The following is a 57,671-nucleotide window of genomic DNA, read 5'->3' as shown; positions in this document are numbered from 1 at the left end:
AAAGCCCATTGGGACAAAAGTATCGTCTAATCCAATGATAACTCGACCACGTTTTTTGATGTGTGACCAAGTATCAACAGTGTTAGCCTGTTTGGCAACTGATTCAGAACTAGTGCTACTTTGACAACCACTCAAAATGGTAACGAAACAAGCCAAGAGGGCAATCAGTGCAAATATTTTCTTTTTCATAATTTAATCCCCCTTGATAGTTATTTATTGATAGGTTTTACTTCGAGTAATTGATCGGCAATTTTTTTAGCAAAATCGGGATCGTGGGTAACGACTATTTGAGTGATGCCAGTCTTTTTAAGACCTAGGATCAATTCGGCAACGGCATCTCTTAAACTAGGGTCAAGTGCTGATGTTGGTTCATCATAACAAAGGATCTTTGGTTGCATAGCCAAAGCACGAGCAATGGCTACACGTTGTTTTTGACCACCTGATAATTCAAATGGAAACTGATCTGCGTGATTAGTTAACTCCAATTGATCAAGTAATTTTTTAGCAGCAGCTTCGGAAGTCTTTTTATCTTGTTTTAGAACCATTTCTGGAGCTAAAGCAACGTTTTGAAGAACGGACAAATGGGGGAAAAGATTGAAATCTTGAAATACTACGCCGACGACACGCTCTTTAGAAGACTCATCGGCAGGATCAAATGGATTTCCATCTAGTGTGAATTTACCTGAATCGGCTTTTTCTAATCCAGCGATACAACGTAGTAAAGTTGTTTTACCGGCACCTGATGGGCCAACAACACTAAGAATAGCGTTGTCTTTAACTTCAAGATTTAAATTATTTAAAATAGTAGTTCCTTCAAAACTTTTTGTAATATTTTCTAGCTTTAGCATAAAAATTCCTCCCAAATCTTAACGATAATAACTGAAGTGTTTCTCTAAAATACGTAAAACCCAAGTGCAGACAAGTGTTAATAATAGGTAAATAACACCTACTAATAATAATGGAACTAAAGTAACATCACGTGAGCTGGCAATGTTTCCGGCTCTTAATAGATCACCTAATCCAATTACATATACTAATGATGAATCCTTAACTAGGTTAATAACTTCGTTACCAATTGAAGGTAAGACGATTTTTAAAACTTGTGGAACGATTATCTTTCGAATCGTTTGCCAATAGTTCAATCCTAGAACTTTAGCGCCTTCAAATTGTCCTTTACTAATGGCTCCAAATCCTCCACGGAATATTTCAGCGAAGTATGCTGTGTAATTTAAGATGAATGCAAAAAGTGCTGCATCATATCTTTCAAATACGATATGGAAGAATGGCATGTTTGGTAATCCATAGAATACAAAAATAAGTTGTAGTAGTAATGGAGTACCACGCATTACCCAAATGTAAAATGAAACCAACCAGCTTAGTGGTTTAAATTTTGAACTCCGTCCCAGTGAAACCAGGACACCTAGTGGTAATGAACAAACCAAAGTCCAAAAGAAAACTTTGAGTGTCATTACTGTTCCGCTTAATAGCGAAGGTAGTATTTCTAAAATATAGTGCATGATCTTTCCCCCTGACTGTACAAAAAAAGTCCTCTAGCAAAATGCTAGAGGACGTCGCGACGTGGTTCCACCTCAGTTCGTTAGTGTTTCACAACACTAACCTCGTGAAGTTATTGTAACAAAAAAGCCCTCTCAGTCTTACGACTAAGAGGGCGATTTAACGCGGTACCACCTCTGGCTTCTTAATACCTTGCGATACTAAGCTCACGAAGTTACAATAACTTCAGCGATAACGGCGCCACCGAAATAACCTACTTGATTCAATTATTTAACTTACAGATGTGTTTCATTACTTACTGTATCGACTCACACCACCGTCGACTCTCTGAACCAGATAAAGTAACTACTCTTCTGTCATCGTTTTTGTACTGTTTAAATGTTGAAACTATAGTACGACCTAAGATATATAATGTCAAGAATATTTTTATATTCAATTGACATTGTTATAAATATATACTATATTGGTAACTAATCAATATTATACGTCGTATAGTATTATAGAAAGAGGAGATAACATGACAATTCAGGCCTCAACTGAGATTTTGGAGGGAAGTGTCTTAGCTCTGCTTACTAGAGAAGACTACTACGGTTATACGATAACCAAGGAAGTTCAAAAGGTATTTCCAATTTCAGAATCAACAATGTATCCGATTTTGCGCCGTCTAAAAAAAGAAGGTTGGTTAGAAACTTACGATCAAGCCTATGAAGGTAGAAATCGTCGATATTATAAGATAACCGAACTAGGTGAAGAACAACTGATTTCTATTAAAGAAGATTGGGCACAACTAAAAGAAGCAACTGATAAAATTTTGGAGGATAAAGATGGAGAATAAAGCTGTAAATGAATATATCGATGAATTAAAAGTTTATTTACATCCACTCGATGAATCAGAACAAAACGATGTTTTGGAATTTTATCGAGAATATTTGATTGATGCAAATTTGACTACTACTGATGCAATAATCAATGAATTGGGATTACCCAAAAAATTAGCTAGAAAAGTCTTGGCAGATTATTCAATTAAAATGTCTGAAGATAATTATCAACATGTGGATAACGGTCGAATTACTGATAATGAAAGATTTAAGAAAAATCTTGGAATGATCGTTTTGATACTATTAGCTCTAATGGCTTCGCCGATTGCTATTCCGATCGCAATTTTATTAGTCGTATGTTTGGCATTATTCTTTGGATTAGGAATATTTTTCATATTACTATTCTTATTCCTACTAGCATTGTCAGTGATTATCGGTATTGGAGCCATTTTCATGGGAGTGTCGGTAATATTTGAATCATTGGCAACGTCAGCCCTTTATATCGGTAGCGGTCTGGTTATTTTGGGACTAAACTTCTTTGTCATTCCAATCGTTATAGCGGCGATACGCTGGGTATTTGACTTAGTTGTTATTTTCTTTAGATGGTTAGGTAAGAAACTTCTTTATGGTAGAAATACACCAATGAAAGGGGAAAATAAATAATGCGTAAGTATTTTGTAACTGGATTTTATTTATTAGTTTTAGGTGCCATTCTCTTTGTTGGTGGATATCTTACCGGCGGTTTGCAAATGATAGTTTGGGACCATGGATTTAAGATCTCTCAAAAAGTTGATGAAACAAACAATTTGAAATCATTTTCTAAAGTAAAAGTTAATGGTAAGAATGTCTCTGTAAGAATTGAAAAAGGTGATAAGTATTCAATCCATATATCAGGTGATAAATTACAAGAGCCTACATATTCTGTAGAAAAAGATACTTTAACGGTAACTGGTCATAAACGAAAAGCAGCTGTTGATTGGGCTGGTAGAGGCGAACGTGTAATCATAACGGTGCCTAAGAAAGAAAGCTTACAAAGAATGCATGTCAATTTATCTGAGGGTAACGTCAGACTTAGAAATTTGACCATTAAGAAATTTACTAAGTCTAATAAGTATTGGGGTAACGATGCAGCAATATACTTAGATAACGTGACGGTAACTGAACAAAAAGGAAGCAAGTTCTTCTTTGATGATGGATACGTTAAGATAAAGAATTCTACGATCAATAATCTTAATTTTGAAGCAGATGATGATTCTATTGTCGATATTGAAAATAGTACTTTGAATAACTACAAATTTAAGATGAGCGATTCTAATTTAAAAGTTGCAAATTCAAAATTAAATGGCGGAACGATTAATATGGATGATGGCCATGTTCGTTTGCAAGTCGTAACGATAAAGGGAACAAATGATTATATTTTAACTGATGAAAGTACCTTTAGATCTGAGTCAGGTAAAATGGACGGGGTAGATTTCAATGCTAATAGTGTTCACTACTTCGGTGAAAATAAAGGTAATAGCTATCAATCAAGTCCAGATTCTGAAAATTTATTAAAAGTAAACGCCACTGACGGATCAATTCGTGTACAGTAAATTAGTTTCATAAGATAAGTTTTGATATAATGGCGTTATTGTGAGGGATATTAATGAATAACGCTAATTATAAAAGAGTTTCACTTATTGAAGTTAGAAAACAAGCGCGACAAACATTTCGTAAAGACATCAAGGGGAATATTGCTTTAAATATTTTTCCTATCATTATGCGTTTTATCGGAATGTACTTTATGGTTCAGATTTATACACAGTGGTTTTCAAACTTGGGTATTAATCTAAATAACACACAAGAAGCCACTGAGAAGTTGACAAAGATCATGCAGACAATGTCGACAAATCAAGAAGCAGCTTCAAAGTATGTTTTGACATTGACTCCAGCTACTAATCTAGCTATATATGCATTTACATTATTCTTTTTTATGATCTGTATTGGAATCTCATATGCTTTGGTTGATTATATGAGAAACCCTGATTCACAGATCAATGCATTAAAGGGAAGCTTACAAGTATTCAGTTCACAGTATTTCTTTCCTGTAATAATGTTGTTAGTTATTTTAGGTGTCTTTGTGGAAGCTGGTTTAGCCATTTATATAATTCCAGGGATTTGGTTTATGTTGATGTTTTCTCAGATTTTCTTAGTTTTTAAAGACAGATTGAATGAGTCTGGGAAATGGTCAATAAGATCAGCATTTGAAAGTTTTAGTGGTAGTTCACGTTTGATGAGAGGGTATAAGTTCTCATTGTTACTGCTAGGAATTGAATTTTTCTTCTGGGAAATTCTTAACCTTATGACTTCTGAATTATTATCCATTTGGTTACATCCTTATGAACAACTTACTTTAGCTGCTTTTTATGAAAAGATAACTGAAGCTAAGTAATTTAAATTTAAGAGAGTGTTACAAAAGACGGTTTGCCACACGTTTAGTCTATAAAAGTTCAGAAACTAGAAAAGAGTTTGGGACAAAACTATTATTTCCTTTAAACATGCAGCATAAACGTGTGCCAACACATAGCTTTTTCCGCTTAAAACAAACAAGTCCATCAATCCAAAATCGGATTGATGGGCTTGTTTGCCTTAATGCTCGAAAGCTGACCATGTGTCGGTATACTCTCTTTTTTTTACAATTTAATAACCTGTGTTCTGGATCGTAATTTCAAGATAGGCCCGTTAAATTTATCAATAGCTTCAGTCAATTCCATTCCAGTTAGCTTGTCTCCAAATTGCATTACGTCGTATAGTTTGTTTGATTCTTTTAACATGAAATTTGACTTTTCAAATTTATGGTCTAAATAAAATTGACGATATTTATTGTCATTGGAAGAGGGTATCATTAGGCAGATATGTTTTTTGTGGAACGTTCTAGTCAATTGTTCTAATGCTTTTCCACCGAATCCTTGGCCTTGAAATTTTGAATCGATTGCTAAATATAAAATAAGAGCAGTATCCTTATTTCTAATAACGTAGGTGAATCCTACCCATTGTGATTCATTGTATATGCTGAACAATCTGACAAAATCTTTTTTTACTCTGGATTTAAAAAGCCATAAAGGTAGTCGCTCGCTTTTTGAAAAGCTATCTTTATAAATCCGTTCAATGCTATTCATATCAGTGTTTGCTTTGTTTTCATCTAAAATTAACATTTTTAGTCTCCAATAAAAGTTTCTGTTACATCTAGTATAACTAACATGTTATATTTTTCACGTTTTTGTTTTATTAATATGAAAGCGGTAACATAAGAACCGAAATTTAAAACTACTCGGAGGCAAAGGGGAATGGCAAAGTATCAAGATCGTTTAGATTCAATTAAGAAGAATTATGGAACATTGACTAAAGCATCTGGTGAAGTCGGAAAAGACTTCTTAGCTATGCATGCCGCTGCTTTGGAAGATGGTGCTATTTCGCATAAGAACAAGGAATTGATGTGTTTATGTGTGGCAATTTCAATTCGTTGTGAAGGCTGTATCTTAGATCATTTGAACAATGCTATTGAAGCAGGTGCAGCAAGAGAAGAAATTGTTGAAGCTGTTAATACTGCAATTCTTATGAGCGGTGGACCAGCTTATGTTTATGGTGGAACAGCCCTTGAAGCTATGGACGAACTTCTTAAGTAAAACTCCAACTAAATAAGCAAAGGGAACGAGGAAGCTCTTGAAACTTATTTAAAAAAGTAATTTTAAAACAAAAACGCATCCATTCACTTGCTATCGTCGGCAGATGAATAGATGCGTTTTTTGTATGTTATTTTCTTTCTTCAACGAAAATGTAGTCTATTGCCTTGGCACCAATAGTTAGCAATGTTCCATTTTCTTTTTCGACGACTAAAGAACCGTCGAATTTTTCATGTTTTACTACTTTGATAATGTCGTCGATCTCTAAATCCAAACTTCCAAAGTATTGTAGGAAATCATAATTATCAGAGATACGAACTATTTGAGCATGTGTTCCATCTTTTACCATACTTAAAAGTTCATCATCGGCATCAGTTTCACCTTGTCCATTTCCAGGAATAATCCCACCATGAGGACAACGTTGAGGATGACCTAAGAAATCATTTAATTGAGTCATTAGATCATCATCAGAAGAATGTTCTAGAGCATCTGCATGATTGTGGACATTATCAACAGGGTATTTTAGACAGTCATGTAAAAATACTTCCCATAGACGGTGAGTTTTTACTAACTTTTCTGATACTCTATTTCCCTTAGGAGTAAGAGTGATTTTATTATAAGGAGAATGTGTCAAATAACCTTCACTTGCTAATGAATTAAGCATCTCTGTAACAGAAGGTGCAGAAACATTCATGATTTCTGAGATACGCTTATTAGTGATCTTAGTAAAGTCATAATTCAATTCGTAAATAGTTTTAAGATAATTTTCTTTGTTAGGTGACAATTTTTTTACCTTTCGTTTGAACTAAATTCTAGATTAGTTAATTAATTATAACGCAGATTGAAATTTTTGGAGGATCAATAATGTTAAAATAATTGATATAGGAAGGGGGAAAATCAATGAATTTACCGAAACGCAGAATAGATTGGTTTGGATTGATTTTTGGAATTTTATCATTGTATGTAGGTTATTTAGTAGTTTGGTATCCACTTAATAGTTTATCAACTATAGCTTACATCTTAGGCTTTGCTGCTATCTTAAGAGGAGTTTATCAGCTCTGGTTTGGATCACAAATGGGACGCTTTTTAGGTTCTAACAATGGATGGACGATACTGGCAGCTATCGCAAATATTATTATTGGAATTATTTTTATTGCCCACATTAACGTTGGGGTAGGAGTAACCATTTATATGTTTGCCATCTGGTTTTTACTTGATGCTTGTTTCCAATTACTTACGTCTAGGTTTTATCATTTCTTTGGGAAAAAGTATTATTGGCTAATTGTAATTGTTGGTATTTTGAACCTTATTTTTGCCATCATATTATTATTTAATCCCATTTTAGCTGGAGGTGTGATCGTCTTTATGTTGGCGTTCTTCTTCTTTGCAACGGGTATAGCTGAAATTATAGAGGCATTTTAGTAAAAAGTATTTTGCAATATTACCTTATCTGATAGAATAGAGGTTGAAAATGCCGTCTTAGCTCAGATAGGTAGAGCATCACCATGGTAAGGTGGGGGTCGTCGGTTCAAATCCGATAGACGGCTCTATAATTTATAGATAGTTGATTAAATAGTAGTCAACTTTCAATCAATAAAGTAAATATGGCAAGTAATCCCAAAATGGATTGCTTGTCATATTTTTTTTGCACGATTTTTGATCAGCCAAGAGTTCCACCGATTAGGTAAGTTATCAACATCGTTAAACTACCGGTAATAACGTTTCTAATAATAAACTTCATAGAATTGTTATGTCCCAATTTAGAACTAATATACCCAGTTCCCATTAAAGCTAAAATCATCGCAAACATTGTACCGACGATCTTGTATGGATCGGGGATCAAAGTTATAGATAGTAGTGGCAATATTGCCCCACAAATAAATGAAAAGAAGGAACAAATTGCTGCATGCCATGGATTAAAGTAGTGGTGCAATTCGATATTATATTTACTTCTTAGAGTTGTTTCCAAACCATGAGACTTCATTAATTCTTTAGAACATTTATTAGCTAGTTCTGGAGAAAGTCCCTCATTAATATATTTTTGGGTTAATTTATCTGTTTCTTCTTCTCGATGTTCTTTCAACGTGGCTTGTTGAAACTTGGTCATTGTTTTTTGAGTGTCACGTTGAGTGCTGACTGACACATATTCGCCACCGGCCATAGAAAATGCTCCGGCAAACATACCTGATAATCCAGCAATCAGTAATGCCAGTTGCCCTTGATTAGCTCCTGCAACACCTAGAACAATACCTGCTACAGAAATAATTCCATCATTAGCACCCAAAACCCCAGCACGAATAACATTTAATTTCTCTGATAAACGATAATTACTCGTTAATTTTTGCATTTTTACTGTGTTCAAGGATATTCCATTTTTCATATGTTAATCTCCCTAACAACTATTAATAGTTCCATTATAATTCGTTTACAAACGTTTTCAAATAGAACTGGAATAATTACTATATAAATAACTTGGCAAAATGGATATTCCTATCATTCATAACTAAGCGATATCTGCCGTAAACCGGTTTGACAGCTAGGTTTTAGAGCGTGATAATTTATTCGTTTATTAATTTTATAAAAGTATTTTTGTCTAGGGGGCAATTTGTATGATTAAAAAAGGAAGTAAATGGGCACTATCATGCGTGGCAACTAGTGCGGCCGTTCTTTCATTTATTGCAGTTTCAAATAATACGTATGCTGATGAAGTAAATGGGAATACTCAACCAACTGCAGATGTAACTACAACTACGACTGATAATACTGACCAAGGTAGTACTGATAATTCACAAGCTGACCAAGATCAAGCAACTACAGCCCAAGCACAACAAACACAGCCACAACAAGTACAACAAAAAACTAATCAAAATACTCAATTGAATAACAGTAATAGAATGTATATTCAATCAATGGCGCAAAAACAAGTAACACCAGTAACACAAGCATCGAGTAGTGCAGCAACACAAGCTCCAGTAACATATGCGGAAAACTCACAAGTTAAAGATGGTGGAAATGTTGAGGATGATTTACCATCAAAAACTAACTTGTTAGACTATGCAGCATACTTTCATATTTTTGCTAATGAAGCAACGTTAAATGCACATACCAATGGTAATATTGCCGTCGGCACTTTAAATGGTAATGTTAACTTTGGTACTAATATTCATGAGGAATTACTAGATAAGGATATTTCATATATTCAAAACCTTAATAAGATTGCTAATAGCTCATTTGTTTCTGCTGGTAATAGTAGAACAAATAAAGTTGTCTTTGGTGATAGTGTTGATGTTAATGTCTCCAATCCAAACAGAACTAATGTAAATGGTGCTGATATTGACCATTTGACATCAGATGAAACTTATGAAGATAAAAATGGCAATGTTTATATAGACTTTGCTAAGATCTTTTCAGAATTAGATGTTAAATCAGAAGCATATTCTTTAATGGATCCAAATGTTGAGATCAAAGCATCCGATTTTCCAGATCAAAATAATAGAGTTATTGATCTACGTGATTATAAACCAAATGATCAAAATCAAATTGTTATCAATCTTTCTAAAGATGTTTTAACTTCTGGTACACCATTAACTATCGCTGGATTGTCTAAAGATCCCGAAGGAACAACTGTTATTATCAATGTTGATACAGAAGGGGAACCTGAATATAACATTACTTCTCAAATCAAAGTCGTTTATAACGATAATGTTGATCGTCCTGATCCTAGTGAAAATTCAGATGATGGTGAGGAACGTCCTAATAAGGAAACAGAGTACTTTGGTGATAACCATTTGCTTTGGAATTTCTATGATAGTACTGCAAGTAATAAAATCTATGATGGAACGATCAATGTTGACCGTCCATTCCAAGGCAGTATCTTAGCTCCAGAAGCCACAATTAATGCTAACCAAAACTTGGATGGTAATATTGTTGCTGATAAAGTTAACGTTAATGCTGAAACTCACAGATGGGATCTTCAAGATAGTTCTGACAAAGAAACCGAATTTGAAATACCAATGACATTGCCAGGAATAGGTGTAGAATTACCCGATGAAAATGAAGATGGAGACAATGAAGGTATTGATCCTGAAGAACCACTAGTTCCAGATGAAAACGGTGGTGATGAGGACGGTGGCAATACCACTGACCCAGAAGAGCCTACAGATCCTGAAAATCCAACTGACCCAGACGAAAATGGTGAAGAGGATAACGAAGATACTACAGATCCAGAAGATCCTAACGAAACCGATGAAAATGGTGACGATGAAGAATCAGAAAATAGTAACGAAGAGGATTCAGAAGGATTACTTCCAGGCGAATCAATTACTAATGGATCTTCCGAAAATAATCAAGGTGGTTTGATTACCGGTTCAACAAATACTATTAAGAATGAAAACAAAGCGGCTGGATCATTCCCACAAACAGGAATGAAAGCAACAGGCCTAATTAGTTTATTAGGTGTTGTTTTGGCAGCAATTGTTGGAGTATTTGGATTTAAGAAACGTAAGCATGTTTAATTAACCTGAGATTAGTTCTAAGTAAAGATTAATTCCTTTACTTAGAACTTTTATGGTCTAAACGTGTAAAAAAAGGCTGCAACTTCCACATAGCCTAGAACCACAAATGATTGATGGTACCAATCATTCGTGGTTCTAGGCTATGCTCCGGTGGCAGATCGCCTTTTTTCACACTCTCTTAAGTTTCTCAACAATTCTTAAGCTCAAGCCGATTGAAGTTTGTCGTGTGATATAATTACTAAGAAAATTTATTGATTGGAAGATATATTATGCGCGTAGGAGAATCTAAAGGTACCGACTTTACTAGATATATAATCTGGATCGTTTTTGCTGTTGGTACATTAGCCTTAAAAAATATTGTTGCTACTGAAAAGGGTCTGAATGATACTTTAGCAGCAGTATTCTTTATTTTAGGTCTATTTTTAACTTTTTTGATGGTAAGAAGATATTTAAGAGAGCGACGCTCATTTTTAGATAATCCACCAAAGTTTAAAGATTCGTTGTCAGCTAATTTTGGTTTTGTTGCATTAATGATTATTTTGGTATGCGCAATGAGATTGGCTGTCAGTTATTTACAAGTGACAGGTAGATTGCCTCAATTTGTAAATGACGATGTGGCTAGTTCAGATCAAAAAGTATTTTTGTTCAATTTGGTAGCCAACATAATTATCATTACTGTTCAACAGCAGATGGTTCAAACAGGATTCTTTTTCAATTATTTCTTTAGAGAAAGTACATCAGCTAATGCAATTTCAGGTATTATTATTAGTGGTCTAATCGCCGGTGCAATAACATTACCAGGTTCATTTATTCAATTCTTTATGAATACAGCACTAGGATGGTGCATGTCTTTGACATATCTATATACAAAAGATGAGAAGATGGCAATGCTGGTAGCTATTATCAGTGCCATTGTTGGAACAATTTTAATTTAGAATCTTACTATACGAAAAATTTACAATCATCTGTTACTCTGTCATCAAAAGCTAATGAGGTGATAGGATGATTATTGAATCAATCAATGAATGTTTTAATACGACATTATTACCTGAGTACCTTGTTGGTATAACAAAACAAAAAAAGCCGCCGTTATCCTTTTGGATAGCGACGGCTTTTCACGTCTAATTAACTGATATTTTTGTTTTATTCAATAATGGTGATAGATCTTTTTCTGCACAAAGTGTCAGACTGTGCATGGCTCTTGTACAAATAGTGTAGAGAGTATCTCGACTTCTTGAATCTGGATAATTTTCACTAGAAATATTGTGTCCAATAACCGCATCAAATTCTAATCCCTTTGCCAAATAAATTGGTAGTACAAGGATGCCTTTAGGAATGGACCTGAAATCAGCTGTGACTAAAGTTACTAGTGATTCGTCACTGAAGTGGGTATAAACTTGTTCAGCTTGAGCTTGATTTCTGGTTAAAATTGCCACAGTTCCATATTTTTGATTTAATTCTCGGGCCTCTTGTTTAAGTCCGTCGTAATAATTATCTTCATCATTAAATACTTTAATGACCGGATCTTCACCTTTTCTGGAGAACGACTTTACTTCGTCTCCATTAGGTAAGAGATTTTTGGCGAAGTTAGTTATTTCAGCCGTTGATCGGTAGCTTTGGTTCAAAGTTATAGTAGTAACTTTCTTTTTCTCAAATAACTCATGTATACCAGTTATTAAATCTTTATTTCTATATGAGCTAGTCAGTATGTCCTGAGCCTTGTCTCCCAACAATGTCAATTTTGCATTAGGGAAAGATTTAGAAATATATTGCAGTTGAGCCATAGTATAATCTTGAATTTCATCAATAAAAATGTGTTGGATATTTCGGTTGATTCCACTTTCAGTTATGAAATTACGCAAGTAAAGAATTGCTACGGCATCACTTAATCCCAATTTATGAGTTTCCACATTATGATCGATTGATTCAATCATAGTATTCCAAATATTGTCAGGAACTAAGTCTTGTTTTAAATTATTTAAAATAAATAGATATTCTTTATATGGATCAAAGAAATAATTATTTATCAAGGCATTGTAGATAGGAGCATAACGATCTCTTAGAAATTCTTCAGCAATTATAGAACGCTGGTTAGTTGATTCCTCGATATTATTATCAGTAATTATTTGTTGGAAATCTTCATCGGAGAGATTGTCTATTTCAGCCTGAACCCAATCTTCATCACGATCATCATGAATTCTTTGCTTTAAACGTTTGATCAATGTATTTTTAGTTTTCAAAAAGCGATCAGGGATGCTATAAGCTTTATTCTTTGAATTATATATATCTGAGATTTCTTCTTTAGTAAAGAATGGCTTGCCTTCAAAAATAATATCTTCAAAGTATAGAATATGATCTTTGTTTTCTTGTTCTATTTCTTCTAATTTATTTAAAAATTCAGAACTTTCTTTAAATAGACGAATTTTTATAGTCGTTTCTGGAAGATTTCGCTCATCTTTTTCGTAACGTTCAAATAGTGTTTCTACTTGAATACCGGTCAATCTTAGTGAAATGAATTCATTCAAAGTAACTTGTCTCATGTTACGTTCGCCAAGACTTGGTAAGACTTCAGAAATATAATTACTGAATAATCTATTAGGTGAAAATAGGATTATTTTATCAGCATCTAAAGTTGAACGACTGTGGTAGAGCAAGTAGGCAACACGTTGTAAAATGGCTGATGTTTTACCACTTCCAGCAACACCTTGTACTAATAAGACATCTGACTTAGTATCTCTGATTATTGTATTTTGTTCGTGCTGGATCGTAGCGACGATATTTTTAAGATATTCGTCATTGTATTCGCTCAAAACAGATTGCAAAATTTCATCACCAACAGTTTCGTTGGTATCAAACATATTTTTGATCTTATTTTTAACGATTTGAAATTGACGCTTTTTCTTAAGATCCACTTTAGCGGTACCTGTTGGTGTAGGGTAGCTAACATTTCCAAGCGTACCGTTGTAGTAAATTCCAGAGACTGGTGCTCGCCAGTCATAAATCAAAAAGTCACCGTCTTCATCTTGTAAAGTGGAAGTCCCAATATAAAGCGTGTCCTCTTCGCCATCTTCAACAATATCGATTCTTCCAAAGTAAGGTGAACCTTGTAGATTTTCTAGTTTTAGTTTATTTGATTCAAGAATATTTTCATTTTCGACTGCTAATGAAACCAACTGTTTCTGCTGTTGAACAGAAGCATTTGTTTCCATCTGGTCATCGACTTCAAAAGTATTGACCTTGGTATTTTCACCATAGTTACGTTCGATTTTACCTGTTTCGGTATGAGCCTTTGCTAAATTTTCAGTAGCTCTCTCAATTTTTTCATCGATTTTATCGGCAATTTGATAAACTCTTTGTTGTTCTTCTTCTCTTGTTTCATTAACTGTCATTAAAGTACCTCACATTGACAATTTGTCGGTTTTTCACTATGCTATAAGCAATTAGAGTATACTAAAGCATAAGCATTTTTAAGTACTATTTCAAGTAAGTTGAATTAGAGAATGACTCCTTGGCTGTGAGAGTTGTCGACCTTGAATTAGGAAATGGAATGGGTGGTCACCTTACAGCCTCAGAGTGGTAGAGATATTTCTACAAAACAGGTGGCACCACGTGAAAGCGTCCTATTGATAAATTTCAATAGAGCGCTTTTTTTATGCTAATTTTAGGAGGAAATTATGAAAACAAATACAATTTTAACTGGTGATCGTCCCACAGGAAAACTTCATATTGGACATTACTTGGGCTCATTAAAAAATCGTGTGAAGCTTCAAAATGAAGGTAAATATAAGATGTTTATCATGATTGCTGATATGCAGGCTTTTACTGATAATGCTAGAAATCCTGAAAAGGTGCGTAATAGTTTGATTCAAGTTGCCCTTGATTATTTATCTGTAGGAATCGATCCTGCTAAAACTAACATTTTAGTTCAATCACAAATTTCAGCTTTAAATGAATTAACAATGTATTACTTGGATCTCGTTTCAGTATCACGTCTGCAAAGAAATCCAACTGTTAAATCTGAAATTCAACAAAAGGGCTTTGGTCAAAGTATTCCTGCAGGATTCTTAACATATCCTGTCAGTCAAGCTGCTGATATTACTGCTTTTAAAGCTGACACTGTTCCTGTTGGTGACGATCAAGAACCAATGCTAGAACAAACTAGAGAAATCGTCCGTACTTTTAACAGTACATACAACAAGGACGTTTTAGTTGAACCAGAAGGTGTATTTCCTCCTAAGGGACAAGGAAGATTACCTGGAATTGATGGCAATGCCAAAATGAGTAAATCACTAGGCAATTGTATCTATTTGTCTGATTCTGCTGATGAAGTTACTAAAAAAGTAATGTCTATGTATACTGACCCTGATCATATTCATGTTGAAGATCCAGGTAAAATCGAAGGTAATACTGTCTTTACATACTTAGATGCATTTGCTACAGATACTGCAAAGGTTTCTGAATTAAAGGAGCAATATCAAGCCGGTGGTCTTGGTGATGTTAAAGTTAAACGTTACTTAAATGATGTCTTACAAGAATTACTAGAGCCAATTCGTCAACGTCGTGCAGAGTATGAAAAGGATATACCAGGAGTTTATGATATTCTTAAAAAGGGTAGTGATAACGCTAATGAAGTGGCTAACCAAACCCTTTCAGAAGTGAGAAGTGCTATCGGAGTCGATTATTTTAAATAAAGATAAATCTTTAAAAAAAACATCCTTATTCAATGAGTAATAAGGGTGTTTTTTAAAAGAAATCTATTTAATTATTGAGGAGAGAAAATGAAGCCCACGATCAATGACGTTGCTTATGAAGCAGGAGTATCAAAAAGTACAGTTTCGCAGTTTTTGAATAAACGCTATCAATATATGAGCACTACCACACGTCAGAAAATAGCTGAGGCAATTGAGAGATTAGAATACCACCCTAATCAAATTGCTAAAAGCTTAAAGCAAAAAAATACTAATGTTGTAGCATTTATTTGCGCCAATCTATCGTCTAGATTTTCGTTGGAGCTACTAGCTTCTATTGAAAATTATTTTCAAAAAGTAGGATATTCAGTTATTATTGCTAAAACTGATGACGATCCAAACAAAGAAAGGGAATTGATAGAGTCCTTTTTGGCACGTCAGATAGATGGAATTATAGTGTTTCCTACGTATGAAAATAAAGAATTTTATGAGAGTTTACGCAAGCAAAAAATTCCCGTTATGTTTGTGGATAGAATGCTAAAAGGAGTGGATATACCTAGTGTCTTGCTTGATAATACTGATGCTGGATATGAAGCTACTGAATTAATGACTGAAAGTGGTCATAAGAAGATTGCTATTTTGACTTTGCCATTCGGAGATGGAATCACCACTCGTGTGGAACGTATGGAAGGCTATGAGCAAGCCTTAGGGGATAAAAAAATAGATTATCGTCCAGAGTATGTTATTAATTGTCAAGTAGAAGACGTTGATGATAGGTTGAAAGAATTGATGAGTCTTGACAACCCGCCAACGTCTTTAATCGTTACCAACGACATGCTACTAGAAACAGTTTTGATGTGGGTCAAAAAAAATAACATATCAATTCCAGATCAACTATCTCTAGTTGGAATTGATAATGTCAGCTTTGCCAGTTTATTTACGCCAGAAATTACAACGCTAGCTCAACCCATAATGGAAATCGGTGAGAAAGCTTCAGAATTATTACTGAAAATTATTAAAGGCAAATATGATTCTGATAAAGAATCAAGTATCATTCGCTATAAGCCAGAATTACATGTCCGCTCTTCTATTAAAGATGTTTAGTAAAACTAGGTGTTTTTGATGGAACGGTTTAAAAAATTAAAAACGTTTTCTAAAAATATGCTGTATTTAACTCTTGATTTTGTCAAGAGTTGGGTATAGCATATTTTTTGTTGCTATTTAAAACTTTATTTTTATTTTAGTGAGGTAAAAGATGGATGATTATAATTTAATTGGTTTTGCGGTTCGATTTATTATGCAAAAGAAGCGTATTATTCGCCAATATCTTAAGGGTACTGACATGAATATGGTTGATAGCATGGTAATGATGATCGTTAATCGACATCCTAATTGCAATCAAGAGACGATTGGAGAAATTACTTTATTCGATGGAGCCATCATTGCTCGTTCTTTGAAGAAATTGGAAAAGATGGATTTCGTTGTACGAGAAGTTGATCCTGATAATCGTCGTAAAAAAATTGTTCAGATTACTTCAGCGGGTGCTGAATTTGTTAAACGACTTCGATCTGACTTTAAAGATGCTAATGATGAGATTTATTCAAACTTAACAGATGAAGAATTAAGTCAATTGGAACATATTTTAACTAAGGTCTATGCAAATATCGATGGGGTTCAAATTCCCAATAAGTAATTAAAATTAATATAAATTGAAAGAAGGAAATGCTTTATGAGTTCAAGTAATGAGCACTTGGATATAAATGGAAAGCCATTTAACCGTAACCTAATGGTTCTGGTTCTATTGGTTGGTACTTTTTGTACTGTTTTAAACGGTACAATTTTAACAACAGCTTTTCCAACTTTGATGAAGGAATTTGATGTTACTACATCAGCCGTTCAATGGTTAACAACCGGATTTTTGATGGTTAACGGTATTATGATTCCTGTCACTGCTTGGTTAAGTAATAACTTTAGTACTAAAAAGCTTTATATTATTGCTATGTCAACATTCTTAATTGGAACAATTATGTGTTTTGTGGCACCAAACTTTGGAACTATTTTGGCTGGACGTTTGATTCAAGCCGTCGGTGTTGGTATTACAATGCCTTTGATGCAAGTTGTTATGCTATCGATTTTCCCAGCTAACCAACGTGGTACAGCCATGGGACTTGGTGGATTAGTTATCGGTCTTGCACCAGCTATTGGTCCTACATTATCAGGTTGGATCATTGATAACTTTTCATGGAGAGATCTTTTTGGAATGATTATTCCTATTGTTGTAATCGTTCTTATTCTAGCTTTTATTTTTATGCGTCCTGTAATTAATACTAAGCGTACAAAATTGGATATATTATCACTTATTTTATCAACCGTAGGATTTGGATCAGTGCTTTATGGATTCAGTTCTGTTGGTGATGATGGTTGGGGTTCACCAATTGTACTTTCAACTATTATAGGTGGAGTTATTGTCATTCTATTATTCGGTTACCGTCAATTGAAAATGGAAACACCATTCTTGGAATTACGTGTTTTCACAGTTAAAAAATTCTCTGTTGCCGCAGCTTTGTCATCTGTAACAAATATGGCTATGGTCGGCGTTGAAATGATCTTGCCATTGTATCTTCAAATTGTTAAAGGTATGAGTGCTTTTCATTCAGGATTAACACTTTTACCAGGTGCTATTTTAATTGGTATCATGAGTCCTATCACTGGACGTGCTTTTGATAGATTTGGTCCAAAGGACTTGGCTCGTATGGGTATGTTCTTGTTAACCGCCGGAACAATTCCATTCTTGTTTTTAACTAAAACAACACCAGTTATTGATATTGTTGTTTTGTATATGGTTCGTATGTTTGGTATCTCAATGGTCTTGATGCCAGTTACAACTGATGGTATGAATTCATTGCCATTTGATTTGATGAGTCATGGTACAGCTGTTAATAACACTGTTCGTCAGGTATTCAGTTCAATGGGTACAGCTATTTTAGTTAGTGTTCTAACTAATGTAACAAACAATACCAAACCAAGTCATTCATTATTAGTTAAGTCACCACTTCAATACAAAGATGATTTCTTTAATGCTACATTGGGTGGTTATCATGCCGCCTTTATGGTCGCTATCTTGTTCTGTTTGATTGCTTTTGGAATTACATTTATGGTTAATAACAGTTCTAAATCCAAAGAAATTAATATGAAAGATTTAAATGAAAGTGCAGGTGATAAGTAATGGTTATTATTTCAATAATTATTTGTGCAGCTCTAGCTTATTATTTTGCCGTTTTCTTACAAAATAAAAAAGTTGGATATTCATTATCATTTACTTTCATCGCACTATTCATATTAAGCATTGTTTTGTTAGTAGCAAATGAGAGTAATCATTTTGGTATGAAAAAAGTTACAGAATCAAAAACTGAACAGATTCAAACAGTTAATAAAGGTTCTAAAGTATTACTTTATAAAAACCTTGGTACTAAGGGCAAAGAAAATATCTATATTTATAGAACGCCTGAAACAGCCAACAATAAGAAACCTCAAACGACAAAAGTTGATCTACATGTCAAAAATAACATTAAAGTAGGGAACTACGATGCAGCAACTATGACACAAAAAACAACTCGTTGGGAATATAAGAACGATTTTTATTCATTCTTGTTTGGTATTTCAGATAATAACAAAGAATTTATTAAGCAAACCAATACTTTTAAGGTTGGAAAAGATTGGCTAGTATTAACAACCAACCAGGCTAAAGAATTGGATAAAAAAACTAAGAGTAAGTCGTTTAAAGCTCAAATGAAATCAGAGGGAGCAGCTTATGTAAAAGCTGCCGTCATGAAAGCTATGCAAGAAGATCCTTCGATGACACCTTCTGAACAAAAGCAAGTGCAAGAAAAAGCTACGAAGGCTTTTAAAGCACAAGCTATGGAAAAATTAGTTGAAGAGATTACTGAAGATAACTAATTTAACTAATATATAATAGTAGAAATTAAAAAAGCAGTTATTCGCCGAGATACGAATAACTGCTTTTTTGTTGATCTAATAAGGAGTTTTTTTACGCGCCTAGAATAGGTTTGTTATGTAGGAGAGTTGATCTAGACGCGCAAATGATTATTGAACATTTAAGGAAACATCGCCTAATCCATTATCGAATTTTGCTTGCCAATTTCCTCTTGTAAGTGATGGTGGTAAAACGAATGTTCCTGATGATACACGTTGGTCTTTCATTAATTGCTTTCCTTGTAAGGCCAACTTATCTACAAGCCATTTGAGAGATTTTAAAGGATTGCCTAATACTTCAGTTGATTTGCCTGACTTAAGTTCTTCATTATCATGGTATAAAGTGCAATTGACATTCTCTAAGGCTTCGACATTTTTAAATAAATTGGTGTCAAATTCTTCACCATAAACGACTAGTCCACCTACGGCAGCATCTGACATAACCATATATTTGGAAAGACTTGGGAACCAATCCTTGAATCTTGAATCGGGAACCTCAAGTGCTGGTGCAACAGTAGTTTTATTTAATAAATCGGTTAGGCTATCGTTTTCACTTAAATCTTCTTTAGCTCTAAAGACTAACTCGACTTCTACAAGTGGTTCCATCAAATCGTTAAGTTTAACTTGTGCCGGAGACTTTAAGAAGTGGTCAGCTAGTTGAGCGCCATAAAGTGGTTCTGTGGAATCGAACATATCTTGTGTTTGTTTGCTAGTAAGAGAAACTTTATATCCTCCAACAGGTGCATTCTTTAATTGCATCAATTTATCTTGAACTCGGTAAGCTGAATGATCATCCGGTACATTATTTGTCCAATCGGATTCAGTTAGTGGATCTTGAGATTTGTAAGCATCAAATAGTGCTTGAGCAAATTGTTCCTCGTTCTTTGATAATAGGTTTTCTTTAACTACAGTATTTTCTTTCATAAGTGGAGCCTCCATAAAATGTTTTTAAATTTCTAATCTGAATTTTAATCTGGGATTTAATCTGACCTTCACTAATATTTGATTCCATAGAGACTCACCTCACTTATTTTTATTGAATAAAAAAATCCCTTGATGAATTAATAATCATCAAAGGACGTTAGAAACGTGTTACCACCTTTATTTGCTACATTATTACTAATGCAGCCTTTATAACAAACTGTAAACAATTTGCTAGCACGATAATGAGTGCAATCAGTACTTTCTAATTTAGAAGTCTATTTCGAAGTACGACTGGCAGGTGATATAGAAAATACAATACTATTGCCTCGCATCAACCGACAACTTTCTGAAGTATTTTGTATTTCAAGTTCCTGTTCAACGTCTTTTTTTATTCTTTTGAATGATATTAACTTAATCTCTTTATTATAAAATGTCAACCTTTAATTAAAATAAAATTAGTTTAATTTAATCTAATTAATGTAAGACTTAATCATTTATTTTTTTAAAGATTTTCATTATAAATCGATATCGTAAAACGGTCATTCTAAAAATCAAAATAATTATTGAATCGAGAACGTAGTTGATAGATAATGAGAGCATTGAAAGGGGAATATTATGGGGATTAGAAGTAAATTTATTTTAGCTGCTAGTTTAGGAACGGTCTTCTTGATGACTCCAGAAATAGTTCATGCTGATGATATTGATGCAAGTCAAACACAATCAGTTTCTACTACTAACGAACCATCTAACGAACCATCAAATAATGAATCAACAAATTCAGCCACTCCTATTAATAACAATGAAATCAAGACTGAGGGGAACGTTAATGATCAAGCACCTTCTGGGGACAATGATCAAAATCAAACAGTTACCTCACAACAGGGACAAATAACTCAGACAAGTCAAAATAATCAATCTGAACCAATAACAAATGATACGAATAATTCTTCAGATGTCACGACTCAACAAAGTCAATATAGTGATGAATCTATTGATGGTATTTTTCACGTTAATGGTTCTACAGCTTATCTATATCAAGGGAATGGCCAACAAGTTGATAATCGTGCTTTAGGTGCTAATACTCCTTGGATGACAGATATTAAGCGTACATGGAATGATGGAACAATTTACTATCGTGTTTCTACTAATGAGTTTGTAAAAGAAACATCAGGCTACTTTGACAATAATGTTAAAGAATACAGTGGTACTGCAAGTGTTACTTATGATAGTGATGTTCAACTATTTCGAGGATATGGTAAGAATGCGGTTTATGCCGGTAGTACTGTTGCACCAAATTCTGCTTGGAAAATAGATAAACGCGTTTCAAACGGTGGAGAATATTGGTATGAAGTTGGTAACAACGTTTGGTTACCTCAATCTTCAGTAGTTGTAAATGATAGTACATATCCAGCAGCAAATTGGGTTGCTGGTGTTCCAATGATCTCACAACGTCCAGAACTACCAAATGGTTGTGAAATCACTGCCGTAACAATGATGCTTCAATATGCAGGTGCTAATGTTAATAAAATGCAATTAGCATATGAGATGCCAAGAAGTTCAAATCCAAATTATGGATATATGGGTCAACCGTGGGATAATACCGGTGTTACTATTTTTCCACCAGCTCTAATGCGTTTGGTAGAAAAATATGCTGGATCAGCTAAGAACTTAACTGGTCAAGGACTTGATGCCATCAAGTATCAAATTAGCATTGGTCATCCAGTAGTAACATGGAATACTTTACATGGTTTTCCATATCATGCCTTAACAGTAACTGGTTATGACAGCAACTATATTTATTACAATGATTGCTGGTTAAATCAACCTATGCAAATGGATATCAACCAATTCCTTGCTAATTGGAATACTCAAGATAGACGTGCAATAAGTTATTAAAAGGGGAAAATAATGAAGAAGAGTCAAGTATTTTTATGGAGCAGTTTTGTTTTATTAATGGCATTAGGTGCAAATCAAGCAACCGTCAAAGCAGATGCTACAAATGATTCAACACCAAATGTACAAGTTGAATCACAAAATAATAATCAGGCTTTGGATCAGGCTAAACAAGATCAACCTCAAGCAGCAAGTAATCAACAAACAGCTGATGTTAATAGTAATGATGCATCTACACAAGCACAACAAGGTGTTCAAGTAGGTGCACAAGACACACAAGGTACACAAGTAAATACTCAAGCTACTGCAACACAATCTGATACAGCAACTGATACACAAAATAATGCTGATAATCAAGGTACCATCACACCAGTTAATGGTGGTGTAGTAACAACTTTTGATAAGATAACTCGTCTATATCGTGAAGATGGAACTATGATCGACAATTTTGGATTGTCAGCCAATTCACCATGGAGAACAGATAAGAAATTATCTCTCAATTCTCAAAATTACTATCGTGTAAGTACAGATGCCTATGCTAATTCAAGCGATGTTACTTTGACATTTGGTGCCGATGCTGATGGTATTGTTAAAGTTAAAGATAATGGTGCCGTTTCATATGGACGTGGCGACCAAGGATTTAGCAAGAATGAAGGTAGTACCAATTTTGCAGCAGGTTCAATGTGGAAATATAATAGAACAGATGATTTAGATGGCTTAACTTATTATCAAATCGGTAACAACGTTTGGGTAAATGGCTATGATGCAGCACCTTATGTTGCTTACCAAAATCCAGAAGGTTGGCTTCAAATAGAAAATGCCCAACTTCAACCAGAAGGACCTGTTGGATACGAGTTATATAACGATGTTGAAGGTGTCAAAGTTTGGCTCGTCAGAAGATACTTTGGTCAGTCAAATAGACACACCATTTATGATTCAACTACTACATATTATGTAAAGAATTTCCAAGCAAATCATGGTCTTCCTGTGACAGGAATTGTTAACTTAGCAACATGGACTGCTATGGGATTCTCAGAAAGTTCATGGTATGGTATTGACTCATATGTTGCACCTCTACAAACTAATACATTGAGTACACGTTCAGATCATATTGAAGCTATGATAAACCAAGCTTATAAATATGTTGGTCAACCATGGATATCAGGTGCAGCTAGTTCACCAGAATATGGTGTTGATTGTTCAGGATTAGTTGTTCAAGCACTTTATGCTTCAGGGGTTAATCCATCACCTGTAACTGCTATTCAACATGCACAACCTGGTAACGAATGGAATTCACGTTTGCTTTATACAGATAATAGAATTCACCCAGTTAACTTTAATGATCGTCAAAGAGGAGATTTGATTTTCTTCGCTGACCCTTCAACTGGCATTGTATGGCATGTTGGTATTTTGCTAGATGCTAATACAATGATAGATTCATGGGGACCTTATGTAGGTACTTCAGGAATTTATAGTGGTAAAGGTACAATCGTTGGTGTTAAACGAGTATTCGCATAAATTGATTTGAGAGTGGGACAAAACATGTTCAGCTTTCGAGCATTAAAATAAACAAGCTCATCAATCCGATTTTGGATTGATGAGCTTGTTTGATTTAAGCGGAAAAAGTTATGTTTTGTTCCACGTTTATGCTGCATGTTTAAGGGAAAAATAGTTTTGTCGCGGTCTTTTTTTTATCCTAAATGTGTAATAAAAGGCTATAACCTCCACATAATGCAGAATCACAAACGATTGATGGTACCAATCATTTGTGATTCTACGTTATGTTCCGGTGGCAGACCGACTTTTATTACACTCTATTTTTGGGTTGACTTAAATAGTTATCATAATGCAGAATCTTATATGCATGATTTAAGCAATTAAGTAGTTATAATAATTTGAGAGTTCATAATTAGAAAATGTACAAGGGGTGATATGCTTGAAAAATATTCTAGAAATAAAAGACCTTTTTTATAAAGTTAAAGACAAAGAGATTCTTAAAAATATCAATTTAGAAATTGAAGCAGGACAATACATAACATTTATTGGACCTTCTGGTAGTGGTAAAAGTACTTTGATGAGAATTATTGCTTCAATGATAACTGCCACATCTGGGGAAATCATTTTTGATGGTAAGTCGTTAAGTAGTTATGATCCTACGACATATCGTCAAAGAGTATCTTATGCTTTTCAACAACCGACTTTATTTGGGAAAACAGTTAAGGATAACTTGGAATTTCCATTTTTAGTACGCGGTGAAGAATTTGATTCTAAAAAAACCATTTCTGCTTTAGAAATGGTCAATCTTGACGAAAGTTATATTGATAAAAGTGTTAATGATATTTCTGGTGGTGAGAAACAACGAATAGCTCTGTTAAGAAATTTGTTATTTAGACCGGAAATCTTAATTACTGATGAAGTCACAACAGGGCTTGATACCGAAAATAAAGAAATTGTACATAAAATGTTGACTCGTTTTAATGAAGAAGAAAATATGACCGTTTTGCGAGTTACACATGACGAATCAGAAATTGAAAATTCAGCTAAAAAAATTACCATAAAGGATGGTGAAATAGTCTAATGTCTAATAATCTAACAGTTTCAAATACAACTTTAGTTTGGGGATTTGGATTAGTTTTAGTAGCACTTGTGATTGGATATCGAGAGAAGTTGGGAATCAATAAGGATATCTTAATTGGAGTTGCCAGAGCTATTGTTCAATTATCAATTGTTGGGTATATATTAAAATTTGTTATCAAAACTGATGATAACTGGCTCACTATGGCTTGCTTTGTTATTATTGTTATCAATGCTTCTTGGAATGCTGGTAAGCGTGGGAATGGAATCCCAAAAGCTTTCCGAAATTCTCTTTTAGCTATCAGTGTAGGTACAGTTGTCACTTTAGGAACTTTGGTTTGGACAGGTTCTATCAAGTTTGTACCAGAACAAATCGTTCCAGTTACGGGGATGATTGCAAGTAATATTATGGTTGCTATCGGTCTTTGTTATCGTAATATGTTACAGACATTTACTGATCGAGAACAACAAGTTTTAGAGAAATTAGCTCTAGGGGCTGACATTAAATTAGCTTCGATCGATATTTTACGAGATAGCATTAAGAGTGGTATGCAACCAACTATAGATTCAATTAAGACACTTGGCTTGGTTAGTTTACCTGGTATGATGTCAGGCTTGATTTTTGCCGGTGTTGATCCAGTTAAAGCTATCAAGTATCAGATTATGGTTACCTTTATGTTATTAGCGTCAACAGGGCTAGGTTCAATAATTTCTTGTTATCTGGGATACCGCGAATTTTATAATCAGCAAAAGCAATTGAATTCAGAATTATTAAAATAACCGGTTTATTACAGTTGGTTTACAGTTCTGGGCAAATCTAAAGTTTTTCTTAAGGATATGTTATATTTACACTGTTGAAAAGATCAATGGTTGAAAAAGACCAAATTAAATTAGAATTTTTACAAATTTTCGGGGGATTTCCTTATGTTTAAAAAAACACTACTAACAAGTGCCATTGTTTTAGGTACACTTGCATCCGCTGCAGCACCTACTTCTGTGTTAGCTGCTGATGCTTCAAATTCAGATACAAATACTGAACAATCAAGCTCAGATAATTCGAAGAAAACAACAGATACAAACGTTATTGCTGGTTCACCTGTAAAAGAAGCTGACCCAGATATTGCTCACGTTGAAACAGTACAACCTACAGCTGCAAAGACAAAGGCTCAAGGAGCATTAGTTCAAGCAACAGCAGGTGCTACTTCACAACAACAACAAGCATTCTTAGACATGGCCGTTCCAATGGCTCAAAAAGCTGCTGACAAATACGGTGTTTACGCATCTGTTATGTTGGCTCAAGCTATTCTTGAAAGTGGCTGGGGAACATCTCTACTAGCTACTCAAGGTAACAACTTGTTTGGTATCAAAGGTGACTACAATGGTTCATACGTTACTATGAAGACTTCTGAATGGAGTGCCTCACAAGGCTGGTATACAATCTATGCTAACTTCCGTAAGTACCCTAGTTATTATGAATCATTTGCTGATAATGGTGATAAACTTCGTAATGGTGTTTCATGGGATTCTTCATACTACAAGGGTACATGGAAAGAAAATACATCATCTTATAAAGATGCTACTGCATGGTTACAAGGTAGATACGCAACAGCCCCAACTTACGCAAGCAGCTTAAACAATATGATCGAAACATATAACTTAACTCAATATGATAACGATTCATCAACACAAGCACCTGGTGATGTAAATGTTATCAGTGTTAATAATCCAAAGGCTATTTATGTACCAATGGTAACCTTCAATGGTGACACAATGGGCAAAGCAACACGTGGTTTACAAAACAATACTCCATGGCAAACAGACCAAACTAAGACATATAACGGCCACGTTTACTACAGAGTTTCAACTAACGAATGGGTTGAAGATACATACGTAATTTAGAAAATTAAAACTTTGTGAAGAAAAGACCTACTATGTAGGCCTTTTTTTTTATATAATTGTTTCAATGGGATGTGATGCAATGTGAAGTTAGCAGTTATTGAGATAGGATCTAACTCCATTAGAACATCAGTGTATCGTTCATCAAAGCGTAATCGTTTCAAAACGCTGGATCGTTGGCGTGAGCCAGTTAGACTTGGTAAATCTATTGCCCAAAGTCGCCTGTTAACTAATGATCAAATTGAAGAGACAATTGATGTTTTAAAAGAATTTCAAGATAGAATTAGAAGATATAACGTAGATAGAATAAGTTTAATAGCCACAGCAGCTGTAAGGTTGGCCAAAAATCAAAATCAGTTGGTTTTTGCTGTACTCAAAGAAACTGGTCTACAATTAGATATCATTGATGAAAAAGAAGAAGCATTTTATGATTATGTTGCTGTTCGAAATACGATGAGAATTAAAGATGCTTTGATCGTTGATGTTGGTGGTGGCAGTTCTGAAATCAGTTTGGCTAAAAAGGGTCGTTTAAAATACGGACTTAGTATTCCAATCGGAGCTATTTCTATTTCTGATGTTCATTTAAAGAGTAACCCTATCAAGGAAAGTGAATTAGTTTCAGCAAGAAAGGATATCACCAGAAGACTAGAAAGCTTAAAGTGGATGAATACAAAAGCCACTTTTGTGGGCTTAGGTGGTACACTAAGAGCGGTTACAAGTATTTTGAATCGTGAAGGTAAACGTAAGAAGAATCTTCATAATTCGGTTATTACCTGTGAGCAATTAGATGAACTATTTGATAAATTAGCTCATGCAACGGTAGAAGAACGTAGTCATATCAAGGAATTGAGTGATGGACGTTATGAAGTTATTTTAGGTGGGATTTTGATAATCTCTGAGATAATTAAAAAAACCCCCGCAAAGGAAATTCGTTTCTCAAATTTCGGTGTGCGTGAGGGCTATGTATTTAATTATTTCCATAAAATGGATCGTCAAAATTAAGCACGACTAGGAAGAACTATTTCAGCTTGATCAATAATGTGGTTCTCCATTTGATGAAGCAATTCGTTCATCCAAAAACCAGCTGAAAGGTTTAACTCATTATCTAGAGCATAAACCTTTAGTATGTAGTCGTGAGTTTTGTCAGGTGGCACTGGTCCGTTATATCCAATTGAATGCTTGTCAAGCGAATCTAATAGAGGACTAGCGGAACTATTTTTGCCTTGAATGACTGATGTGGGAGCTATTTGACTATAATTTTCAGGAATTGCTTTAGTAAGAGGAATATTAGCTGCTGTCCAGTGGATCCATTCAAAACCACATACTGGAATTGAATCAGGATCAGTGAAAGTGAGAGCTAAACTCTTAGCGTTTTTAGGAATATCCTCTAAATTAATTGGGAAGCTAATTAACGGTTTCCCATTTTTAATAGTTTCAGGTAAAGCATATTTTCCGTACTTATCAGGCAATAAACCATCAACTAAAGTAACATTTATTTTCATATTATATTCTCCTTAACTTGGGATAAAAGAGGTAATTATTGATGGAAAAGATAGAAAGAAAAAGTGTATCCAGTAATATCTTAGAACAAATTGATAGAATTGAACAAACAAGTGGTAAAAAAGTTGTTTTAATTTCTGACTATAAAGACCATGATACTTTGACACTAGATCAGGCTAATCATGAGATCAAAGAAAATGAAATTGACGTTGTAGTTACCAACGAAGTTTACCGTGATTTTGTTTTAGCGCATGAATTGTATCATGTTGAAATTGAATTATCAGATGGTCCTAAGATTTATAATTCTGTTACTAGTGGGCATAATGATGTTGATGGAAGAATCATATCGACTGCAAATTCATTACAAGAAACACTAGAACACGCTTTGATAGTTAAAAAGCAAATTGAAGATGGAACTTATACAGACGATATTAAAGAAAAATACCTTGAAGGCATAGATCAGACATTGGATCCGGGAGTGGAAATCGATCCTGCAAATATGCGCTTCTTTAGAACATTATTGATTTTTGATGCCATGATTTTTGGTGAGCATGCGAAAGATGATTCGCTAAAAGAAGAATATCCAACTTCTTTTAAGTATGCTAAAAAATTATCCGATGTTATTGATGCAAATGATTTAACATCTAATTTTCAATCTCGTCGTGCATTGATTCGTTTATTGGAAGATTACAATGATGTGATTATTTCAAATGGATTTGAAGGAATGCATTACCATGAATTTTTGAATATTACACCAGTAATTTCAGAACGCCAATTGAGATTGAATTTAAATCAAGTTTATCAAATTAAACATTCAGGCTTTACTGATCGTAAGTATAATGAAAAGGCATTTGTTTTATTAGGTATTAATGATGGTCAAAGTGTCGCTTCTTTGGATATTGATCCAAATAAAGTTGATCCTCAATTTTATCAAAGATACTATCAACAAACTGTAAAGGAAACGTTTGAAAATAATAACGTACATTATCTAATTAGATAGGAGAGTTTTTATGTCAGACGAAATTATTGAACTTAAGAATTTGATCGAAAAGTCTAACTTTGTTACTTTTTTGACCGGTGCAGGTGTATCAGTGCCGTCAGGAATTCCAGATTATCGTTCAAAAGGTGGAATTTATCGTACAGGAAGTTTTGAGACGACTCCAGAGTATATGCTGAGCCATGATAATTTAGTTAACCATCCAGATGCTTTTCACGGTTTTACCGTGGAAAATCTCTATTACCCAGATGCTAAACCTAATATTATTCATAAAAAGATGGCTGAAATAAGTAATAAAAAGGGTATGATCGTTACTCAAAATGTAGATATGCTGCATACAAAGGCTGGAGCTAAAAATGTCATAGAATTTCATGGCAATTTATACGATAATATTCACTGCTTAACTTGTGGTAAAGAGTTTGACTATAAATACTATTTAAAAGATGGACGTCATCATGAAGATAATGGTGTTATTCGTCCAGGTACAACTGTTTTATATGGTGAAAGTGTAAATCCTGTTAATTTGATGGGAGCACAAAAGGCTGTTTCTGACGCAGATTTAATTATCGTTGTCGGAACTAGCTTAAAAGTATACCCATTTGCGGGACTACTGCGTTATCGTAAAGAAAATACAAAATTAGTAGTTGTTAACAAAGATGATCTTGATGTTTCAGAGGCAGATCTTACGATTGCTGACGATGCCGTTAACGTTTTTGAACAACTTTAAATAAAAAATTATTAAAGATTCTCTGGAGGATTTAAGATACATGACTGAAAAGAAAACTTTTTATATTACAACTCCGATTTACTATCCATCAGGTAAATTAACAATCGGAAATTCTTATACAACTATCGCCGCTGATACTTTAGCACGTTATAAACGTAATGAAGGATTCGACGTTTTTTTCCTAACAGGAACTGACGAACATGGTCTAAAAATAGAACAAAAAGCCGAAGCCAAAAATATGCAGCCTCAAGAGTATGTCGATATGATGGCTAGTGATATTAAGAAACTTTGGAAATATTTGGAAATTTCAAATGATAAATTTATCAGAACAACAGATGACTATCATGTAAAAGCTGTTCAAAAAATTGTTGAACGTTTGATCAAGCAAGGCGATATTTATTTAGGTGAGTATACAGGTTGGTATTCAGTCGATGATGAGGAATACTTCACAGAATCACAGCTAGCTGAAGTTTATCGCGATAAAGACGGTAAAGTTATTGGAGGACTTGCTCCATCTGGACACGAGGTCCAATTAGTTAAGGAACCTTCATACTTCTTTAAGATGAGTAAATACGCTGATCGTTTGTTGAAATATTATGAAGATAATCCAACATTTATCGAACCAGAAATTCGTAAGAATGAAATGATCAATAACTTTATTAAACCAGGTCTGGAAGACTTGGCTGTTTCAAGAACTACATTCAAGTGGGGAGTTCCAATTCCTAGTGATCCTAAACACGTTGTTTATGTTTGGGTCGATGCTTTGTTGAACTATATCACAGCCCTTGGATATATGAGTGATGATGATTCATTGTTTAAAAAGTACTGGCCAGCTAATGTTCAATTCGTAGGTAAGGAAATCGTTCGTTTCCATACTATTTATTGGCCAATTATTTTGATGGCTTTGGGTATTGATTTGCCAAAACAAGTCTTTGGACATGGTTGGTTATTAATGAAAGACGGAAAGATGTCTAAATCAAAGGGAAATGTTGTATATCCAGAAATGCTTGTTTCTCGTTATGGACTAGATTCACTACGTTATTACTTAATGCGTGCTATGCCATTTGGTAACGATGGTGTCTTCACACCGGAAGATTACGTTGACCGTATCAACTATGATCTTGCTAATGATTTGGGAAATCTTTTGAATAGAACCGTATCTATGATCAATAAATATGATGACGGAAAGATCGTATCAATTGATACATTAACTGACTTTGATAAAGACTTAGAAAAAACTGCTAACGATACTATCAAAGATTATCGTGAACATATGGATAAGTTTGAATTCCCTGAAGCACTTGCTAGTGTTTGGGCATTCATCAGTAGAGCTAATAAATATATTGATGAAACAAAACCTTGGGTCTTGGCTAAAGATGATGCTAAGAAAGTTGAGTTACAATCAGTACTTGGTCATTTAGCTGAGTCATTAAGATTGATTGCCGTATTGATCAGTCCAGTTATGACACAATCACCACATAAGATCTTTGCTCAACTTGGTTTGAATTTTGAAAATGATGCAGCAGTTGAATTTGGTAAAACTGTTATCGGTCGTACAGTTACTGATAAGCCAGAACCAATTTTCCCACGTTTAGATGCAAAAGAAGAAGTTCAATATATCAAAGATAAAATGGCTGAAGAACAAGCCAAAAATGGTGCCGGTAAGATGAGTAAATCAGCCGCAGCTAAGAAGAAAGCTCAAGAAGAAAACGAAGATGACTATCCAAAAGAGATCCAATATGATGACTTTGCCAAAGTAAAAATGGTTGTCTGCGAGATCTTGGATGTTAAACGAGCTGAAAATGCTGATAAGTTATTACAATTTAAATTAGATGATGGATCTGGAATTGATCGTCAAATTCTTTCAAGTATTTATGAATTCTATCCAAACTTCAAAGAATTGATTGGTAAGAAAGTTATTGCTGTTGTTAACTTGAAACCTAGAAAGATTCGTGGTGAATGGAGTAACGGAATGCTTCTTTCAACAGAAAAGGGTGACGACGTACAATTAGCAATTGTTGATAATTCACATAAAAATGGAGCTGTTTTAAGCTAATGCAAATTTTCGATTCGCATACACATTTAAATGATGAGGCTTTTGCTGGTAAAACTCAGGAATATATTGATCGCGCAAAAGAATTTGATGTTGATGAAATGGCGATCATTGGTTCAAATGAAGAGATGAATATTGAAGCTATTCGATTGGCTCAAAATTATAAGCCACTTCATGCAGTGATCGGTTGGCATCCTGAATTTGTAAAAGAATATAATGAGTCTCAACTAATTAATCAAATCAAATTGCCAGAAGTAGTGGCTATTGGAGAAATTGGATTAGATTATCATTGGCCTGAAAACCCTAGTCATGAAGAACAACAAAAGGTTTTGATCAAGCAATTAGACGTTGCACAACAATATGACATGCCAGTTTCGATTCATTGTCGTGATGCTTTTGATGATATGTATAATATTTTGAAGAATCATGATATGTCAAAATCAGGTATCATAATGCATAGCTTTAATGGTGATCTGGATTGGCTTAATAAGTTCTTAGATCTTGGATTAATGATTTCATATAGTGGAGTTGTTTCATTTAAAAACGCTCCAGAAGTTCATGAATCAGCTAAGCATACTCCGCTAGATAGACTCTTGGTTGAAACTGATGCACCTTATTTAGCGCCAACTCCATACCGAGGACATCAAAATGAACCTGGTTATACGAGATTTGTAGTCGATGCCATTGCTAAATATAAAGATATAACTCCCGATGAAGTTGCAAAACATACTTTTGAGAATGCTAAAAGAGTTTATAGAATAAATTAAATATGAAAAAAATAAAAGAAATTATTGTAGTAGAAGGCAAGTCAGATACTAATCGTTTAAAAGACTGTTTAGGTGAAGTTGATACGATTGAGACTCGAGGATCTGCCTTAAATGAGGAAACGATTCAAAGAATAAAAAAAGCTCAATTGGATCGTGGAGTAATAATCTTTACCGATCCTGACTTTAATGGAAATCGGCTAAGAACGATTATTCAAAAAGTTGTTCCTGATGCTAAGCAAGCATTTTTGCCAAGAAATAAGGCTGTCCCAAAAAAGAGTGACGGTAGTCTTGGAATCGAACATGCTCGTGATGAGGATATAAAAAAAGCCTTAGCAGATGTCTACTCTACTAAAGACTTAGAAAATAAATATACTAACGCTGATATGATTGATCTCGGATTGTCGGGGAATGCCAAGTCGTCCAAGCGTCGTGAATTTGTTGGCTTAGAATTAGAAATTGGCTACACTAATGCTAAGCAGTTTTTAAATCGATTGAATATGTTTAATGTATCGCCGGACGATTTAATTGCCGCCGTTAAAAAATTTGATAAAGGGAGTTCATATGACTCAAAGTAGATTAAGTATTGCTGATCCAATCCGTACCAATGATATTATGCGTAAATACAAATTGCGTGCTAAAAAAAGTTTAGGACAAAACTTTTTAACAAATGAAAAGGTTCTAGATGATATTGTTGATGCAAGTGGTCTTCAATCTGATGAAATAGCAATCGAGATCGGACCTGGTATTGGTGCTTTAACTGAGAAACTAGCTCAAGTTGCGCAACAAGTTTATGCTTTTGAGATCGATGATACCTTGATACCAATTTTGAAAGATACATTAAGTTACTATGACAATATTGAAGTCATAAATGAAGATATTTTAAAAGTTGATTTAGATCAGTTTGTAAAAGATCATCATTTAGAAGGTAAGACAATTAAAGTAGTGGCTAATTTACCTTATTACATTACGACTCCGATCATGTTGAATTTGATCAACAGCGACTATCCTTTCCAATCCTTAGTATTGATGATGCAAAAAGAAGTTGCCGAACGAGTAACTGCCAAACCAGGACACCGTGAATATGGGTCATTAACGATTGCAGTTCAAACTAGAATGACGGCAAGAATTGATAGAATCGTTGGAGCTAAATCATTTATTCCTCGTCCTAAAGTTGATTCAGCCGTAGCAGTTTTAGATAGAATACCTGATAGCAAAAATGATATTGAAGATCCTAAATATTTCCATAAATTGATTCGCTCTTCTTTTGCACACAAGCGTAAGAGCTTGATGAATAACTTGCTTAATTGGCAAGGAAGAACCGATGAAAATAGGGATAAGATAAAAGCTGTCTTTGAAAAATGTGGCATTGCAGAGAATGCTAGGGGAGAGCAAGTCTCTATCGAACAGTTCAAACAAATGGCAGTTGAACTAAAAAAGACAATTTAAGTAAACCTGCTATTATAACCAAACCTTGATTTTTTTGCAAATACGTGGTAGAATGGCACTCCTAAGGAGTGATTAAAATATGCCAACGTCATTGAAGACAATTAAAAGCCGTTTAGATGCCCATTTAGGTGAGGGCCTAACGGTCGTAGCACAAGCAGGTCGCAAGAAGGTCGTTCGTCGTAAGGGTACTTTAGCGGAAACATTCCATTCAGTATTTGTTGTCGATCTTGACCAAAATGAAAACTCATTCGAGAGAGTTTCATATAGTTATGCAGACTTACTTACTAAGTCTATTGATATTACTTTTGATAGCGAAGAAACAGAAGAAGCAGAGGCTGATGCCGAATAAATCGCTCCTTATAGAGGATCACAGAAAATGTGATCCTCTTTTTTTTATGCTCATTTTAACTTTTAAATTATTTTTTGAAAAATATTTTTACATAAATTGATTTATAATTTGTTTAAACACCGTGTATAATTCTTTATTGGAAGCGTTAACAACGCAAAGATATGCAACAAACAATAAGTAGAAAGTAGAGATATAGGGACATGAAAAAAAGTATGAGTATGATCGTAACTGGACTTGCAGCAGGAGCACTTTTGACAAGTTCGATGGTAAACATACCGATTATTCAGGCTGCTAATGTTGAAAGTAGCACAAAAGAATCAAATAAAAGCGACGTTGACGAAAATGGAATATCAGAAAGCTTAAAAGCTGCTCTGGTTTCAAAAGGTTATTATGGAAGTAAAGATGAAGTAACACCTGAAGCTCTATCAACATTAAATCCATCTGGAATGGGATTGTCGTTAGTTTTATCAGGGATTACTGATATTTCAGGTTTACAATATGCCACTTCTCTTAAAAGATTGGATTTAGGATTTAATAAAATTACTGATTTATCACCATTGGAAGGCCTAAATTTAGAATGGTTGTCTATAAATAATAATTCAAATTTATCTGACATATCACCAATAGAAAATATGACGAGCTTAACGTATTTACATGCAGAATCTGATAATATCAGCGATATTTCTCCTTTGAAATCATTGGTTAATTTAACTAACTTAAAAATAAGTGATAACCATGTGACAGACTTTAGCGTTCTAAATAATTTTAACTGGGACTCTAAAAGTTTGACCGTTACACCTCAAACGGTTATTGAAGATTCAAAACAACTAAATCAAAATTCATTTGATATTGATTTAAATGATTATCTAAGTTCTGGTGGTAGTATCTCTAATGCAACTGCAAGTTTGAAAAATACAGACGCCGATGTTAGCTTAGATGATTCAACAAATATCGTTTCAGTATCCAACATTAAAGCAAGTGATACACTAACAATTAATTTTGATGAAACAATTAATATAAATGGTAATGATCAAGTTGTAAAAATGACTATTACGCAACCTTATTCAATTGGAAAAGGTAGTATCACCACTAAACCGGTAACTATGAATGTTGGCGACAAGTGGGATAATAGCTTAGGCTTTGTAAGCGCAACTGCCCCATTTAATGAAGAACTAACTATAAATGATTTTGATGTTGATACGGGCAACTTAGACACTGATACTGAAGGAACATATACAGTAACTTATACTTCAAAAGATTATCCAGATATTACTGGAACTTCTGAAGTAACAGTCGAAAAGGGTTCTGATAATTCTGGTGGCAATAACTCTGGAAATAATAACGGATCAAATACTAGCAACGTAACAGAAATAGATGAAATGTTACTAAGCAGTAAGAAAACCGATTCGATTGCCATTTACGATGTTAATGGTAATAAGACCTCAGATAAAACACTTGATGGTGTAACTGATTTTTCAACAACAAAGAAGAATGTCGTTAATGGAATAACTTACTATCAAGTTGGTGATGATGAATGGGTAAAAGCTAGTGATGTTGCAGAATACTTTGAATATTCTGGAATAGTTCAAACTAATTCTGATTCCATCAAAAAACTATCTAATTTAAACGGAGAAACTTCTAATCGTGGTTTGGAAAAGACCACTGATTGGCAAGCTGATCGTTACACATATATCAACGGCGAAAAACACTACCGAGTATCAAGTAACGAATGGGTTAAAGCCAACGATACACTAGAAATAACTCCAGTTAATGGAGTACTAAGAATTAATTCAGAAACAAAACTTTACCATGATAACGGACAAAAATCAGATCGTGGTCTAGCTAAGGATTCAGATTTTGTAACAGATAAAAAAGCAACCATCAATGGAGAAACAATGTACCGTGTTTCAACTAATGAATGGGTACCAGAAAGTGCAGTAACATTAAATTAAAGTATCAAAAAACTGTAAAAATCATTTGATGATTTTTACAGTTTTTTCTTTTATATTGAAAAAAATATTCGAAAGTTCTTGAAAATCTTAATTAATTGATGGAAAATGAGTGAATTAGTGCATTATTTACATTATAATTTTATACAGAACACGTTTTTGAGGAGAAAAAAGATGAAAACACGAAGAAGCGAACGTTTAATCGACATGACACGCTACCTTTTAGAACGCCCACATACGCTTATTTCATTAGCGTTTTTTGCTAAGCGCTTTGAATCAGCTAAGTCATCCATTTCAGAAGATTTGGGTATTTTAAGAAGAACTTTTATGATTCGAGGTATTGGAGTTCTCGAAACTTTGCCTGGAGCTGGTGGTGGAGTTATTTTTACACCAGGTATTTCTAAAAAAGAAGCTACAGAGTTTATTGAAGAAACTTCAAAACGTTTAGTAGAACCTAGCCGTATTTTACCAGGTGGATATTTATATTTGACTGATCTATTGGCCGAACCTAATTTGTTAAGAACAATCGGCCGTATGATCGCTACACAATATTCTCAAAGTTCAATTGATGTTGTCATGACTGTCGCTACTAAGGGGATTCCAATTGCCCAAAGTGTTGCCAGCTTCTTGAATATTCCTTTTGTTATCGTTAGACGTGATTCTAAGATAACTGAGGGTTCAACTATCAGTGTTAACTACGCTTCTGGTTCTTCAGATAGAATTGAGAAGATGGAATTATCTAAGCGTAGCCTTGAGGAAGGCTCAAGAGTTTTAGTTGTGGATGATTTCATGAAAGGCGGCGGTACTATCAATGGTATGCGTAGTCTTATTTCAGAATTTAATGCTATTTTTGTTGGTGCAACTGTTTTCGCCGAGAACATTAAGATGGATCAAGAACTCCGAGATAAAAACGTAACTTCTATTTTTAAAGTGGAAAATATCGATACAAATAATAAAATTATTAGAATTGAGCCCGGTGATTACTTGAGTAAAACCGATTTCAGTTATTTTGAGTAAAACCTAATTGAGCAAAATGTAATAATAATGCTATTATATATAAGGATATTTGAATGACTGAAAAGGAGTTTCCGATGTCAAATCGTTATGTAATAATTCTTGCTGCCGGTAAAGGTACAAGAATGAAGTCTAAGCTTTATAAAGTTTTGCAACCAGTAGCTGGAAAAGCAATGGTCGATCATGTTTTAACTCAAGTGGAAAAACTTAATCCAAGTTTGATTGAAACAGTAATTGGTACAGGTGCTGAAAAAGTTGAAGATCTCTTAAAAGATCGTACTAAGTATGTCTTGCAAGAAGAACAACTTGGTACAGCACACGCTGTATTGCAAACTGAAAAAGATTTAGGTGATAAAAAAGGAATGACGCTTGTTGTTAGTGGTGACACACCATTATTTACAGCTGAAACTTTTGAAAACCTATTTAACTATCACGAAAAAGAAAATGCTGCAGTAACAGTTTTAACTGCTCATACTGACAAGCCTTTCAGTTATGGAAGAATTGTTCGTGAGGCTGACGGTAGTGTTTCTAAGATTGTTGAAGAAAAAGATGCTACAGATTCAGAAAGAGAAATAAAAGAAGTTAATACAGGAATTTATTGTTTTGACAATGAATTATTATTCAAGAGCTTGCATGCTGTTAAAAATAACAACGCGCAAGGTGAATACTATCTACCTGATGTAGCTTCTATCCTTAAGGAACAAGGCAAGAAGGTCGTTGCTTACCAAATGAAAGATTTTAGCGAATCTATTGGTGTTAATGATCGTGTTGCTTTGTCACAAGCTGAAAAGTTGATGCAAAAGAGAATCAATGAAGCTCATATGCGCGATGGAGTAACACTTGTGGATCCTGATAATACCTACATCGATTATGGTGTAGAGATTGGCAATGATACAGTTATTGAGCCAAATGTAAAAATATTTGGTGATACTAAAATCGGTTCCGATTGCTTAATTGGTTCAGGTTCTAGACTTGAAGATGCTACAATTGAAGATAACGTTAAGATTATAAGCTCAACTGTTGAAAGTGCAATTATGCATAAAGGCAGTGACTTGGGTCCTAATTCCCATTTACGTCCAAAAGCAGAAATTGGGCAAGATGTACATGTTGGTAATTTCTGTGAAGTAAAAAATGCTAAGATCGGTGATCGTACTAAAGTCGGTCATTTAACTTACGTTGGGGATGCCACATTAGGAACTGATATTAACGTTGGTTGCGGAGTTGTCTTCGTTAACTATGATGGAGTTAAGAAATGGCATAGTAATATTGGTGACCATTCGTTTATTGGAAGTAATTCTAATATAATTGCTCCTGTCGAAATGGCAGACCATTCATTTATTGCCGCTGGTTCAACCATTACTAATGATATTCCAAAACATGCCATGGCAATCGCAAGACAGCGTCAAACGAACAAAGAAGATTTTTGGAACAGATTACCACTATCAAATAGTGAAGATTGGAAATAAGGGTGGAAGATTAATGTCATATCAAATGAGTGATAGACCGATTAAAATTTTTGCATTGAATTCAAACAAACCTCTAGCAGAAAAGATTGCTGAGGAAGTAGGACTTCCTTTAGGTAAGTCATCAGTTACACGTTTTAGTGACGGTGAAATTCAAATCAATATTGAAGAAAGTATTCGTGGAGCTGAAGTATTCTTAGTTCAATCAACTTCAGCACCAGTTAACGATAACCTAATGGAATTGTTGATCATGATCGATGCGCTAAAACGTGCTTCAGCTCATGTTATTAATGTTGTTATTCCATATTATGGTTATGCAAGACAAGATAGAAAGTCACGTTCTCGTGAACCTATTACTGCTAAGTTAGTTGCTAATATGTTACAACGTGCTGGTGCTACTAGAGTATTAGCACTTGATTTGCATGCTGCACAAATTCAAGGATTCTTTGATATCCCAGTTGACCATCTTATGGGTGCTCCATTGTTGGCTGATTACTTCTTATCAAATCATCTTGAAGAAGATGCCGTAGTTGTTTCACCAGACCACGGTGGTGTAACTCGTGCTAGAAAGCTTGCTGAATTTTTGAAGACACCAATTGCTATTATCGATAAGAGAAGACCTCGTGCTAATGTTGCCGAAGTTATGAATATTATTGGTAATGTTAAAGGAAAACGCGCCATTATTATTGATGATATGATCGATACTGCAGGTACAATTTCACTAGCATCACAAGCATTGATCGATGCCGGTGCTACTGAAGTTTATGCATGTTGTACACATCCAATTCTTTCAGGCCCAGCTATTGAAAGAATTGAAGCATCACCAATTAAGCAATTAGTTGTTACAGATTCAATCAATCTACCAAAAGAAAAGATTATTGATAAGATGGTACAAGTTTCAGTTGGACCATTGATCGGTGACGCAATTCGTCGTATTCATGAAAATGAACCAGTTAGTCCATTATTTGATACACGTTTCAAACGTAATTAAAAAAAGAGTGTGACAAGAGGCGGTCTGCCACCGGAACATAGCCTAGAATCACGAATGATTGGTACTATCAATCATTTGTGGTTCGTAGCTATGTGGAGGTTGCAGCCTTTTGGTACACGTTTAGTCTATAAAAATTTTGAAATGTAGTAAGGGGTTGTGACATATGTCGCAGTCCCCTTTTTGCTAACTAAAAATAAAGGTAGGGTAAAGCATGGTTGAAGTTAATGCATATATTGATGAGTTAAAAAATACTATTGAAAAAAGAGACCCAAATCAAATTGAATTTAAGGAAGCGGCTTTTGAAGTTTTAGATAATCTTAAACCGGTTTTGCAACGTCATCCTGAATATGTTGAACGCAATATACTGGGATCATTGATCGAACCTGAACGAGTATTTCAATTCAGAATCCCTTGGATGGCTGATGATGGATCGTTTAAAGTTAACCGTGGTTTTCGTGTTCAATACAACTCAGCCATTGGACCTTATAAAGGTGGTTTGAGATTACATCCAAGCGTTAATTTAAGTATTGTTAAGTTCTTAGGCTTTGAGCAAATTTTTAAAAATAGTTTGACCGGACTTCCCATTGGTGGTGGCAAAGGTGGTAGTGATTTTGACCCTAAGGGGAAATCGGATGCTGAAATTATGCGCTTTTGCCAAAGCTTTATGACAGAATTACAAAAATATATCGGTCCAGACCTCGACGTTCCCGCTGGTGATATCGGTGTTGGTGGCCGTGAGATTGGTTTTCTTTACGGACAATATAAGCGTCTAAATGGCTCTAAGCCGGGGATACTAACAGGTAAAGGGTTAACATATGGCGGTAGTTTGGCCAGAACTGAAGCCACTGGTTTTGGTTTAATTTATTATCTCCATGCCTTACTTGAAGACCATGGTGATCATTTGTCTGGTAAAAAAATTAAAATCTCAGGATCAGGAAATGTTGCTCTTTATGCATTAAAACGTGCTACCGAATTTGGTGCTAAGGTTATAACTATGTCTGATTCAGATGGATGTATTTATGATCCAAATGGAATCAAATTTGATGTTGTTAAACAAATCAAAGAAGTCGAACGTGGACGTATTAGTGAATATGTAAAACGTGTAGAAACCGCAACTTATTCAATGGATTCAGTTTGGGATCTTGATGTTAATTATGATATTGCTTTGCCATGTGCTACTCAAAATGAGATCAATGAGAAACAGGCCGAGCTAATGAATGTTAATGGTGTTGAATATATTGCTGAAGGTGCTAATATGCCAAGTACTCCAGAAGCTATCAATGCATATAAGAAAGCTGATATTATCTATGCGCCTGGTAAAGCAGCTAATGCCGGTGGAGTTGCTGTATCTGCTCTTGAAATGAGCCAAAATAGTGAACGATTATCTTGGAGTTTTGAAGAAGTAGATAATCAATTAAAAAATATCATGGAAGATATTTATGCTAAGTCATCTAAAGCCGCAAAGGATTACGATCTTGGAGATGATTATCAAGCTGGAGCAAATATAGCTGGATTTGAAAAAGTTGCTTTGGCAATGCACCAACGATAACACCAACAGCAAGGTCAACAACACTACCACGAGAAATGAATTCTTGAAATTCCTTAAACATGTCGCGCAATCTCCTTCTTTGTTGTTACTTTATTGTTGAATTAGTACAACAACAACTTTACTATATTTTGAAGTTTTTGAAAGGGGATGTAATCATAATTTTATCTAAATTTATTTAATCGGTAATTTGAGCGACGTGTTCTTTGTAGGCTTTCTTAACATCTTTTAATTCGGTTAAGTGTAGTTTCTTTTTAACCTCATCAGTCATTGCCTTTTTGGTATCATCATCCCAATGATAGAAATTACACATATATTCAATCACTGGTTCTTGGATTTCTTTTGCATGGTTTATATCAAACAACATTTGACTGCTACGACGTAATAAATAATCAATAGGATGTTCGACCATTTCTGCTTTTAATCCATATTGCAGCATAGCCCAATCTATTCTAGGTAGTCCATCTTTTTTAGCTTCTTTAGGTAGTAATTCATAAATATCTAATACATTTGAACCATATCTTTGTACTAACTTTTCAGCTTCTTCACGTTCTAGATCGTAATTAACAACTCCTTCTTGAGCCATCTTATCGTAGTATGATAACCAACCGTTATCTCCACCTACGTCACCACCAGATAGTGGAAGATCTTTAGTTTGTTCTGCCTTGTATTCGTAATTGCCTTCAGTTGCTAATTGTTTAGCAACTATATCAACGATCTTTTCGGCCATTTTACGATAACCAGTCAATTTACCACCGGCAATTGATAATAGATTTGAGTTTGATTGGAATATTTCGTCTTTACGAGAAATTTCTGAAGGTGATTTTCCTTCTTCTTGAATCAATGGACGTACTCCAGACCAACCTGATTCAACATCTTCAGGAGTCAAAGTCTGTGGTAGGTCAAACATTTGATTAGCGGCAGCTAAAATGTATGTTACGTCTTTTACAGTGATGCTTGGTTCCTTAGGGTCTTCATTCCAAGTTGTATCAGTTGTTCCGATATATGTTTTACCTTCACGTGGAATTGCAAACATCATTCGATTGTCATGGAAAGGTGTGTCAAAATAGATTGAATTTGAAATAGGGAACTTATCATGGTCGATCACTAAATGAACACCCTTAGTTAGATGCAAGTGTTTACCTACATTTGAGCCGTCCATTTCTCTAATTTCATCTACCCAAGGTCCACAAGCGTTGATTATCTTTTTAGCAAATATCTCACCGGTTGTTTCTGAAATCAAATCTTTGAAGGTCACTCCACAAACTTGATTTTGACTATCGTAAAGTAGTCCAGTGACTTTAGTATAATTTGCAATCAATGAACCTTCTTCACTAGCTTTTTTAACAACTTCTAAAGTTAATCTAGCGTCATCAGTACGATATTCAACATATACACCTGAACCCTTTAGATTTTCACCTTTAATAAATGGTTCTCTTTCAAGAGTCTTTTTAGGGTCTAGCATGTATTTGCGTTCAGAAGATTTTACTTGTGCTAGACGATCATAAACATCTAATCCGATTGATGTAGTGAATGGGCCAAAAGTTCCTCCGTAATAGAAGGGGAGCATCATTTTTAGGGGAGTTGTGATTTGTGGGGCATTGTTATAAACAATTGCACGCTCACTTCCAACTTCATGAACCTCATTAATGGCAGCTTGCTTCAAATAACGTAATCCACCATGAACTAACTTAGTTGATCGACTGGATGTACCAGAAGCAAAGTCACGCATTTCTAATAGTCCAGTTTTTAGTCCACGTGTTTGGGCATCTAGCGTTATTCCACTACCAGTTATTCCACCACCAATTACTAATAAATCTAATTCTTGATCTTGCATTGATTTCAAATTATCGATTCTAGTTGTATTTGAGAATTCTTTCATAAAAGTGCTCCTCCTTAAAGATTATAATTACATTCTATTAAAATAAGCCAAAAGTTGAAAGCGTTTGTAACTGAAATAAGAATTAAACGATCATATCGTTGTGAATATGGTCTTTGAATGATTGATAATATTCACTAAAAATATCGTTTGAATGTTCTACGATCATTGATTTAGGGAAGTAGAAACGTTCATCACCACTTATTTTTCCAGTTAGTGCATTTACCAATCTACTGATTGTTGATAATTCGATCAAAGAACCATCATCTTGCATGATCTCAATTTGGGTTTTGCGTTTGTTTTGACGCGGATTATATATATCATATGGTAGGTCAAAACTAGTGTTGATAGCTGTATAGTAATTTTTATCAAAGCCAGCACTTTCGACTAATTCGGATAATTCCGGCAACTTATGTTTTGTTTCATGATTATATTGAGCTGATTTGAATGGTTTTCGACTTAAAAATCTATAAGCTAGATCCTTGAGTGTTTCGTCAGGATAATTTTGCCAAAGAGTAAAATAGGTATTCAAAATTCCATCATCAAGTGATAGATAGTCGTTTATAGTCACATTTTTATTGAAGAATGGTACTAATAGGCTAGGCATTTCAAAGCCATTCATTTGATTATGCTCATATAGATCTTTAGCTCGTTGCAACAGTTTAGTTAAAACGACTTCCATTCCACGTGATACGGGATGGAAATAGATTTGTTGATACATTTGAAAACGACACAAAACATAATCTTCAACGGCATGCATACCGTCATTGTCAAAGGCGATACCTTTTTTGTATGGGCGCATAACACGAAGAATTCTAGTTAAGTCAAACATTCCATACTTGGTACCAGTGAAATAAGCATCTCTGAGCAAATAGTCCATTCGATCAGCATCGATTTGACTGGAGATCATTTGAACTACTTGAGGATTTGGATAAGTGTGGTCAATAACACTGGCTACTTTTTCTGGAAAGTCGTCAGAAACTTGTTTAAGGACTTGGTTTATTTCAGTTTCTGGTGAAGTGATGATTTTTTGTGTCCACATCTCGTGATCAGTATTAAAGATATGTTCAAATGTGTGTGAATATGGACCGTGGCCTAAATCATGTAAGAGTGCAGCACATAAAGCAACGATTCGCTCATCATCATTCCAAAGGCCATCATCAGAATTTTTGCTAGGATAATTTCTTTGAAAGTTATCACAAATTTGTCTGGTTATTTCATATACTCCCATGCAATGTGTAAATCTGGAGTGTTCAGCACCTTGGAAAGTAAAGGATGATGTACCTAATTGTTTGATACGACGTAATCTTTGAAACTCTTTAGTGTTTATCAGATCTAGTATTACTTTATGTTGGACATGTATGTAGTTGTGGATTGGATCGCGAAATACTTTTTCTCTAGGCAACATTTGAACGTTCATTCATTTACCTCCGATAATTTATTATTTTTGTAAATAAGATCTTCCATAGTTTGTTGATAGGCATCAAGATATGGTGCAGAGTTTTTTACTATATTAAATTGACTCCTATCAATATTATATTTTTGCTCAATAGTTTTGAGAATACTCTTTTTGGCATCTTGGATAGTTAATTCTTGATGTATCAATGAATCAAGATTTTCCATACAGTTAATATCTATATTAGGAAAGCCGATTTTTTTGTTGACGGGATAATCGCTTATCTCGTAGAAATCTTTCATTAATTGAGAGCGTTTCTTTTGGTCGCCATTGATACTGATATAGGCCATTATTGCCACTCCATCACCAGATCTTCTTTGTGAGATGCCGGCAATTTTTTTACCATTGATACTTAGGTCATAAGTTCCTGGACAATAAGAGTGTTCGATCGTGCCTGTTTCGATGTCTTTTGAGAACGTCTTTTGCATTATTTGATGCATTTCTTCATATGCTTGGTCAATTGTGATATTGTTTTTATCAGGTAAAAATAACGTAAAGTTTAGGATTCCGTCATCGGTCACTACACCAAGTCCACCAGAATTACGTACATAATAGATGTAATCTTTGTCGGCTAAACTTTTAAGTCCGCCAGAAAGATTACTGAGACGTTGGTCTTGAAGACCTAGGATCACAGTTTTAGGTGTTGTCCAAAAATGTGCAATGGGTATTTTGCTCTCAGAAACAAACCGTAAAATCGCCCCTGTATCCGCAAATGGATTGAGCATTTCTTGATCTTTTTTAATTTGTTGGTCGTATAATAAAATTGTATTGTTCATTGACTGAATCACTTCTTCTAAATATAATTGTTATTTTAATTTTATCATGTAGAGGCGCTATATATTGGAAAATAATAGTTTAGGTGTAAATGTAGAGTTAAATATGGAAGTTTCCCAGGCTGGAGAATTAACTCACACAAGAATTGCTGAACCTGGGATGTTAACTCGAGTTGGTAATTCAACTTATTTAAGATTTAATGAGAAACTAGATAATAATCAGGAAGCTAAGATATTAGTAAAAATAGCTGATAATGGAGAAATTCATTTGAAACGTACAGCGCAGAGCACTCATTTGGCATCTCTTTTGTATTTTACGAATCAAGATCACAATAGCGGACATCTTGAAACTGAGTACGGAGTCATGCAATTAAAGACTTTTACAAGAAATTCTCAGGTGGAAATTAAAAATAGACCGCTTTCAGGAAAAATAAACATTGATTATGACTTGATTTACGATAATAATATAGTAGGAAATTATAAGTTTAGATTGATTTTTAAGGCGTAGCTAGATATGATTATTAGTAAGACGCTGCGAAAGGACGTGTACCGTTTGGAACTTGAAAAATTCAAGAATCAAAACAAAGAGGAACTTTCTCTAATCGAGGTAGCCTACGAAATCCTTGATAATAATAACAAAGAAGCCATGAACTTCTCTAACATTGTTAATAAAATACAAGATTACTTAGGTAAGACTGATGAAGAAATTAAAGAAGGTCTTCCACAATTTTATACAGATTTGAATAATGACGGCAGTTTTCTCTCGCTTGGGGAAAATGTCTGGGGATTGCGTGAGTGGTATCCATTTGATTCTGTTGATGAGGAAGTAAATCATCCAGAAGATAACGGAACTAAAAACACTCATAAGGCTGCTCAAAAAGTTAATGCTTTCTTGAGTGACGATGATGAAGATGATGACGTAATTGACTACGATGATGATAATGACTTGGAAGTAAATGATATGAATGACGATGATGATGACTCTAGCGATTCATCAAATGGTCCTGATTTATCTAAGTTTACTAATTCTGATCTATCTGTTGACGATGATAGTGATGATGAACAAGATACCGGATTAGATGATGGTATCGAAGGTCAATTAACAGAATTTGACAGTGATGACGCTGACGCAGACATCGATCTTGACGAAGAAGACGATGATGACGACGACGATGATGATGATGAAAACGATGACATCTAAATTTATAGATTAAAAGTTTGACGAGTGAGTTATATAACAGTATTATATTGTTTGGGCTCTATTAGATTGTCTAATTACAAGTTCCCTGTTCAGTGTGAATAGGGGACTTTTTTATTTTTATTTAAGAAATCCCTTTCAAAAATAGCAATAGTATGTGGAGGAAAATATGACAAAATATATTTTTATTACAGGTGGAGTTGTTTCATCTCTTGGCAAGGGTATCGTTGCGGCATCTCTTGGTAGATTATTAAAAAATCGCGGACTTAAAGTAACGATGCAAAAATTTGATCCTTATATCAACGTGGACCCTGGAACTATGAGTCCTTACCAACACGGTGAAGTTTATGTAACAAATGATGGTACAGAAACTGATTTGGATCTTGGACATTATGAAAGATTTATCGACAATGATCTTAATAAGTACTCAAATGTTACAACTGGAAAGATTTATTCAGAAGTAATCCGTCGCGAACGTCGTGGTGATTACAATGGTGCAACTGTACAAGTTATTCCACATATTACAGATATGATCAAACAAAAAATTATGCGTGCTGCTACTACTACAGACTCAGATGTTATCATTACTGAAGTTGGTGGTACTGTAGGTGATATCGAATCACTTCCATATCTTGAAGCATTGCGTCAAATGAAGTCAGAAGTTGGTTCAGAGAACGTCGTTTACATCCATACTTCTTTAGTTCCATATTTAAGAGCTGCTGGCGAAATGAAGACAAAGCCAACACAACACAGTGTTAAAGAATTACGTGGTATTGGTATTCAACCTAACATCTTGGTTGTTCGTACAGAACAAGAAATGCCACAAAGCATGAAAGATAAGATCGCATCATTTTGTGATGTTGATTCAGAGGCAGTTATTGAATCACGTGATGCTGAATCACTTTATGACATTCCTCTAAATCTTCAAGCACAAAACTTTGATGATATCGTATGTCGCTACTTGCACTTAAATACTAAAGAAGCTGACATGGCAGATTGGAACAAATTAGTAAATCGTGTGCACAATTTGAAGCACACAACAAAGATTACGTTAGTTGGTAAGTATACAAAGTTACAAGATGCTTATATTTCTGTTACAGAAGCACTTCGTTCTGCTGGATATGTATATAATACTGATATAGAATTAAAGAAGATTTCAGCAGACGAAATTACAGAAGATAATGTCGCTGAACTTCTAAAAGATGCTGATGGTATTCTCGTACCTGGTGGTTTTGGTAGCCGTGGTCTAGAAGGAATGATCACAACTATTAAATATGCCCGTGAAAACGATGTTCCTTATTTTGGAATTTGTTTAGGTATGCAAATGGCAAGTATCGAATTTGCTAGAAATGTTGCTGGTATTTCTGATGCAACAACTGGTGAAGTAGATGACAATGCCAAGAATAAGATTATTGATATTATGGCTGATAAGAAGGATCTTGAAGACCGTGGTGGTACATTACGTTTGGGTGCATATCCATGTAAATTAAAACCAGGTTCAAAGACAGCTGCAGCTTATGATAATCAATCAGTTATCCAAGAAAGACACAGACACAGATATGAATTTAATAATGATTATCGCAAACAATTTGAAGATCTTGGACTAAGTTTTTCTGGTGTTTCACCTGACAACCGTCTTGTAGAAATTATCGAAGTTCCAGAAAACAAGTTCCATATTGCTGTGCAATATCATCCCGAATTCCTATCCAGACCAACAAAACCAGAAGGTTTATTCAAGGCATTTATTGGTGCTGCATCTGGTCTTGATGAAGAAAATATGTAGTTTTAGTTAATAATAGTTAGGGAAAAGCTTATGCAAAAACTTGTAATAAATGGTGGTAAAAAGTTAACAGGTGAAGTTACTATTGGAGGTGCCAAGAACAGTACAGTGGCACTTATTCCTGCAGCAATTTTATCTGATACTCCAGTGGTGTTGGATTCAGTGCCACAAATTAGAGATGTTAAAAACTTACGTTCAATTCTACAGGATATGAACGTTTCTTCTACAATGGAAGATGATGTATTAAAGATTGATCCGACACAGATTCAATTTGCCGAATTACCTAGTGGAAAAGTGAGCAGCTTACGTGCGTCATATTACTTTATGGGTGCGATGCTAGGTCGATTTGGTAAAGCAGTGGTAGGTTTTCCCGGTGGGGATGACATTGGACCTCGTCCCATTGATCAACATATCAAAGGCTTTGAAGCACTTGGAGCACATGTTGAAAATAAACATGGACAAATCATTATTACGACTCCAGACGGTGGTTTGAGAGGAGCTAAGATTTTCTTAGATATGGTTTCTGTAGGTGCTACTATCAATGTTATTCTTGCAGCTGTTAAGGCCAAGGGAACTACTATAATTGAAAATGCAGCAAAGGAACCTGAAATTATTGATTTAGCCACTTTCCTTAACAACATGGGTGCAGTTATCCGTGGAGTTGGAACTGAGACTATTAGAATTGAAGGTGTTGATACTCTTCGTTCTAATAATGCTCATACTATTATTCCCGATCGTATTGAAGCAGGAACTTATTTAAGCTTGGCTGCTGCTAATGGCGGTGGAATTTTAGTTAAAAATATTATTAGCGAACATTTGGATGCATTTATTGCCAAACTTGATGAGATGGGCGTTAATTTAGATATTGGTGAGGATAGCATTTATGTTAATGCATCACCAAACCTTAAGTCAGTTAATATCAAAACAATGCCATATCCTGGCTTTGCTACAGATTTACAACAACCTATAACACCATTGTTGATGCAAGCTCAGGGTGAAGCAATGGTAATTGATACCATTTATCCCAAACGTGTTAAACATATTTCTGAGTTAAACAAGATGGGCGCTAATATCACTAGTGAAGATGACTTGATTTTGGTTAGAGGAGGATCACACTTACAAGGAGCAGAAGTTTCTGCAGAAGAGATCCGCGCAGGCGCATGCTTGATGATCGCAGGACTAATTGCTGAAGGTAAAACAGTGATCGATAATGCTGAAAATATCTTAAGAGGATATGACCAAGTCGTTACTAAGTTACGCGCTTTATCGGCAGATGTATCATTGATGGGTACTGATGATTTGATTTAGTATTGACAAATTATTATTAAGCTGATAAATTAGTTTCTAGAATAAAACAAGAGAGGGAGTGCAGCCGTTGAGAAATTAAGTTGAAATTTTAAATTATACAAAATAAGTGTGTAATTTGACTTCAACTTTATTTCTACAACTGCGCCTTCCTGTAAGTTAAAAGGGAGAACGCTGTTTAATTAGCGTTCTTTTTTGTTGGAATAAAACCGGTCAAATGCACAAAGAGGTGCATTTATAAATGGGAACTATACAAATAGAAAATATGAGTTATAAATATGATCAAATGGTGGATAATCTGTTTGATTCATTGAATTTACAAATTGATGAGAGTTGGAAATTAGGCCTAATTGGACGTAATGGTCGTGGTAAAACAACATTAATGAAAATATTGCTTGGTAAGTTACCTTATCAAGGTAAAATAATTTCCAATCTGAATTTTTATTATTATCCACAAAAAGTAAACGATAAGAATCGTTCTACTATTGAGATCGTAAAAGAATTAACTGATTTAGAAGACTACGATATTTGGAAAATAGAAGTTGAACTTGATAAATTAAAAGCAAAACCAGATATTTTGGAACAAAACTTTTCAACATTAAGTCCAGGCGAGCAAACAAAGGTCCTATTGGCAATTTTATTTATTGACGATTATGGCTTTCAGTTGATCGATGAACCAACTAATCACTTGGATATTGAAGGTAGACAAGTTGTAGCTGATTATTTGAAAAGTAAAAAGGGATTTATTGTTATAAGTCATGATAAGACCTTTTTGAATGAAGTCATCGACCATGTTATTTCAATTAATCGACAAAATGTAGATATATACAAAGGTAACTTTGACGTTTGGGAACAAGAAAAGAAAATGCAAGACCAAGCTGAATTTGATGAAAAAGAGCAGTTAAAAAAAGATATTTCAAGACTTCATGAAACAGCGGTCAAAAGAGAAAATTGGTCAAACCAATCTGAAAAGCAAAAAAATAAAACTGGATTACAAAAGGTCAATTTAGATAAAGGCTTTATTAGTCATAAGGCGTCTAAGATGATGAGAAAAGCAAAGTCAGTTTCTAAACGTGTTGATTCTGAAATCGAGAAGAAACAAGGCTTACTTAAAAATATCGAGATAGAAGAACCTATCAAGCTAAATTACTTAGAGGTTACACATCCTAAGACTCTTGTTACAGTGAACGATCTGCAGCTTGTTCATGGAGATATAAAGACACCAAAAATAAGCTTTAAAGTTCCAATTGATCAGGTTGTTTCTTTAGTAGGTAAAAATGGTATCGGTAAAACAACGATTTTTAGACAAATATTAGGGATCGATCAACCATTTAAACAAAATGGAGATATAATTGTCGCAAACGGAATTAAAGTTTCGTATTTAGCACAAGAGAATGAATTGTCAGGTGATATTAAACAACTTGCTCAGATCAAAAAAATCGATCCAGAGATGATCTTTTCAAATTTACGAAAATTAGGTTTTGAAAGAGATCTTTTTGAACAACCAGTCGAAAGTATGAGTCAAGGTCAAAGAAGAAAAGTTGCGTTAGCGATAAGTTTATCTCAAGAAGCAAACTTGTATTTTTGGGATGAACCATTAAATTATTTAGATGTCATAACGCGTCAGCAAATAATTGATGCCATAAAAAAACAGCACCCAACGATGCTGTTGATCGACCACGATAAAGACCTGATCGATGAAATATCTAGTCAAAAAATAATCTTGGAAAATTAGAATTATATTGAATATTCTTGCTATCCATGATAACATTAAACACCGTTAGTAAATTTAATCTCTATTTCTGCAAAAGATTTAGGGCAAAGGAGCGACATAGAATGAAAACAGGAATTCATCCAGAGTACCATCAAGTTGTCTTCATGGACTCATCAACAGGTAAGAAGTTTTTAGCTGGTTCAACTGTTAACTCAAGTGAAACAACAGATTATGAAGGTACAGAATATCCATTAATTCGTGTTGAAATTTCATCTGACTCACATCCTTTCTACACAGGTAAACAAAAGTTTGCTCAAGCAGATGGACGTATCGACCGTTTCAACAAGAAATATGGTTTGCAAAACAAATAAAAAGCCATCCTTTCTCGGGAAGGCTTTTATTTTTTAGCTTTTTTTGACTTCATGTGTGAAAATACCCAAAAGAAGTTGATTGAAGCGAGGATACTTGTACTTATGAATACAGCTGAATAACTTAGGATACTGGAGATGTAAGAACCTAATAGTGGTCCACATACATTTCCGACAGACTGAAATGACTGGTTGTATCCAAAGACTCGACCTGTATATTTTGCATCCGCATTCTTTGCTAGAATGGTTTGAACTTGTGGGAATAAGCAGGCGTCAGATACACCGACTAGAAACCTTAATATTCCTAGTTGCCAAACATTTGTAACAAATGCTTGTGGGATATAGACAATGACTGCAAATATTAATCCACCGATCAAAATTTTACCTGTACCTATCTTATCGCCTAAAGCACCAAATCTTGGAGCTGCGATGACGTTAGCGATTCCGGGCATGGCAGCAATTACCCCAGATATTAGGGTAACCTTGTCGGAGCCGTTCATTAATTGCTTTACGTACAAACTGATGATTGGGTTAATTGAATTGTTTGATGTTTGGATAATCATAGTTGTAACAAACATGGCTAAAATCAAATTGGGATTTTTGAGTTTATGGAAAATTTCAGATGTGCTTGCTTCTTCATCCTTAGTAATTGGCTTAAAGTCTTCTTTTATGAAAATTACTACGAGGATAAATGCTGTGAATAACAGGCTTCCGGTAACCATAAAAGGAACTCTGAAGCCGAAGTATTGAGCAATGACACCACCAATAAGTGGTCCTAGTAAAGTACCTGAGATAACACCGGTATTTAAAGTACCAAGTGCTTTTCCACTTTCTGATCTCGGTGCGGTGGATGCAATCAAAGTATTGGAATTACTTACAAAACCTGAGAAGACACCTTGTAATAGTCGCAATGCAACTAATTGCCAGGGTGCGGTTACTGTAGCTTGTAAGTAAATGACGATCGACATTCCTAGTGCAGCACGAATTAACATTAATTTTCGTCCTTTGCGATCAGCAATTTTTCCCCAAATTGGAGAAGCAATTGCCATAACTAAAAATGTTGATGAGAATGCTATACCGTTCCAAATCACAAGTTGACTTTTTGTGAAATTGCCTAGCTGATTAATGTATAATGGCATAAAGGGTGTAATCATACTGAAGCCAATTCCGGTCATAAAAGTACTGAACCAAAGAACTTTTAAGTTCCTTTTCCAGTAATTATTACTCTGGGGTTCATCTTTTGTTTGGGAAGTCATAATACATCAAGTCCTTTCTAAGTAATTTAGTATACTCTTTTTATTTGAACAGTATTAAATATTTTGTTAGAATTGGGGAATTTTTTTTCATGAAAATGAAGTTAAAAGAAGTTTATTCTGCTTTAAAATTAGATGTTGACGGTATTGCTGATATTGACGTTACTGGAGTTTGCTTTGATAGCCGTGAAGCTAAAGCAGGCGACTTGTTCTTTCCATTAAAAGGTGAACGAGATGGACATGACTTTATCAACAATGCTATTGAGAATGGTGTGCACGCTACAATATGGCAAAGTGATCATGATATTCCAAATGACGACATTCCTTATGTTGTGGTCGATGATGTATCAAAAGCCTTTGATACATTAGCTAAATACTATCTCGCTAAAGTTAACCCTAAGGTTGTAGCAGTAACTGGTAGCAATGGTAAGACAACTACTAAAGATATGATTGCTAGTGTTTTAGAGACAAGCAATAATGTTGCCAGAACCCAAAAAAGTTTTAACAATGAAATAGGCGTTCCATATACTATTCTTAATATGCCGATCAATACGGAAGTATTAGTAGTAGAAATGGGTATGGATCGCACTGGTCAAATTGAACATCTAAGTAGTCTTGCTAACCCTGACATTTCTGTCATCACTATGATTGGGGAAGCTCATATTGAATTCTTTGGTACTAGAGATAAAATTGCTGATGCAAAGATGGAAATAGTTTCTCATTTACAAGAAGACGGCAGATTTATTTATGATGGGGATGAACCTTTGCTTAGAGACAGAGCTAAAAATGTTGAGCAAAGAAAGTATACTTTTGGTCGTAAAGACGATGATACTCTTTATGCAACTGAAATTAATCCTGGTAAAACTTCTACTACCTTTAAAACAAATCTTTGGCCAGAGATTGAATTTACAATACCAATGATGGGTGATTATAACGTTAACAACGCACTTGCAGCATTATTGGTTGGACTAGAATCACATATTAAACCAGAAGCAATGCAAAAGGCTCTTAAGAACCTTTATGTAACAGAAAATAGAACTGAGTGGTTGAAAGCAAGTAATGGCGCTGACATTTTGAGTGACGTTTATAATTCTAATCCAACCGCTGTGATCGAAGTTTTGAGCAACCTCAAGAATATTCCAACAAAGGGAAGAAGAATCCTTGTGTTGGGTGATATTTTAGAGCTAGGCGATGCTTCTATAGCACTACATGAATCATTGGCAAAGTATATTAATCCAGACGATTTTGCCAAAATATATTTAGTTGGCGAATATATGAAATATTTAGCTGGCAAACTGACTGCAAAATACAGTTCAGGTGATATGAAATGGTATCAAAAAGATCAGTTAGATAAACTAACTGATGATATAAAGAAAGAATTAAACTCAAGTGACACATTATTATTGAAAGCAAGTCATGGAATCCATTTAGAAAACGTTTTACATGCGTTAATTTAAGTTTGCCATTTGAGAATGATAGAGAAACGTGATAAAGTAAACGTCTGTGATTTTATCGTGTTTTAACTTGGAGGATTTTTGTGAAATTTAACGAATTAAATTTAGATTCAAAACTATTAAGTGCTGTTGATGAAGCCGGGTTCGAAGAGACAACCCCCATCCAAGCACAAACTATTCCACTAGTATTAGCTGGTGATGACGTAATTGGACAAGCCCAAACAGGTACAGGTAAGACAGCTGCCTTTGGACTTCCTATCTTAGATGCAGTAGACATGGCTTCAAATGACATTCAAGCCTTAATTATTTCACCTACAAGAGAATTGGCCATTCAAACTCAAGAAGAGTTATATAAATTAGGCCGTAAGAAAAAAGTTAGAGTTCAATCAGTTTATGGTGGTTCTGATATTAGAAGACAGATCCGTTCTTTAAAGAACCATCCTAATGTTCTTGTTGGAACCCCTGGTCGTTTACTTGACCACATTAACCGTCATACGGTTAAGTTAGCAAATGTAAAAACAGTTGTGCTTGATGAAGCTGATGAAATGTTGGACATGGGATTCGTTGAAGATATTGAAAGTATCTTATCTAATGTTCCTCATGAACATCAAACATTGTTATTCTCAGCTACAATGCCTAAACCAATCATGAAGATTGCTGATAAGTTTATGACTGATCCTAAGATCGTTAAGATCAAGTCAAAAGAATTAACTGCTGATAATATTGATCAATATTTTGTTAAGTCACGTGACTTTGAAAAATTTGATTTGATGACACGTATTTTTGATGTTCAAGCACCAGAACTTGCTTTGATCTTTGGTCGTACAAAGCGTCGTGTTGACGAATTGACAAGGGGTCTACAAGCTCGTGGATACAATGCTGAAGGTATTCATGGTGACTTATCTCAAGATAAAAGAACTAGCGTTTTACGTAAGTTCAAAGCTGGAAAACTTGATTATTTAGTAGCAACTGACGTTGCCGCACGTGGATTGGATATTTCAGGTGTATCACACGTTTATAACTATGATATTCCTCAAGACCCAGATAGTTATGTTCACCGTATTGGACGTACTGGTCGTGCCGGACATTCAGGTGTTTCAGTAACTTTTGTTACACCAAATGAAATGAGCTACTTACGTACGATTGAAAATCTTACTAAGAAGCGTATGACACCACTTGCTCCACCTTCAGATAACGAAGTTCTTAAGGGACAAATGGAATCTGTTAAAGAAGAAATCAAAGATACTTTAGCAAACAACAACTTAGATCGGTTTGATGATATCGTTAAGGAATTGCTTGGCGAATATTCACCAGAAGATCTTGTTAAAGTGTTATTGAATGATATGATCAAGGACGCTGAAAGTGTTCCTGTTAAGATTGCACCTGAAAGACCACTTCCATCAAGAAAAGTTAGTCGTAACAAGTCAGGTCACGGCAGACGTTATCGTGGAAATGGTGGTAATTATCGTGGTGGACGCAATGATCATCGTTCAAGAAGACATGACGATCATCGTGGAGGCCATTCTAACCATTCAAACAGTGACAAGCGTCGCAGTAATAATGGTGGAAACAAGAAAAAACAAGGTCAATCTAAGAAATCATTTAAGATCAGAACAACAATCTAAGCTTGATGATTTAGAATTGTCATAAAATGTTTTATAATAAGTAACATGAGGGGACAAGGTAATTAATATTACTTTGTCTTTTTTTGAGAAAAAATGATGGAGAATGATAGATGATAAAGGGATTAGGAGTAGACATTGCCGAAATTGAGCGAGTAAGAAATATTTACAAGCGTTTGCCACGATTTGCGGATAAAATTCTTACATCTGAAGAACTGGAAGTATTTAATGCCAAAAAAACTGAAAAGGCCAAAATGACTTATTTAACTGGTAGATTTTCTGCTAAAGAAGCTTTCACTAAAGCTATGGGCACAGGTTTGGGTAAGATTGGATTTCATGATTTGAGTATATTAAATTACGAATCAGGCCAGCCTTACATCAAAACAGATATTTTTTATGGTAAAATATTCATTTCCATTTCAGATACGGATGAATTAGTGATCACGGAAGTAATTCTAGAGGAGGATAATTAATGTTACCATCAACACATAGACCTGCCTACGTAGAAGTGAGCCTAGATAATTTAAAACACAATTTACAAAGTGAGATCAATAGCGTTCCTAAAGGGACGGCTGTATTTGCCGTTGTTAAGGCTAACGCCTATGGCCATGGACTAGTTAGGGTCGCAAGAGCAGAAGTTGAATATGGAGCCTCTGGACTCTGTGTGACTACATTAGATGAAGCTCTAGAGATTCGTAATGCAGGAGTTAAAGCACCGATTTTGGTTTTAAGTATCACTCCAGTGCAACATGCAATTCTGGCAGCCAATAACGATATTTCTTTGACTATTGGATCCTTAGATTGGTTAGAACAAGCAGCCAGAGAAAATGTTTCTAATTTGAAAATCCATATTGGTATCGATAGTGGTATGGGTAGAATTGGTTTTCGTAACAAACAAGACTTGATCGAAGCATGCAACTATATTAAGGATAATCCTGATAAATTTATTCCAGAAGGTTTGTTTACTCATTTTTCAACTGCTGATAATCCTGATAAGACTTATTTCTTAAAACAAGTAGAGCGATTCAAAGAAATGAAGTCTGATTTACCAATTGATTTTAAATATGTTCATTGCGCCAATACAGCTACTGCTTTGTGGCATCAAGATTTGGCCGTTAATATGGTTCGATTCGGAATAGGGCTGTATGGATTAAATCCATCAGGTACTGATATTCCTGAAGTACCATTTGAATTGAAACCTGCGCTTAGTTTACATTCTGAGTTGGTTTTTGTTAAAGAAATTGAAAAAGGTGAAAAAGTCGGTTATGGTGCCACTTACACTAGTGAAAAGCCAGAATGGATCGGTACAGTTCCAATTGGTTATGCAGATGGATGGCTAAGAAGAATGCAAGGGTACGATGTTTTGATCAATGGTCAAAGATGTCAAATCGTAGGTCGAATCTGTATGGATCAATTTATGGTTCGCCTGCCAGGTAAGTTGCCAGTTGGTACTAAGGTTACATTGATCGGAAAAGATGGCGATGAACAAATCACTGCCACTGATGCAGCCCAATATGCTGGAACTATAAACTACGAAATTCTTTGTTGTTTGACAGATCGGCTACCCCGTATTTACAAACAAGAATGAAA

Annotated in this window: 54 protein-coding genes, 1 tRNA gene, 1 pseudogene and 2 other annotated features (1 of these 58 running past the window's edge); of the genes and pseudogenes, 42 read left to right on the top strand and 14 right to left on the bottom strand. The window is 34.7% G+C overall.

Features of this window, described 5'->3' with window-relative positions; translation table 11 throughout:
- The 3 genes in view from FC72_RS03565 to FC72_RS03555 are tightly spaced (at most 20 nt apart) and all read right to left on the bottom strand, a layout consistent with a single transcriptional unit that may run on beyond the window.
- Positions 1–189, bottom strand: the 5' end (the start) of a protein-coding gene (locus FC72_RS03565; RefSeq protein WP_057764862.1) for an amino acid ABC transporter substrate-binding protein. Its footprint begins 672 nt before the window's first position; only the first 189 of its 861 coding nucleotides appear in the window; it begins with the start codon at positions 187–189; its stop codon lies beyond the left edge, outside the window.
- A gap of 20 nt (positions 190–209) precedes the next feature.
- Positions 210–848 (bottom strand): amino acid ABC transporter ATP-binding protein, encoded by a 639-nt coding sequence (locus tag FC72_RS03560; RefSeq protein ID WP_057764859.1) that lies wholly within the window; start codon positions 846–848, stop codon positions 210–212.
- 18 nt (positions 849–866) lie between these two features.
- A complete protein-coding gene (locus FC72_RS03555) occupies positions 867–1,517 on the bottom strand; it encodes an amino acid ABC transporter permease (RefSeq protein ID WP_057764858.1) in 651 nt (216 codons plus the stop codon).
- 145 nt (positions 1,518–1,662) lie between these two features.
- Positions 1,663–1,884: a binding site (T-box leader), on the bottom strand.
- Between the two features lie 148 nt (positions 1,885–2,032).
- Here FC72_RS03555 and FC72_RS03550 point away from each other — a divergent pair.
- The 4 genes from FC72_RS03550 to FC72_RS03535 are packed head-to-tail and all read left to right on the top strand — an operon-like array spanning position 2,033 to position 4,764.
- On the top strand, positions 2,033–2,350 hold the full coding sequence (locus FC72_RS03550) for a PadR family transcriptional regulator (protein ID WP_057764856.1): 318 nt from the start codon (positions 2,033–2,035) through the stop codon (positions 2,348–2,350).
- On the top strand, positions 2,340–2,996 hold the full coding sequence (locus tag FC72_RS03545; protein ID WP_057764854.1) for a DUF1700 domain-containing protein: 657 nt from the start codon (positions 2,340–2,342) through the stop codon (positions 2,994–2,996). Before FC72_RS03550 ends, FC72_RS03545 begins: the two co-directional genes overlap by 11 nt.
- Positions 2,996–3,925: a DUF4097 family beta strand repeat-containing protein gene (locus FC72_RS03540; protein ID WP_057764851.1), complete on the top strand. Its 930-nt coding sequence runs from the start codon at positions 2,996–2,998 to the stop codon at positions 3,923–3,925. The genes FC72_RS03545 and FC72_RS03540 overlap by 1 nt, the downstream gene beginning before the upstream one ends.
- Positions 3,926–3,978: 53 nt before the next feature.
- Entirely contained in the window at positions 3,979–4,764 is a 786-nt protein-coding gene (locus FC72_RS03535; protein WP_057764850.1) for a DUF975 family protein, read from the top strand.
- Positions 4,765–5,005: 241 nt separating this feature from the next.
- On the opposite strand, the gene FC72_RS03530 is transcribed toward FC72_RS03535, so the two are convergent.
- Positions 5,006–5,527, bottom strand: coding sequence for a GNAT family N-acetyltransferase (locus FC72_RS03530; RefSeq protein ID WP_057764848.1), 522 nt, complete (start codon positions 5,525–5,527; stop codon positions 5,006–5,008).
- Positions 5,528–5,659: 132 nt separating this feature from the next.
- On the opposite strand from FC72_RS03530, the gene FC72_RS03525 reads away from it, so the two are divergent.
- Complete coding sequence (locus tag FC72_RS03525) at positions 5,660–5,998, top strand: carboxymuconolactone decarboxylase family protein (protein WP_057764846.1); 339 nt, start codon at positions 5,660–5,662, stop codon at positions 5,996–5,998.
- A 127-nt stretch (positions 5,999–6,125) separates the two neighbouring features.
- Here the strand turns inward: FC72_RS03525 and FC72_RS03520 are convergent, their stop codons facing one another.
- Positions 6,126–6,779, bottom strand: a complete 654-nt coding sequence (locus FC72_RS03520) for a metal-dependent transcriptional regulator (protein ID WP_057764844.1) — start codon at positions 6,777–6,779, stop codon at positions 6,126–6,128.
- A 116-nt stretch (positions 6,780–6,895) separates the two neighbouring features.
- Between FC72_RS03520 and FC72_RS03515 the strand changes: the two genes are divergently transcribed.
- Together FC72_RS03515 and FC72_RS03510 are read left to right on the top strand one after the other, a co-directional pair.
- Complete coding sequence (locus FC72_RS03515) at positions 6,896–7,417, top strand: HdeD family acid-resistance protein (protein ID WP_057764842.1); 522 nt, start codon at positions 6,896–6,898, stop codon at positions 7,415–7,417.
- Positions 7,418–7,468: 51 nt separating this feature from the next.
- Positions 7,469–7,542 (top strand) — tRNA-Thr (locus tag FC72_RS03510).
- A 113-nt stretch (positions 7,543–7,655) separates the two neighbouring features.
- On the opposite strand, the gene FC72_RS03505 is transcribed toward FC72_RS03510, so the two are convergent.
- Positions 7,656–8,375: a VIT1/CCC1 transporter family protein gene (locus FC72_RS03505; RefSeq protein WP_057764840.1), complete on the bottom strand. Its 720-nt coding sequence runs from the start codon at positions 8,373–8,375 to the stop codon at positions 7,656–7,658.
- Between the two features lie 229 nt (positions 8,376–8,604).
- Between FC72_RS03505 and FC72_RS03500 the strand changes: the two genes are divergently transcribed.
- Together FC72_RS03500 and FC72_RS03495 are read left to right on the top strand one after the other, a co-directional pair.
- Positions 8,605–10,509 carry a collagen-binding domain-containing protein gene (locus FC72_RS03500; protein ID WP_057764837.1) on the top strand — a complete coding sequence of 635 codons (1,905 nt, stop codon included), beginning with the start codon at positions 8,605–8,607 and terminating at the stop codon, positions 10,507–10,509.
- Positions 10,510–10,778: 269 nt separating this feature from the next.
- Complete coding sequence (locus FC72_RS03495) at positions 10,779–11,444, top strand: CPBP family glutamic-type intramembrane protease (protein WP_057764835.1); 666 nt, start codon at positions 10,779–10,781, stop codon at positions 11,442–11,444.
- 186 nt (positions 11,445–11,630) lie between these two features.
- On the opposite strand, the gene helD is transcribed toward FC72_RS03495, so the two are convergent.
- On the bottom strand, positions 11,631–13,898 hold the full coding sequence (helD, locus tag FC72_RS03490) for an RNA polymerase recycling motor HelD (RefSeq protein ID WP_057764834.1): 2,268 nt from the start codon (positions 13,896–13,898) through the stop codon (positions 11,631–11,633).
- A 285-nt stretch (positions 13,899–14,183) separates the two neighbouring features.
- Here helD and trpS point away from each other — a divergent pair, with 285 nt between their 5' ends.
- The 5 genes from trpS (at position 14,184) to FC72_RS03465 (ending at position 19,154) form a co-directional block, all read left to right on the top strand.
- Positions 14,184–15,200, top strand: coding sequence for a tryptophan--tRNA ligase (trpS, locus tag FC72_RS03485; protein ID WP_057764832.1), 1,017 nt, complete (start codon positions 14,184–14,186; stop codon positions 15,198–15,200).
- 87 nt (positions 15,201–15,287) lie between these two features.
- Entirely contained in the window at positions 15,288–16,301 is a 1,014-nt protein-coding gene (locus FC72_RS03480; protein ID WP_057764831.1) for a LacI family DNA-binding transcriptional regulator, read from the top strand.
- A 151-nt stretch (positions 16,302–16,452) separates the two neighbouring features.
- Complete coding sequence (locus tag FC72_RS03475; RefSeq protein WP_057764829.1) at positions 16,453–16,890, top strand: MarR family winged helix-turn-helix transcriptional regulator; 438 nt, start codon at positions 16,453–16,455, stop codon at positions 16,888–16,890.
- 36 nt (positions 16,891–16,926) lie between these two features.
- Complete coding sequence (locus tag FC72_RS03470; protein ID WP_057764827.1) at positions 16,927–18,423, top strand: MDR family MFS transporter; 1,497 nt, start codon at positions 16,927–16,929, stop codon at positions 18,421–18,423.
- Complete coding sequence (locus FC72_RS03465; protein ID WP_057764825.1) at positions 18,423–19,154, top strand: DUF4811 domain-containing protein; 732 nt, start codon at positions 18,423–18,425, stop codon at positions 19,152–19,154. The genes FC72_RS03470 and FC72_RS03465 overlap by 1 nt, the downstream gene beginning before the upstream one ends.
- A gap of 147 nt (positions 19,155–19,301) precedes the next feature.
- On the opposite strand, the gene FC72_RS03460 is transcribed toward FC72_RS03465, so the two are convergent.
- On the bottom strand, positions 19,302–20,114 hold the full coding sequence (locus FC72_RS03460; protein WP_057764823.1) for a 2-keto-4-pentenoate hydratase: 813 nt from the start codon (positions 20,112–20,114) through the stop codon (positions 19,302–19,304).
- 147 nt (positions 20,115–20,261) lie between these two features.
- Positions 20,262–20,502: a binding site (T-box leader), on the bottom strand.
- A 227-nt stretch (positions 20,503–20,729) separates the two neighbouring features.
- Here FC72_RS03460 and FC72_RS03455 point away from each other — a divergent pair.
- The 6 genes from FC72_RS03455 (at position 20,730) to FC72_RS03430 (ending at position 27,479) form a co-directional block, all read left to right on the top strand.
- Positions 20,730–22,010 (top strand): C39 family peptidase, encoded by a 1,281-nt coding sequence (locus FC72_RS03455; protein ID WP_057764821.1) that lies wholly within the window; start codon positions 20,730–20,732, stop codon positions 22,008–22,010.
- A 12-nt stretch (positions 22,011–22,022) separates the two neighbouring features.
- The gene (locus FC72_RS03450) at positions 22,023–23,525 is read left to right on the top strand and encodes a peptidoglycan-binding protein (RefSeq protein WP_057764819.1); all 1,503 of its coding nucleotides are present in this window, start codon (positions 22,023–22,025) and stop codon (positions 23,523–23,525) included.
- Between the two features lie 418 nt (positions 23,526–23,943).
- Positions 23,944–24,585: an ABC transporter ATP-binding protein gene (locus FC72_RS03445; RefSeq protein WP_057764817.1), complete on the top strand. Its 642-nt coding sequence runs from the start codon at positions 23,944–23,946 to the stop codon at positions 24,583–24,585.
- A complete protein-coding gene (locus tag FC72_RS03440) occupies positions 24,585–25,361 on the top strand; it encodes an ABC transporter permease (RefSeq protein ID WP_057764815.1) in 777 nt (258 codons plus the stop codon). Before FC72_RS03445 ends, FC72_RS03440 begins: the two co-directional genes overlap by 1 nt.
- Positions 25,362–25,505: 144 nt before the next feature.
- Positions 25,506–26,480: a glycoside hydrolase family 73 protein gene (locus tag FC72_RS11115; RefSeq protein ID WP_057764813.1), complete on the top strand. Its 975-nt coding sequence runs from the start codon at positions 25,506–25,508 to the stop codon at positions 26,478–26,480.
- Between the two features lie 81 nt (positions 26,481–26,561).
- Positions 26,562–27,479, top strand: coding sequence for a Ppx/GppA phosphatase family protein (locus FC72_RS03430; protein WP_057764812.1), 918 nt, complete (start codon positions 26,562–26,564; stop codon positions 27,477–27,479).
- Here the strand turns inward: FC72_RS03430 and FC72_RS03425 are convergent.
- The gene (locus FC72_RS03425; RefSeq protein WP_057764810.1) at positions 27,476–27,979 is read right to left on the bottom strand and encodes a YbhB/YbcL family Raf kinase inhibitor-like protein; all 504 of its coding nucleotides are present in this window, start codon (positions 27,977–27,979) and stop codon (positions 27,476–27,478) included. The two genes, FC72_RS03430 and FC72_RS03425, sit on opposite strands and share 4 nt — an antisense overlap.
- 41 nt (positions 27,980–28,020) lie before the next feature.
- On the opposite strand from FC72_RS03425, the gene FC72_RS03420 reads away from it, so the two are divergent.
- The 12 genes from FC72_RS03420 to gdhA all read left to right on the top strand — a co-directional run bounded on the left by FC72_RS03420 (position 28,021) and on the right by gdhA (position 41,282).
- Positions 28,021–28,977, top strand: a complete 957-nt coding sequence (locus tag FC72_RS03420) for a hypothetical protein (protein ID WP_057764808.1) — start codon at positions 28,021–28,023, stop codon at positions 28,975–28,977.
- 22 nt (positions 28,978–28,999) lie between these two features.
- Positions 29,000–29,701, top strand: a complete 702-nt coding sequence (locus tag FC72_RS03415; protein ID WP_057764918.1) for an NAD-dependent protein deacylase — start codon at positions 29,000–29,002, stop codon at positions 29,699–29,701.
- A 40-nt stretch (positions 29,702–29,741) separates the two neighbouring features.
- The gene (metG, locus tag FC72_RS03410) at positions 29,742–31,757 is read left to right on the top strand and encodes a methionine--tRNA ligase (protein ID WP_057764806.1); all 2,016 of its coding nucleotides are present in this window, start codon (positions 29,742–29,744) and stop codon (positions 31,755–31,757) included.
- Positions 31,757–32,521, top strand: a complete 765-nt coding sequence (locus tag FC72_RS03405; protein ID WP_057764805.1) for a TatD family hydrolase — start codon at positions 31,757–31,759, stop codon at positions 32,519–32,521. The genes metG and FC72_RS03405 overlap by 1 nt, the downstream gene beginning before the upstream one ends.
- Before the next feature lie 2 nt (positions 32,522–32,523).
- On the top strand, positions 32,524–33,096 hold the full coding sequence (rnmV, locus tag FC72_RS03400) for a ribonuclease M5 (protein WP_057764803.1): 573 nt from the start codon (positions 32,524–32,526) through the stop codon (positions 33,094–33,096).
- The gene (rsmA, locus tag FC72_RS03395; protein ID WP_057764801.1) at positions 33,083–33,967 is read left to right on the top strand and encodes a 16S rRNA (adenine(1518)-N(6)/adenine(1519)-N(6))-dimethyltransferase RsmA; all 885 of its coding nucleotides are present in this window, start codon (positions 33,083–33,085) and stop codon (positions 33,965–33,967) included. The genes rnmV and rsmA overlap by 14 nt, the downstream gene beginning before the upstream one ends.
- 79 nt (positions 33,968–34,046) lie before the next feature.
- The gene (locus tag FC72_RS03390; protein WP_057764800.1) at positions 34,047–34,316 is read left to right on the top strand and encodes a Veg family protein; all 270 of its coding nucleotides are present in this window, start codon (positions 34,047–34,049) and stop codon (positions 34,314–34,316) included.
- A 200-nt stretch (positions 34,317–34,516) separates the two neighbouring features.
- On the top strand, positions 34,517–36,268 hold the full coding sequence (locus tag FC72_RS03385) for a leucine-rich repeat domain-containing protein (protein WP_057764798.1): 1,752 nt from the start codon (positions 34,517–34,519) through the stop codon (positions 36,266–36,268).
- A 171-nt stretch (positions 36,269–36,439) separates the two neighbouring features.
- On the top strand, positions 36,440–37,282 hold the full coding sequence (gene purR, locus FC72_RS03380) for a pur operon repressor (RefSeq protein ID WP_057764797.1): 843 nt from the start codon (positions 36,440–36,442) through the stop codon (positions 37,280–37,282).
- A 74-nt stretch (positions 37,283–37,356) separates the two neighbouring features.
- Positions 37,357–38,745, top strand: coding sequence for a bifunctional UDP-N-acetylglucosamine diphosphorylase/glucosamine-1-phosphate N-acetyltransferase GlmU (glmU, locus tag FC72_RS03375; protein ID WP_057764796.1), 1,389 nt, complete (start codon positions 37,357–37,359; stop codon positions 38,743–38,745).
- A gap of 13 nt (positions 38,746–38,758) precedes the next feature.
- Positions 38,759–39,733 (top strand): ribose-phosphate diphosphokinase, encoded by a 975-nt coding sequence (locus tag FC72_RS03370; RefSeq protein ID WP_057764795.1) that lies wholly within the window; start codon positions 38,759–38,761, stop codon positions 39,731–39,733.
- A 211-nt stretch (positions 39,734–39,944) separates the two neighbouring features.
- The gene (gene gdhA / locus FC72_RS03365; RefSeq protein ID WP_057764794.1) at positions 39,945–41,282 is read left to right on the top strand and encodes an NADP-specific glutamate dehydrogenase; all 1,338 of its coding nucleotides are present in this window, start codon (positions 39,945–39,947) and stop codon (positions 41,280–41,282) included.
- On the opposite strand, the pseudogene FC72_RS10720 reads toward gdhA, so the two are convergent.
- The 4 genes and pseudogenes from FC72_RS10720 to FC72_RS03350 form a co-directional block, all read right to left on the bottom strand.
- Positions 41,269–41,343 (bottom strand): annotated as a pseudogene (locus tag FC72_RS10720) (MscL family protein); the annotation flags it as partial. The gene gdhA and the pseudogene FC72_RS10720 sit on opposite strands and share 14 nt — an antisense overlap.
- Before the next feature lie 114 nt (positions 41,344–41,457).
- Positions 41,458–43,161, bottom strand: coding sequence for a glycerol-3-phosphate dehydrogenase/oxidase (locus tag FC72_RS03360; protein WP_057764793.1), 1,704 nt, complete (start codon positions 43,159–43,161; stop codon positions 41,458–41,460).
- Between the two features lie 82 nt (positions 43,162–43,243).
- Entirely contained in the window at positions 43,244–44,578 is a 1,335-nt protein-coding gene (locus FC72_RS03355) for an HD domain-containing protein (protein WP_057764791.1), read from the bottom strand.
- Positions 44,575–45,390 carry a lipoate--protein ligase family protein gene (locus FC72_RS03350; RefSeq protein ID WP_057764789.1) on the bottom strand — a complete coding sequence of 272 codons (816 nt, stop codon included), beginning with the start codon at positions 45,388–45,390 and terminating at the stop codon, positions 44,575–44,577. Before FC72_RS03350 ends, FC72_RS03355 begins: the two co-directional genes overlap by 4 nt.
- 64 nt (positions 45,391–45,454) lie before the next feature.
- On the opposite strand from FC72_RS03350, the gene FC72_RS03345 reads away from it, so the two are divergent.
- From FC72_RS03345 to FC72_RS03320, 6 genes are all read left to right on the top strand, one after another.
- Positions 45,455–45,895, top strand: a complete 441-nt coding sequence (locus tag FC72_RS03345; RefSeq protein WP_057764778.1) for a YwiB family protein — start codon at positions 45,455–45,457, stop codon at positions 45,893–45,895.
- 45 nt (positions 45,896–45,940) lie between these two features.
- Positions 45,941–46,588, top strand: a complete 648-nt coding sequence (gene rpoE, locus FC72_RS03340; protein WP_157051094.1) for a DNA-directed RNA polymerase subunit delta — start codon at positions 45,941–45,943, stop codon at positions 46,586–46,588.
- Positions 46,589–46,754: 166 nt separating this feature from the next.
- Positions 46,755–48,368 (top strand): CTP synthase, encoded by a 1,614-nt coding sequence (locus tag FC72_RS03335; RefSeq protein WP_057764776.1) that lies wholly within the window; start codon positions 46,755–46,757, stop codon positions 48,366–48,368.
- Positions 48,369–48,398: 30 nt separating this feature from the next.
- On the top strand, positions 48,399–49,673 hold the full coding sequence (locus FC72_RS03330; RefSeq protein ID WP_057764774.1) for a UDP-N-acetylglucosamine 1-carboxyvinyltransferase: 1,275 nt from the start codon (positions 48,399–48,401) through the stop codon (positions 49,671–49,673).
- Positions 49,674–49,911: 238 nt separating this feature from the next.
- Positions 49,912–51,405 (top strand): ribosomal protection-like ABC-F family protein, encoded by a 1,494-nt coding sequence (gene abc-f, locus FC72_RS03325; RefSeq protein ID WP_057764772.1) that lies wholly within the window; start codon positions 49,912–49,914, stop codon positions 51,403–51,405.
- Between the two features lie 101 nt (positions 51,406–51,506).
- On the top strand, positions 51,507–51,755 hold the full coding sequence (locus FC72_RS03320) for a type B 50S ribosomal protein L31 (RefSeq protein ID WP_057764770.1): 249 nt from the start codon (positions 51,507–51,509) through the stop codon (positions 51,753–51,755).
- A gap of 26 nt (positions 51,756–51,781) precedes the next feature.
- Here FC72_RS03320 and FC72_RS03315 read toward each other — a convergent pair whose 3' ends face one another.
- Complete coding sequence (locus FC72_RS03315; RefSeq protein WP_057764768.1) at positions 51,782–53,008, bottom strand: multidrug efflux MFS transporter; 1,227 nt, start codon at positions 53,006–53,008, stop codon at positions 51,782–51,784.
- Between the two features lie 89 nt (positions 53,009–53,097).
- Between FC72_RS03315 and FC72_RS03310 the strand changes: the two genes are divergently transcribed.
- From FC72_RS03310 to alr, 4 genes are all read left to right on the top strand, one after another.
- Positions 53,098–54,462, top strand: coding sequence for a UDP-N-acetylmuramoyl-tripeptide--D-alanyl-D-alanine ligase (locus FC72_RS03310; RefSeq protein ID WP_057764766.1), 1,365 nt, complete (start codon positions 53,098–53,100; stop codon positions 54,460–54,462).
- A gap of 80 nt (positions 54,463–54,542) precedes the next feature.
- A complete protein-coding gene (gene cshA / locus FC72_RS03305) occupies positions 54,543–56,084 on the top strand; it encodes a degradosome RNA helicase CshA (RefSeq protein WP_057764764.1) in 1,542 nt (513 codons plus the stop codon).
- A gap of 110 nt (positions 56,085–56,194) precedes the next feature.
- Positions 56,195–56,554 carry a holo-ACP synthase gene (gene acpS, locus FC72_RS03300; protein ID WP_057764762.1) on the top strand — a complete coding sequence of 120 codons (360 nt, stop codon included), beginning with the start codon at positions 56,195–56,197 and terminating at the stop codon, positions 56,552–56,554.
- Entirely contained in the window at positions 56,554–57,669 is a 1,116-nt protein-coding gene (alr, locus tag FC72_RS03295) for an alanine racemase (protein ID WP_057764760.1), read from the top strand. Before acpS ends, alr begins: the two co-directional genes overlap by 1 nt.
- Positions 57,670–57,671 lie beyond the last annotated feature (2 nt).

Source organism: Companilactobacillus tucceti DSM 20183 (genome assembly GCF_001434665.1).
Taxonomy (GTDB): domain Bacteria; phylum Bacillota; class Bacilli; order Lactobacillales; family Lactobacillaceae; genus Companilactobacillus; species Companilactobacillus tucceti.
Note: the sequence above shows the minus strand (reverse complement) of the source record. Positions and strands in the feature narration are given on the sequence as shown.

Bases quoted from the DNA above. Each gene is read 5' to 3' on its own strand.
- FC72_RS03465 (WP_057764825.1), top strand. From the start codon at position 18,423: ATGGTTATTATTTCAATAATTATTTGTGCAGCTCTAGCTTATTATTTT.
- FC72_RS03555 (WP_057764858.1), bottom strand. From the start codon at position 1,517: ATGCACTATATTTTAGAAATACTACCTTCGCTATTAAGCGGAACAGTA.
- rsmA (WP_057764801.1), top strand. From the start codon at position 33,083: ATGACTCAAAGTAGATTAAGTATTGCTGATCCAATCCGTACCAATGAT.
- rnmV (WP_057764803.1), top strand. From the start codon at position 32,524: ATGAAAAAAATAAAAGAAATTATTGTAGTAGAAGGCAAGTCAGATACT.
- FC72_RS03310 (WP_057764766.1), top strand. From the start codon at position 53,098: ATGAAAATGAAGTTAAAAGAAGTTTATTCTGCTTTAAAATTAGATGTT.
- FC72_RS03475 (WP_057764829.1), top strand. From the start codon at position 16,453: ATGGATGATTATAATTTAATTGGTTTTGCGGTTCGATTTATTATGCAA.
- FC72_RS03560 (WP_057764859.1), bottom strand. From the start codon at position 848: ATGCTAAAGCTAGAAAATATTACAAAAAGTTTTGAAGGAACTACTATT.
- FC72_RS03545 (WP_057764854.1), top strand. From the start codon at position 2,340: ATGGAGAATAAAGCTGTAAATGAATATATCGATGAATTAAAAGTTTAT.
- FC72_RS03370 (WP_057764795.1), top strand. From the start codon at position 38,759: ATGTCATATCAAATGAGTGATAGACCGATTAAAATTTTTGCATTGAAT.
- FC72_RS03385 (WP_057764798.1), top strand. From the start codon at position 34,517: ATGAAAAAAAGTATGAGTATGATCGTAACTGGACTTGCAGCAGGAGCA.
- FC72_RS03350 (WP_057764789.1), bottom strand. From the start codon at position 45,390: ATGAACAATACAATTTTATTATACGACCAACAAATTAAAAAAGATCAA.
- FC72_RS03470 (WP_057764827.1), top strand. From the start codon at position 16,927: ATGAGTTCAAGTAATGAGCACTTGGATATAAATGGAAAGCCATTTAAC.
- metG (WP_057764806.1), top strand. From the start codon at position 29,742: ATGACTGAAAAGAAAACTTTTTATATTACAACTCCGATTTACTATCCA.
- alr (WP_057764760.1), top strand. From the start codon at position 56,554: ATGTTACCATCAACACATAGACCTGCCTACGTAGAAGTGAGCCTAGAT.
- FC72_RS03480 (WP_057764831.1), top strand. From the start codon at position 15,288: ATGAAGCCCACGATCAATGACGTTGCTTATGAAGCAGGAGTATCAAAA.
- FC72_RS03355 (WP_057764791.1), bottom strand. From the start codon at position 44,578: ATGAACGTTCAAATGTTGCCTAGAGAAAAAGTATTTCGCGATCCAATC.
- purR (WP_057764797.1), top strand. From the start codon at position 36,440: ATGAAAACACGAAGAAGCGAACGTTTAATCGACATGACACGCTACCTT.
- acpS (WP_057764762.1), top strand. From the start codon at position 56,195: ATGATAAAGGGATTAGGAGTAGACATTGCCGAAATTGAGCGAGTAAGA.
- FC72_RS03455 (WP_057764821.1), top strand. From the start codon at position 20,730: ATGGGGATTAGAAGTAAATTTATTTTAGCTGCTAGTTTAGGAACGGTC.
- FC72_RS03320 (WP_057764770.1), top strand. From the start codon at position 51,507: ATGAAAACAGGAATTCATCCAGAGTACCATCAAGTTGTCTTCATGGAC.
- trpS (WP_057764832.1), top strand. From the start codon at position 14,184: ATGAAAACAAATACAATTTTAACTGGTGATCGTCCCACAGGAAAACTT.
- abc-f (WP_057764772.1), top strand. From the start codon at position 49,912: ATGGGAACTATACAAATAGAAAATATGAGTTATAAATATGATCAAATG.
- FC72_RS03535 (WP_057764850.1), top strand. From the start codon at position 3,979: ATGAATAACGCTAATTATAAAAGAGTTTCACTTATTGAAGTTAGAAAA.
- FC72_RS03450 (WP_057764819.1), top strand. From the start codon at position 22,023: ATGAAGAAGAGTCAAGTATTTTTATGGAGCAGTTTTGTTTTATTAATG.
- FC72_RS03360 (WP_057764793.1), bottom strand. From the start codon at position 43,161: ATGAAAGAATTCTCAAATACAACTAGAATCGATAATTTGAAATCAATG.
- FC72_RS03550 (WP_057764856.1), top strand. From the start codon at position 2,033: ATGACAATTCAGGCCTCAACTGAGATTTTGGAGGGAAGTGTCTTAGCT.
- helD (WP_057764834.1), bottom strand. From the start codon at position 13,898: ATGACAGTTAATGAAACAAGAGAAGAAGAACAACAAAGAGTTTATCAA.
- FC72_RS03525 (WP_057764846.1), top strand. From the start codon at position 5,660: ATGGCAAAGTATCAAGATCGTTTAGATTCAATTAAGAAGAATTATGGA.
- gdhA (WP_057764794.1), top strand. From the start codon at position 39,945: ATGGTTGAAGTTAATGCATATATTGATGAGTTAAAAAATACTATTGAA.
- FC72_RS03515 (WP_057764842.1), top strand. From the start codon at position 6,896: ATGAATTTACCGAAACGCAGAATAGATTGGTTTGGATTGATTTTTGGA.
- FC72_RS03315 (WP_057764768.1), bottom strand. From the start codon at position 53,008: ATGACTTCCCAAACAAAAGATGAACCCCAGAGTAATAATTACTGGAAA.
- FC72_RS11115 (WP_057764813.1), top strand. From the start codon at position 25,506: ATGTTTAAAAAAACACTACTAACAAGTGCCATTGTTTTAGGTACACTT.
- FC72_RS03330 (WP_057764774.1), top strand. From the start codon at position 48,399: ATGCAAAAACTTGTAATAAATGGTGGTAAAAAGTTAACAGGTGAAGTT.
- FC72_RS03540 (WP_057764851.1), top strand. From the start codon at position 2,996: ATGCGTAAGTATTTTGTAACTGGATTTTATTTATTAGTTTTAGGTGCC.
- FC72_RS03460 (WP_057764823.1), bottom strand. From the start codon at position 20,114: ATGAAAGAAAATACTGTAGTTAAAGAAAACCTATTATCAAAGAACGAG.
- FC72_RS03500 (WP_057764837.1), top strand. From the start codon at position 8,605: ATGATTAAAAAAGGAAGTAAATGGGCACTATCATGCGTGGCAACTAGT.
- FC72_RS03505 (WP_057764840.1), bottom strand. From the start codon at position 8,375: ATGAAAAATGGAATATCCTTGAACACAGTAAAAATGCAAAAATTAACG.
- FC72_RS03425 (WP_057764810.1), bottom strand. From the start codon at position 27,979: ATGAAAATAAATGTTACTTTAGTTGATGGTTTATTGCCTGATAAGTAC.
- FC72_RS03335 (WP_057764776.1), top strand. From the start codon at position 46,755: ATGACAAAATATATTTTTATTACAGGTGGAGTTGTTTCATCTCTTGGC.
- FC72_RS03495 (WP_057764835.1), top strand. From the start codon at position 10,779: ATGCGCGTAGGAGAATCTAAAGGTACCGACTTTACTAGATATATAATC.
- FC72_RS03530 (WP_057764848.1), bottom strand. From the start codon at position 5,527: ATGTTAATTTTAGATGAAAACAAAGCAAACACTGATATGAATAGCATT.
- FC72_RS03440 (WP_057764815.1), top strand. From the start codon at position 24,585: ATGTCTAATAATCTAACAGTTTCAAATACAACTTTAGTTTGGGGATTT.
- FC72_RS03390 (WP_057764800.1), top strand. From the start codon at position 34,047: ATGCCAACGTCATTGAAGACAATTAAAAGCCGTTTAGATGCCCATTTA.
- FC72_RS03420 (WP_057764808.1), top strand. From the start codon at position 28,021: ATGGAAAAGATAGAAAGAAAAAGTGTATCCAGTAATATCTTAGAACAA.
- FC72_RS03405 (WP_057764805.1), top strand. From the start codon at position 31,757: ATGCAAATTTTCGATTCGCATACACATTTAAATGATGAGGCTTTTGCT.
- glmU (WP_057764796.1), top strand. From the start codon at position 37,357: ATGTCAAATCGTTATGTAATAATTCTTGCTGCCGGTAAAGGTACAAGA.